At 63.3% G+C, this 54,876-nt stretch carries 59 protein-coding genes and 2 tRNA genes (2 of these 61 only partly in view); 25 read left to right on the plus strand and 36 right to left on the minus strand.

The window, feature by feature from the left end; genetic code table 11:
- The 11 genes from CUV01_RS01665 to CUV01_RS01715 all read left to right on the plus strand — a co-directional run.
- Positions 1 to 402, plus strand: partial view of a TRAP transporter substrate-binding protein gene (locus CUV01_RS01665; RefSeq protein ID WP_232962414.1) — the 3' end only. 564 nt of this gene lie to the left of the window's left edge; the window shows 402 of its 966 coding nt (coding positions 565–966); the start codon falls outside the window, past its left edge; it ends in the stop codon at positions 400 to 402.
- Entirely contained in the window at positions 399 to 953 is a 555-nt protein-coding gene (locus CUV01_RS01670) for a TRAP transporter small permease (RefSeq protein WP_101458953.1), read from the plus strand. The genes CUV01_RS01665 and CUV01_RS01670 overlap by 4 nt, the downstream gene beginning before the upstream one ends.
- The gene (locus CUV01_RS01675; protein WP_101458954.1) at positions 954 to 2,258 is read left to right on the plus strand and encodes a TRAP transporter large permease; all 1,305 of its coding nucleotides are present in this window, start codon (positions 954 to 956) and stop codon (positions 2,256 to 2,258) included.
- An 8-nt stretch (positions 2,259 to 2,266) separates the two neighbouring features.
- On the plus strand, positions 2,267 to 2,812 hold the full coding sequence (locus tag CUV01_RS01680) for a histidine phosphatase family protein (RefSeq protein ID WP_101461789.1): 546 nt from the start codon (positions 2,267 to 2,269) through the stop codon (positions 2,810 to 2,812).
- Positions 2,813 to 2,822: 10 nt separating this feature from the next.
- Positions 2,823 to 3,737, plus strand: coding sequence for an adenosylcobinamide-phosphate synthase CbiB (gene cbiB / locus CUV01_RS01685; RefSeq protein ID WP_101458955.1), 915 nt, complete (start codon positions 2,823 to 2,825; stop codon positions 3,735 to 3,737).
- 86 nt (positions 3,738 to 3,823) lie between these two features.
- Positions 3,824 to 4,600, plus strand: coding sequence for a type III PLP-dependent enzyme domain-containing protein (locus tag CUV01_RS01690; RefSeq protein ID WP_101458956.1), 777 nt, complete (start codon positions 3,824 to 3,826; stop codon positions 4,598 to 4,600).
- Between the two features lie 73 nt (positions 4,601 to 4,673).
- Entirely contained in the window at positions 4,674 to 5,099 is a 426-nt protein-coding gene (locus CUV01_RS01695; protein ID WP_157994753.1) for a type III PLP-dependent enzyme domain-containing protein, read from the plus strand.
- Positions 5,096 to 6,010 (plus strand): sulfotransferase family protein, encoded by a 915-nt coding sequence (locus tag CUV01_RS01700; protein WP_101458958.1) that lies wholly within the window; start codon positions 5,096 to 5,098, stop codon positions 6,008 to 6,010. Before CUV01_RS01695 ends, CUV01_RS01700 begins: the two co-directional genes overlap by 4 nt.
- Entirely contained in the window at positions 6,007 to 7,449 is a 1,443-nt protein-coding gene (locus tag CUV01_RS01705) for a class I adenylate-forming enzyme family protein (RefSeq protein WP_101458959.1), read from the plus strand. Before CUV01_RS01700 ends, CUV01_RS01705 begins: the two co-directional genes overlap by 4 nt.
- Positions 7,446 to 7,688, plus strand: coding sequence for an acyl carrier protein (locus tag CUV01_RS01710; RefSeq protein ID WP_101458960.1), 243 nt, complete (start codon positions 7,446 to 7,448; stop codon positions 7,686 to 7,688). Before CUV01_RS01705 ends, CUV01_RS01710 begins: the two co-directional genes overlap by 4 nt.
- 9 nt (positions 7,689 to 7,697) lie before the next feature.
- Entirely contained in the window at positions 7,698 to 8,693 is a 996-nt protein-coding gene (locus CUV01_RS01715; RefSeq protein ID WP_101458961.1) for a hypothetical protein, read from the plus strand.
- A gap of 1 nt (position 8,694) precedes the next feature.
- On the opposite strand, the gene CUV01_RS01720 is transcribed toward CUV01_RS01715, so the two are convergent.
- The 5 genes from CUV01_RS01720 to CUV01_RS01740 all read right to left on the minus strand — a co-directional run bounded on the left by CUV01_RS01720 (position 8,695) and on the right by CUV01_RS01740 (position 13,117).
- The gene (locus CUV01_RS01720) at positions 8,695 to 10,509 is read right to left on the minus strand and encodes a GSCFA domain-containing protein (protein WP_101458962.1); all 1,815 of its coding nucleotides are present in this window, start codon (positions 10,507 to 10,509) and stop codon (positions 8,695 to 8,697) included.
- A 39-nt stretch (positions 10,510 to 10,548) separates the two neighbouring features.
- Positions 10,549 to 10,624: transfer RNA gene (locus CUV01_RS01725), tRNA-Val, on the minus strand.
- Between the two features lie 13 nt (positions 10,625 to 10,637).
- Positions 10,638 to 11,237, minus strand: coding sequence for a histidine phosphatase family protein (locus CUV01_RS01730; RefSeq protein ID WP_101458963.1), 600 nt, complete (start codon positions 11,235 to 11,237; stop codon positions 10,638 to 10,640).
- A 77-nt stretch (positions 11,238 to 11,314) separates the two neighbouring features.
- A complete protein-coding gene (locus tag CUV01_RS01735) occupies positions 11,315 to 12,055 on the minus strand; it encodes a calcium-binding protein (protein ID WP_101461790.1) in 741 nt (246 codons plus the stop codon).
- A 93-nt stretch (positions 12,056 to 12,148) separates the two neighbouring features.
- Positions 12,149 to 13,117: a LysR family transcriptional regulator gene (locus CUV01_RS01740; protein WP_338418333.1), complete on the minus strand. Its 969-nt coding sequence runs from the start codon at positions 13,115 to 13,117 to the stop codon at positions 12,149 to 12,151.
- Positions 13,118 to 13,187: 70 nt separating this feature from the next.
- Between CUV01_RS01740 and CUV01_RS01745 the strand changes: the two genes are divergently transcribed.
- Positions 13,188 to 14,129, plus strand: a complete 942-nt coding sequence (locus CUV01_RS01745; RefSeq protein WP_101458964.1) for a ring-cleaving dioxygenase — start codon at positions 13,188 to 13,190, stop codon at positions 14,127 to 14,129.
- 65 nt (positions 14,130 to 14,194) lie between these two features.
- On the opposite strand, the gene CUV01_RS01750 is transcribed toward CUV01_RS01745, so the two are convergent.
- Positions 14,195 to 14,617: a VOC family protein gene (locus tag CUV01_RS01750; protein WP_101458965.1), complete on the minus strand. Its 423-nt coding sequence runs from the start codon at positions 14,615 to 14,617 to the stop codon at positions 14,195 to 14,197.
- 82 nt (positions 14,618 to 14,699) lie between these two features.
- Here CUV01_RS01750 and ychF point away from each other — a divergent pair, with 82 nt between their 5' ends.
- Complete coding sequence (gene ychF / locus CUV01_RS01755) at positions 14,700 to 15,797, plus strand: redox-regulated ATPase YchF (protein ID WP_101458966.1); 1,098 nt, start codon at positions 14,700 to 14,702, stop codon at positions 15,795 to 15,797.
- Positions 15,798 to 15,805: 8 nt separating this feature from the next.
- Here ychF and doeB read toward each other — a convergent pair whose 3' ends face one another.
- The 10 genes from doeB to ehuR form a co-directional block, all read right to left on the minus strand.
- On the minus strand, positions 15,806 to 16,795 hold the full coding sequence (doeB, locus tag CUV01_RS01760; protein WP_101458967.1) for a N(2)-acetyl-L-2,4-diaminobutanoate deacetylase DoeB: 990 nt from the start codon (positions 16,793 to 16,795) through the stop codon (positions 15,806 to 15,808).
- Positions 16,792 to 17,988, minus strand: coding sequence for an ectoine hydrolase DoeA (gene doeA, locus CUV01_RS01765; protein WP_101458968.1), 1,197 nt, complete (start codon positions 17,986 to 17,988; stop codon positions 16,792 to 16,794). Before doeA ends, doeB begins: the two co-directional genes overlap by 4 nt.
- Positions 17,989 to 17,991: 3 nt before the next feature.
- A complete protein-coding gene (eutC, locus tag CUV01_RS01770; protein WP_101458969.1) occupies positions 17,992 to 18,963 on the minus strand; it encodes an ectoine utilization protein EutC in 972 nt (323 codons plus the stop codon).
- Positions 18,960 to 19,913: a hydroxyectoine utilization dehydratase EutB gene (eutB, locus tag CUV01_RS01775; protein WP_101458970.1), complete on the minus strand. Its 954-nt coding sequence runs from the start codon at positions 19,911 to 19,913 to the stop codon at positions 18,960 to 18,962. Before eutB ends, eutC begins: the two co-directional genes overlap by 4 nt.
- Entirely contained in the window at positions 19,907 to 20,629 is a 723-nt protein-coding gene (locus CUV01_RS01780; RefSeq protein WP_101458971.1) for a maleate cis-trans isomerase family protein, read from the minus strand. Before CUV01_RS01780 ends, eutB begins: the two co-directional genes overlap by 7 nt.
- A gap of 1 nt (position 20,630) precedes the next feature.
- Positions 20,631 to 21,071, minus strand: a complete 441-nt coding sequence (locus CUV01_RS01785) for a universal stress protein (protein ID WP_101458972.1) — start codon at positions 21,069 to 21,071, stop codon at positions 20,631 to 20,633.
- 11 nt (positions 21,072 to 21,082) lie between these two features.
- Complete coding sequence (locus CUV01_RS01790) at positions 21,083 to 22,369, minus strand: TRAP transporter large permease (RefSeq protein ID WP_101458973.1); 1,287 nt, start codon at positions 22,367 to 22,369, stop codon at positions 21,083 to 21,085.
- Between the two features lie 3 nt (positions 22,370 to 22,372).
- Positions 22,373 to 22,981: a TRAP transporter small permease gene (locus tag CUV01_RS01795; protein ID WP_101461792.1), complete on the minus strand. Its 609-nt coding sequence runs from the start codon at positions 22,979 to 22,981 to the stop codon at positions 22,373 to 22,375.
- A gap of 120 nt (positions 22,982 to 23,101) precedes the next feature.
- Positions 23,102 to 24,265 (minus strand): TRAP transporter substrate-binding protein, encoded by a 1,164-nt coding sequence (locus CUV01_RS01800; RefSeq protein ID WP_198731862.1) that lies wholly within the window; start codon positions 24,263 to 24,265, stop codon positions 23,102 to 23,104.
- 238 nt (positions 24,266 to 24,503) lie between these two features.
- Positions 24,504 to 25,868 carry a MocR-like ectoine utilization transcription factor EhuR gene (gene ehuR, locus CUV01_RS01805; RefSeq protein WP_101458974.1) on the minus strand — a complete coding sequence of 455 codons (1,365 nt, stop codon included), beginning with the start codon at positions 25,866 to 25,868 and terminating at the stop codon, positions 24,504 to 24,506.
- Between the two features lie 72 nt (positions 25,869 to 25,940).
- Here ehuR and CUV01_RS01810 point away from each other — a divergent pair, with 72 nt between their 5' ends.
- Positions 25,941 to 26,426, plus strand: coding sequence for an Lrp/AsnC family transcriptional regulator (locus CUV01_RS01810; RefSeq protein ID WP_101458975.1), 486 nt, complete (start codon positions 25,941 to 25,943; stop codon positions 26,424 to 26,426).
- Here CUV01_RS01810 and CUV01_RS01815 read toward each other — a convergent pair.
- Complete coding sequence (locus CUV01_RS01815; protein WP_101458976.1) at positions 26,423 to 26,635, minus strand: hypothetical protein; 213 nt, start codon at positions 26,633 to 26,635, stop codon at positions 26,423 to 26,425. The genes CUV01_RS01810 and CUV01_RS01815 overlap by 4 nt on opposite strands.
- 13 nt (positions 26,636 to 26,648) lie before the next feature.
- The gene (locus tag CUV01_RS01820) at positions 26,649 to 26,921 is read right to left on the minus strand and encodes a hypothetical protein (protein WP_101458977.1); all 273 of its coding nucleotides are present in this window, start codon (positions 26,919 to 26,921) and stop codon (positions 26,649 to 26,651) included.
- A 148-nt stretch (positions 26,922 to 27,069) separates the two neighbouring features.
- Here CUV01_RS01820 and CUV01_RS01825 point away from each other — a divergent pair, with 148 nt between their 5' ends.
- Both CUV01_RS01825 and CUV01_RS01830 read left to right on the plus strand, forming a co-directional pair.
- Positions 27,070 to 28,530, plus strand: a complete 1,461-nt coding sequence (locus tag CUV01_RS01825) for an NAD-dependent succinate-semialdehyde dehydrogenase (protein ID WP_101458978.1) — start codon at positions 27,070 to 27,072, stop codon at positions 28,528 to 28,530.
- Positions 28,531 to 28,623: 93 nt separating this feature from the next.
- Positions 28,624 to 29,994: an aspartate aminotransferase family protein gene (locus CUV01_RS01830; RefSeq protein WP_101458979.1), complete on the plus strand. Its 1,371-nt coding sequence runs from the start codon at positions 28,624 to 28,626 to the stop codon at positions 29,992 to 29,994.
- Positions 29,995 to 30,047: 53 nt separating this feature from the next.
- Here CUV01_RS01830 and CUV01_RS01835 read toward each other — a convergent pair whose 3' ends face one another.
- The 5 genes from CUV01_RS01835 to CUV01_RS01855 form a co-directional block, all read right to left on the minus strand.
- Positions 30,048 to 30,632, minus strand: coding sequence for a nucleotidyltransferase family protein (locus tag CUV01_RS01835; protein ID WP_101458980.1), 585 nt, complete (start codon positions 30,630 to 30,632; stop codon positions 30,048 to 30,050).
- A gap of 12 nt (positions 30,633 to 30,644) precedes the next feature.
- Positions 30,645 to 30,721, minus strand: a tRNA-Arg gene (locus tag CUV01_RS01840).
- A gap of 52 nt (positions 30,722 to 30,773) precedes the next feature.
- Positions 30,774 to 31,130, minus strand: a complete 357-nt coding sequence (locus CUV01_RS01845) for an MliC family protein (protein WP_157994754.1) — start codon at positions 31,128 to 31,130, stop codon at positions 30,774 to 30,776.
- 8 nt (positions 31,131 to 31,138) lie between these two features.
- Positions 31,139 to 31,570 carry a GNAT family N-acetyltransferase gene (locus CUV01_RS01850; protein ID WP_338418334.1) on the minus strand — a complete coding sequence of 144 codons (432 nt, stop codon included), beginning with the start codon at positions 31,568 to 31,570 and terminating at the stop codon, positions 31,139 to 31,141.
- Between the two features lie 20 nt (positions 31,571 to 31,590).
- Complete coding sequence (locus CUV01_RS01855; RefSeq protein ID WP_101461793.1) at positions 31,591 to 31,902, minus strand: ETC complex I subunit; 312 nt, start codon at positions 31,900 to 31,902, stop codon at positions 31,591 to 31,593.
- 117 nt (positions 31,903 to 32,019) lie between these two features.
- Here CUV01_RS01855 and CUV01_RS01860 point away from each other — a divergent pair, with 117 nt between their 5' ends.
- On the plus strand, positions 32,020 to 32,334 hold the full coding sequence (locus tag CUV01_RS01860; RefSeq protein ID WP_101458983.1) for an I78 family peptidase inhibitor: 315 nt from the start codon (positions 32,020 to 32,022) through the stop codon (positions 32,332 to 32,334).
- Positions 32,335 to 32,412: 78 nt separating this feature from the next.
- Entirely contained in the window at positions 32,413 to 32,670 is a 258-nt protein-coding gene (locus CUV01_RS01865; protein ID WP_101458984.1) for an I78 family peptidase inhibitor, read from the plus strand.
- An 18-nt stretch (positions 32,671 to 32,688) separates the two neighbouring features.
- Here CUV01_RS01865 and uvrB read toward each other — a convergent pair whose 3' ends face one another.
- The 3 genes from uvrB to cobO form a co-directional block, all read right to left on the minus strand.
- On the minus strand, positions 32,689 to 34,875 hold the full coding sequence (gene uvrB, locus CUV01_RS01870; RefSeq protein WP_101458985.1) for an excinuclease ABC subunit UvrB: 2,187 nt from the start codon (positions 34,873 to 34,875) through the stop codon (positions 32,689 to 32,691).
- Positions 34,876 to 34,950: 75 nt separating this feature from the next.
- Positions 34,951 to 36,165 (minus strand): NAD(P)/FAD-dependent oxidoreductase, encoded by a 1,215-nt coding sequence (locus CUV01_RS01875; protein ID WP_101458986.1) that lies wholly within the window; start codon positions 36,163 to 36,165, stop codon positions 34,951 to 34,953.
- 199 nt (positions 36,166 to 36,364) lie between these two features.
- A complete protein-coding gene (gene cobO / locus CUV01_RS01880; RefSeq protein WP_198731904.1) occupies positions 36,365 to 36,979 on the minus strand; it encodes a cob(I)yrinic acid a,c-diamide adenosyltransferase in 615 nt (204 codons plus the stop codon).
- Between the two features lie 175 nt (positions 36,980 to 37,154).
- Between cobO and CUV01_RS01885 the strand changes: the two genes are divergently transcribed.
- The gene (locus CUV01_RS01885; RefSeq protein WP_232962418.1) at positions 37,155 to 38,186 is read left to right on the plus strand and encodes a mechanosensitive ion channel family protein; all 1,032 of its coding nucleotides are present in this window, start codon (positions 37,155 to 37,157) and stop codon (positions 38,184 to 38,186) included.
- 22 nt (positions 38,187 to 38,208) lie between these two features.
- On the opposite strand, the gene CUV01_RS01890 is transcribed toward CUV01_RS01885, so the two are convergent.
- From CUV01_RS01890 to CUV01_RS01905, 4 genes are all read right to left on the minus strand, one after another.
- Complete coding sequence (locus tag CUV01_RS01890; protein ID WP_157994755.1) at positions 38,209 to 39,432, minus strand: NAD(P)/FAD-dependent oxidoreductase; 1,224 nt, start codon at positions 39,430 to 39,432, stop codon at positions 38,209 to 38,211.
- Positions 39,425 to 41,077, minus strand: coding sequence for a long-chain-fatty-acid--CoA ligase (locus tag CUV01_RS01895; RefSeq protein ID WP_101458989.1), 1,653 nt, complete (start codon positions 41,075 to 41,077; stop codon positions 39,425 to 39,427). Before CUV01_RS01895 ends, CUV01_RS01890 begins: the two co-directional genes overlap by 8 nt.
- Positions 41,078 to 41,193: 116 nt before the next feature.
- Positions 41,194 to 42,621: an amidohydrolase gene (locus CUV01_RS01900; RefSeq protein ID WP_101458990.1), complete on the minus strand. Its 1,428-nt coding sequence runs from the start codon at positions 42,619 to 42,621 to the stop codon at positions 41,194 to 41,196.
- 9 nt (positions 42,622 to 42,630) lie between these two features.
- Positions 42,631 to 43,626, minus strand: coding sequence for a 2-hydroxyacid dehydrogenase (locus CUV01_RS01905; RefSeq protein ID WP_101458991.1), 996 nt, complete (start codon positions 43,624 to 43,626; stop codon positions 42,631 to 42,633).
- A 445-nt stretch (positions 43,627 to 44,071) separates the two neighbouring features.
- On the opposite strand from CUV01_RS01905, the gene CUV01_RS01910 reads away from it, so the two are divergent.
- Entirely contained in the window at positions 44,072 to 44,563 is a 492-nt protein-coding gene (locus CUV01_RS01910; protein ID WP_422385872.1) for an SH3 domain-containing protein, read from the plus strand.
- Between the two features lie 2 nt (positions 44,564 to 44,565).
- Here the strand turns inward: CUV01_RS01910 and CUV01_RS01915 are convergent, their stop codons facing one another.
- The 6 genes from CUV01_RS01915 to infC form a co-directional block, all read right to left on the minus strand.
- A complete protein-coding gene (locus CUV01_RS01915; RefSeq protein ID WP_101458992.1) occupies positions 44,566 to 45,543 on the minus strand; it encodes an acyl-CoA desaturase in 978 nt (325 codons plus the stop codon).
- A 26-nt stretch (positions 45,544 to 45,569) separates the two neighbouring features.
- Positions 45,570 to 47,594: a M3 family metallopeptidase gene (locus CUV01_RS01920; RefSeq protein ID WP_101461796.1), complete on the minus strand. Its 2,025-nt coding sequence runs from the start codon at positions 47,592 to 47,594 to the stop codon at positions 45,570 to 45,572.
- Positions 47,595 to 47,661: 67 nt separating this feature from the next.
- Positions 47,662 to 48,351 (minus strand): ArsR/SmtB family transcription factor, encoded by a 690-nt coding sequence (locus CUV01_RS01925; protein ID WP_101458993.1) that lies wholly within the window; start codon positions 48,349 to 48,351, stop codon positions 47,662 to 47,664.
- A 39-nt stretch (positions 48,352 to 48,390) separates the two neighbouring features.
- Positions 48,391 to 49,488, minus strand: coding sequence for a HesA/MoeB/ThiF family protein (locus CUV01_RS01930; protein ID WP_101458994.1), 1,098 nt, complete (start codon positions 49,486 to 49,488; stop codon positions 48,391 to 48,393).
- Positions 49,488 to 49,955, minus strand: a complete 468-nt coding sequence (gene dut, locus CUV01_RS01935) for a dUTP diphosphatase (protein ID WP_101461797.1) — start codon at positions 49,953 to 49,955, stop codon at positions 49,488 to 49,490. The genes CUV01_RS01930 and dut overlap by 1 nt, the downstream gene beginning before the upstream one ends.
- Before the next feature lie 72 nt (positions 49,956 to 50,027).
- Positions 50,028 to 50,576 carry a translation initiation factor IF-3 gene (gene infC, locus CUV01_RS01940; RefSeq protein WP_479684917.1) on the minus strand — a complete coding sequence of 183 codons (549 nt, stop codon included), beginning with the start codon at positions 50,574 to 50,576 and terminating at the stop codon, positions 50,028 to 50,030.
- A 176-nt stretch (positions 50,577 to 50,752) separates the two neighbouring features.
- Between infC and CUV01_RS01945 the strand changes: the two genes are divergently transcribed.
- The 5 genes from CUV01_RS01945 to CUV01_RS01965 form a co-directional block, all read left to right on the plus strand.
- Positions 50,753 to 51,442 carry a hypothetical protein gene (locus tag CUV01_RS01945; RefSeq protein WP_198731863.1) on the plus strand — a complete coding sequence of 230 codons (690 nt, stop codon included), beginning with the start codon at positions 50,753 to 50,755 and terminating at the stop codon, positions 51,440 to 51,442.
- 68 nt (positions 51,443 to 51,510) lie between these two features.
- Entirely contained in the window at positions 51,511 to 52,317 is an 807-nt protein-coding gene (locus tag CUV01_RS01950; protein WP_232962420.1) for a glycosyltransferase family 2 protein, read from the plus strand.
- Between the two features lie 94 nt (positions 52,318 to 52,411).
- A complete protein-coding gene (gene fabA, locus CUV01_RS01955) occupies positions 52,412 to 52,921 on the plus strand; it encodes a bifunctional 3-hydroxydecanoyl-ACP dehydratase/trans-2-decenoyl-ACP isomerase (protein ID WP_101458996.1) in 510 nt (169 codons plus the stop codon).
- Between the two features lie 25 nt (positions 52,922 to 52,946).
- Positions 52,947 to 54,176: a beta-ketoacyl-ACP synthase I gene (fabB, locus tag CUV01_RS01960; RefSeq protein WP_101458997.1), complete on the plus strand. Its 1,230-nt coding sequence runs from the start codon at positions 52,947 to 52,949 to the stop codon at positions 54,174 to 54,176.
- Between the two features lie 4 nt (positions 54,177 to 54,180).
- A protein-coding gene (locus CUV01_RS01965; RefSeq protein WP_101458998.1) for an enoyl-ACP reductase FabI crosses the window boundary here: on the plus strand, positions 54,181 to 54,876 show its 5' portion. 90 nt of this gene lie beyond the right edge of the window; 696 of the gene's 786 nt are visible here — the first part of the coding sequence; the start codon lies at positions 54,181 to 54,183; its stop codon lies beyond the right edge, outside the window.

Here is a 54,876-nt window from a genome sequence, read left to right on the forward strand (position 1 = left end):
ACGGCGTTCTCGACGGGGCGCGTCGCCTCGATGGTGACTTCGCCCTCGACCGGGGTCAGTTCGCAGGCATGGGATTTCACCAGCAACTATACCGATACGCAGGCCTGGCTGCCCAAGAACATGGTGATCGTGAACACCGAGGCGCTCAACGCCTTGCCCGAGGATCAGCAATCGGCGATCACGCAGGCCGCCGCCGCCGCGGAAACGCGCGGTTGGGATCTGTCCACGATAGAGACGCAGGCCGCAACCGAAGAACTGGCGGCCAACGGCATGACCGTCGCCGCCCCGACCGAGGCGCTGCAGGCCGAGTTGCTGGCCATTGGTGAAACGATGACCGCCGAGTGGATGGAACGCGCCGGACCAGAGGGTCAGGCCATCATCGACGCCTATCGCGCCGAATGAGGCAAGCGCTGGCCCGTGTCTATGCTGGGGGGCTGTGGCTGGCTTGTGCCTGTCTGGTTGCCATCGCCACGCTGGTTCTGATCCAGATCCTGGGCCGGCTGATCGACCGGGCGGCGATGGCACTTGGCGCTGCGCCGCCGCAGATCATGGTGCCATCACTGGCCGAGATCGGCGGCTTTCTGTTGGTCGCCGCGACGTGCCTTGCGCTGGCGGGCACGCTGCAGCAGGGCGGGCATGTCCGCGTCACAATGATCGCGGGCGCGTTGCCCGCGCCCCTGGCCCGCATGGTCACGCTGCTGGCCGTTGCGATGGCGACCGGGCTGGCCCTCTGGGCGACGTGGCATTCGGCGCTGCAGGTGGTGGACAGCTGGCAGTTCGACAGTGTCAGCTATGGCATCATCAGAATCCCGCTCTGGCTGCCGCAAGGGGTGATGACATTGGGGCTGGCGCTGATGGCGATAGCGTTGATGGAATCGCTGGTGGTCATGCTGGGCGGGGGCGTCCCGGCCTTCATGGCCGCCGAGGACAGCGCCGGGATCGAAGGGGACTAGATGGAGATCCTGCCGCTTGCCGCGCTGTTGATCGTCGCCTTGTTCGGACTGCTGGCCACAGGCCTTTGGGTCGGCTTTTCACTGATTGGGGTGGGCCTGATCGCAATGCTTTTGGCCGCGCCCGCCCCACCCGGTCCGGTGTTCGCCACAAAGGTCTGGGGCGCGCTGAATGTCTGGGATCTGACCGCCCTGCCGATGTTCATCTGGATGGGCGAAATCCTGTACCGTTCGCGCCTGTCCTCGGATCTGTTTCAGGGATTGGCGCCATTTACCCGGCTGCTGCCTGGTGGCCTGCTGCACGTCAACGTTCTGGGCTGCGCAATCTTTGCCGCCGTCAGCGGGTCATCAGCCGCCACCACGGCGACCGTGGGCCGCATGGCGCTGCCAGAGTTGAAACGGCGCGGCTATGATCCGAATATCAGCGTCGGCTCGCTGGCTGGATCTGGCACCATGGGGTTCCTGATCCCGCCCTCCATCATCCTGATCGTCTACGGCGCCGCGACCGAGCAATCCATCGCAAGGCTGTTTCTGGCCGGCGTGTTGCCCGGCCTGATGCTGGCGCTGTTGTTTTCGGGCTGGATCGCTGTCTGGGCGCTGACCCACCGCGACCGCATGCCCGACCCCGAGCCGGCGTCAACCGGACCGGAAAAGATGCGTGCGCTGAAACTGCTGCTGCCGGTCGTGGGACTGATCGTCGCGGTGATCGGCTCGATCTATGCGGGCATCGCCTCGCCGACCGAGGCCGCCGTGATCGGCGTTCTGGGGGCGATGGTGATTGCCTGGGCCACCGGCGGTCTGGATCGCCGCGCCGCTGTGGATGCGCTGCTGGGCGCGGCGCGGACCAGCGCGATGATCTGTTTCATCCTGATGGGCGCGGCCTTTCTGACGGTCGCGATGGGCTATACCGGCATTCCGCGCGCACTGGCCGGATGGGTCGGCGAGCAGGGGTTTTCGCCCAACTGGTTGCTGATCGCGCTGATGGCGCTGTTCATCCTGCTGGGATGTTTTCTGGACGGCATTTCGATGGTCGTACTGACCGTCTCGATCATCCTGCCCATGGTTCTGGCCGCCGGGATCGACCCGATCTGGTTCGGCATCTTTCTGGTGCTGGTGGTGGAGATGAGCCAGATCACCCCGCCTGTCGGCTTTAACCTCTTCGTCCTGCAATCGGTGACGGGGCGCAATATCTTTGACCTTGCCCGCTGCGCCCTGCCGTTCTTTTTGCTGCTGGTCGCGGCGGTGCTGATCCTGATGGTCTTTCCCGGCCTCGCTCTGTGGTTGCCCTCGACCATGATGGCGCGCTAAGCGACGATATGACCCGTCTTTTTCTGATCCGCCATGCCACGCCCCTGAACGAAGGACGCCTTGCGGGCCGCCGTGACGTGTCCGCTGATTGCAGCGACGTCGAGGCCGTTGCGGCCGTGCGCGCGCGCCTGCCCGAGGGTGCCGCGCAATGGTGCAGCCCGGCGCTCAGGTGTCGAATGACCGCCGACGCGCTTGGGCTGGTGGCCCCCGATTTGCACCAAGAGCTTTGGGAACAGGATTACGGCGCGTGGGAGGGCCTGCCCTTCGACCAGCTTCCCGATCTGGGCCAGCTTGGTCCTGCCGAACTGGCCAGCCACCGACCCGAGGGCGGCGAGAGCTTTGGCGATATGGCCGCGCGTGCGGTGCCGCGTCTGGCTGCCGCCAGTGGTGACACGGTCGTCGTCGCCCATGCGGGCACCGTTCGTGCGGGCCTGTCCATGGTGGTCGGCCCGGCTGCCCTGTCATTCACGGTGGCCCCTCTATCGCTGACCGTGCTGCGCAAGACCGGCACCGACTGGTCGGTCGAGGCCGTCAACCTGACCGCCGCCCCATGACGGGCCGCGCATGATCGCCGCGCTGATTGCGCTGATCGTCGATGCGGCAATCGGCTGGCCCGATGCGATCTACCGCCGGATCGGCCATCCCGTTACCTGGCTGGGACGGTTGATTTCAGCGCTGGAACGACGCCTGAACCGAGGGCCACACCGGATCGCCAAGGGCGCTGTGGCCACAACCCTTACCATCGCCGCATGCGCCCTGCCCGCCTGCCTGATCGCAGCCGATCTGCCCCGTCTTTTCATCGGCTTGCTGGCCTGGCCGCTGGTGGCTGCGCGCTCGTTGCATGACCATGTCGCCGCCATCTTGCGGCCCCTGCTGTCGGACGATCTGAGTGCAGCGCGCCGCGCCACCTCGATGATCGTCGGGCGCGATGTCACCCAAGCGGATGAGCCCGCCATCAGCCGCGCCGCACTGGAAAGCCTGGCCGAGAACGCCTCGGACGGGGTGATCGCGCCGCTGTTCTGGCTGGCGATTGGCGGCTTGCCCGGCATCGCCGCCTACAAGGCGATCAACACGCTGGATTCGATGATCGGTCACCGCAATGCGCGCTATGAGGAATTTGGCAAAATCGCGGCACTCCTGGATGATCTGGCCAACTGGATACCGGCGCGGCTGACCGCATTGCTGCTGGCGCTGGCGGCGATGTCGCGTGCGGCGTGGCGCGCGGCGATCCGCGACGCCCGGCGCCACCGCTCGCCCAATGCCGGCTGGCCCGAAGCCGCGATGGCCGGCGCGCTTGGCGTGCGGCTGTCGGGGCCGCGCCAATATGGCGAGCGGATCGCAGATGAGCCATGGCTGAACGGCACCGCCCCCGATCCTAAATCCGGCGACTTGCGGCGCGGGCTACGGCTTTATCGCCGCATGTTGGTCATGGCCGGACTAGGACTGCTGCTAGCAACCACCATCTGCCAGGTATTCTAAGCCACAGAAACCGGAACTTGTTGCATTTTCCCTCGCATGACAGGGCCTGATGCGTATAAATCGGCCCCGAGTAAAAAGGCTGCCTCGTGACCAAGACCGTTTCCCTGACCGATCGTCTGCTGTCCCTGCGGGAATTGCCGCCAACGCCGGCCTATCTCTACGATGCGCAGGGTCTGGCGGCACGCATCGCGCTGCTGCACGATCACATGGGCGCGCTGTTTCAGCCCAGCTTTGCGATCAAGTCGAACCCCAATCTGGCGTTGTTGCGCCTGATCGCGGAACAGGTCGCGCATATCGACGCATCGTCGTTTCACGAGGTCGAACGCGCCCTGTCCATCGGCGTCGCGCCCCACCGCATCAGTTGGTCCGGCCCCGGCAAGCGCCAGTCCGAACTGGCGGTACTGGCCGGGCGCGGCATCACAATCGTGGTCGAGGCCGAGGATGAAATCGACGCGCTGGCGGGGATTTGCACCGATCTTACAGCCCCCCAACGCGTGGTCCTGCGGATCAACCCAGATCACGTGCCGCGCGGCTTTGGCGCATCGATGTCGGGCAAGCCCAGCCAGTTCGGGATCGACGAGCCTCGCGCAACCCATGCCATTGACCGGATCGAGGGCTCAGCCGGGCTGCATCTGGCCGGGTTTCACGCCTATACCGGATCGAACTGTCTGGCAGCCGAACCGATCGCCGAGAATTTCGCCAACCTCGCCCGCATATTCACCCAGGCAGCAGCGCATCTGGGTCGCCCGGTTGAAACGCTGATCTTTGGCGCGGGCTTCGGCCTGCCCTATCATCCGGGCCAAGAGCCGCTGGATATCGCCGAGGTCGCGGCTGGCAGGACCGGCGCTGGCGTCGTTATCTGATGATCCGCTGACCGCCGATGCCGCCCGGCTGCTGGAAATCGGCCGCTGGATCACCGGCCCGAATGGCGCGCTGGTGACCGAGGTGCTGTCGGTCAAGGAAAGCCGGGGCACGCGGATCGCCGTTTGCGATGCCGGGTTCAACAATCATCTGGCCGCAGCCGGCATGATGGGTGCGGTTTTTCGAAAGAACTACCCCTTTGCCGTCTTGCGTTGCGCACGGGGCGGCGATGAGGTCGAGCATCAGATCGCCGGCCCGCTTTGCACCTCGATCGACACCATGGCGCGCAAGCTGATGTTGCCGCCGCTGTCGCGCGGCGATGTGCTGGCGGTGCTGCTGTCGGGTGCCTATGGGCTGACCGCCAGCCCGACCCGTTTCATCAGTCACCCCGAACCCGGCGAATACCTGATCGACGCGGGCGGCGGCCTGACCGATATCAGCGAAAGCCGGTTGAACGCATCCGGCAGCCTGATGGCTGACCTGACCGAGGCACGCGCATGAGCACGCCGATATCCGTCAAGATCATGGGTTTTCCGCGCTCGGGCACCTCGTTGCTGCAACGTTTGCTGGACGCCCATCCGCAGGTTTATGCCCCGCCAGAACCTTATGTCTTTTCGGGCGCCGCGCGCATGATCGCGGAAAGCCGCGGCGAGGGGCCTGATCTGGGGATGCTGACCGGGCTCAGCTTTGCCGGGTTTCCGCCCGGACAGGTGATCGACCGGGTCCGGCGCTTTGCCACCTCTTTCCTCGATGAGGGCGCAGCCGCGGCAGGCAAGCCTGTCTGGGCCGAGAAATCCGCCTTCGACATTTTTGACCTGCCCCAGATCGAGACGCTGCTGGCCGGTCATTACCGTTTCATCTGCGTGATCCGCAATCCGCTGGACGTGGTTGCCTCGATGAAGGACCTGAGCGATGTGATGGGCCACAACGTGCCTGCGATGCGGCCCTACCTGATGCGGCATGACAGCTTTTGGCTGGCCTATGCCGAGGCCTGGCGCGAGCAGACGCAGGCGTTGCTGGATTTCCACGACCGGCAGGGCGACGCCTCGCTGCTTTATCGCTATGAGGATCTGACCGCAGACCCTGATACGCAACTGGCCCTGATCGCCGATCATATGGGCATCACGGCCTTTCCCGCAGGGGGCGGCCAGCCCGGCGACAAGATCGGGTTGGGCGACTGGAAGACTTTCGCCACCACCGGCATCAGCCGCGCACCTGTTGCCCGGTGGCGCAAGACCCTGCCTCGCTCATCGGCGGCGGCGGTGCTTGAGATTGTTGCGCCACTGATGCAGCGGCTGGACTATGACCGCCCGACCATTCGCGCCCCGCGCAGCCGCGACGAGCGCATCACCCAGTATCAACGCGCCAAGCGGCTGGCGATGGAAACGCGCGACAAGGGTCAGCCCTCATGACCCACCCGCTTTTACGCTTTGCCGAACTTGCGTCGCAGGACCCGGATGCGCTGGCCGTCATTCAGGGCGACCACGCGCTTGGCCGCGCCGACCTGATCGGGCGGGCCGGCGCGCTGGCCCAGGGCCTGTCGCTGGCCTCTGGTGCGCGTGTGTTGGTTCAACTGCCCAACAGCCCCGACATGATGGCGCTGGTCCTGGCGATCTGGGCGCAAGGCGGGCTGCCGATGTTTCTGTCTGCCAAATCGCCCGCAACCCATCTCGACGCGATCATCGCACGCCACGCACCGGCGCATGTGATAGACATCGCGGCGCTTGAGGCATTGCCCGCCGGTCAGGCGTCGCTGGATCTGCCGGTCTTGCCGGGTGACGCCGATGCCTCTGTTGTGTTCACCTCCGGTTCGACCGGGATGCCCAAGGGTGTGGTGCAAAAGGCCGCGACCCTGACCAGCGGGGCCGACCGCGTGGCACGGGTCATGGGTTATGGGCCATCCGAACGGATCCTCGTGCCGGTCCCATTCGCCCATGATTATGGCTGGGGGCAGATGCTGTCCTGTTTCATCGGCGGCCATACGTTGATCCTGCCCTCGCGCGACAGTCTGGTCGATATCAGCCGCACGATCAGCCGCGACGTCCCTACCGTTCTGGCCGGCGTGCCTTCGCTGTTTGCCGGGCTGTTGCACGGCATTTCGGACTTTGAGAATAGCCAGACAGACAGTCTGCGCATCGTGAGCTCCACCGGTTCGCCCTTTGCGCCCGCGCTTTACGCGGCGCTGCGCACGCGGCTGCCCGATGTCCGTATCCTGCGCAATTTCGGACTGACCGAGACCTATCGCAGTTGCTGCCTGCCGCCCGAGATGGCCCAGGGCGAGGCTGACAGCGCAGGCCGTCCCATCGAGGGCGTGACCATCGCCATCGCCGGCCCCGACGGGCGGCCCCTGCCCGCGGATCAGGAGGGTGAGGTGGTGCATCTGGGCGCGGGTGTCTTTGATCGCTATCTGGACGACCCCGATGCGACCGCCCGCAGCCGCCGTACCTGCGGCGATCTGGGGATAGGTGTGTTTACCGGCGATATCGGGCGGCTGGATCAGGACGGTTTCCTGCATCTTGCCGGCCGCCGCGACCGGCTGGTCAAGTCGATGGACATCCGCCTCAACCTGAGCGATGTCGAAGCCGCGCTGACGGCGCTGGCCATGGTCACTGAAACCGCCGTGATCGCCCGCCCCAATCCGATGAGCGGCGTCGAACTGGTCGCTTTCTGCACCGCGCGGCCCGACATCACCGCCCCCGATATCCGCCGCGCTGCCAACCGCGCGCTGCCCGCGCATATGCGCCCCCGAGAGATCACCGTGCTGGACGCCCTGCCCCGCACGCCTGTAGGCAAAACCGACTACCCCGCGCTGGCCAACTGGTCCGCATCCACACAGAAAGAAACCCTATGACCGACCTTGCCACCCGCCTGCACGCCTTCATCGCCGAAGATGCAGGACTGGACGCCGCCGAGTTCACCGCCGATACGGAATTGTTCTCAGAGGGCTATATCGACAGCTTCACCATGACCTCGGTAATCGGCTGGCTGGAAGAGGAAACCGGCATCACCATCGCCCAATCGGCCGTGACGCTGGAAAACTTCGACACCATCAACCGGATGGTCGCATTCGTGGCGCGCGAAAAGGGCTAAAGAAAAAGAATGGATTTTGAACGGCTCACTCTCGAGAACGAGTCCGAAATTCTTGCTTTGTTGCAGGATGTCTGGCCGCGTCTTTATGGTGCGACCGGCTGTCCGCAATTTTCAGCCGACTATCTGCGCTGGCTCTATGGCGGGCCAGACTGCTCACGTCATCTGTTGCTTGGCTGCCGAGAAAAGGGGCGATTGGTCGGGCTGAAAGCCTATCTGTCGCGCGACCTTCTATTGGACGGCCAAGCGCGATCAGCCAGCCTTTCAACACATCTGACCATCCGGCCAGACCTTGATCCGGCGTCACGTCTGGCCATCGCCGCAGAGCTGTCTCGGCTGCACCCGCTGACAAACGATGGCGCGCACGATCAGCGCGACGCGCTACTTGCCTTTTTCGAAGGAAATAAGACGCTCGTCCGCAATATCACGCGGATGGCCATGCAGCAAAAGCTGAACCTTGTTTCGTTGCCGTTCACGCAGGCGATTGTTAACGTCCGCAAGGTCAATGCAGCTGCCGCAGAGTTCGACAATGTTTCAGTGCGCCAGATCCAACTGGCCGGCGTTCGAGAAATGGTCAGTCGTCTTTTATCGATCGCCCCAGAGAGCCAACTCGTTTGGTGCCCTACAAATGCCATGCGCATTCATCATCTTTCCCAGGCTCCGGGCTCCCTTGTCCTGATCGCTGAAAACGATCAGGGGCAGGTGGATGGCCTCTTAGGCGGGTATCGTATGGATTGGCTGAAAAATGGCTCGGTAACTCAAATGTTCATTATCGAAAGTCTGATCACCAGCGGGACCGCGACGTCCGCGAAATTATTGGCCGAAGCCGCACAGTACAGCGCGATGCAGGGTTTTCGCGGCGTGGTGATAGAGAATTCAACTATGATCGAAGCTGCCGACGCCCGACGATTGGGCATCATGCCGACTCAACGCGAGATGATTTTGGCGGTCCGTTCGCGCCTGCCACTTCCTGATCCGATCAAATCGTTCTCGCTGGATGTGAAATAATTCAACTTCTGCCTGCAGGCCTCTTTCCCTCCAACCGCTGTTTGCGAGTTTCAAGACCCTCGATCGCGGCTTCCCCGATAGAGGCCCGTCTGGCGACATCGATCAAGAGGTCAATCTGCGTGGAATTTGCGTGGGAGCGCGCAATATTGCACAAGATGGTAACCGTGCGCTTGTCAGGCACCGTTGACTCATCAGCTAACCTGTTCAGCAAACGCTCAATCCCTTCTCCGCTGCGCCCGGTCTTTACGTGCGCCTGCAAGGTCAGCGTATCCAGCTGTCTGCGTGAGTTCGGACCAAAGTCATAGTCCCCTTGCTCCAACTCGGTCGCCATCTCGATTACCTCGTCGAAGCCGCCCGTCTGAAACAAATCGATGAACCCTTTCATAACATCGCGAACAGCCGAATCCGATCTGTCGCGAAATTTCAGACGCTCGGTATCATGGCCGCGCGTTTCGGCGTATTTGAGCAGCAAATCGAAATCTGCCGGCCGGCCGACCTTAAACAACGGCCCCCGAGCCAAAGCAAACAAGTGATCGGGGCGCTGATGAGCGGCTGTCAGGCTTTGCCGACCGGTTCGTATTTGATCATTGCCACTGTCGTCGTCGTCCCATGATCCGTCCAGCAAAGACGCGTAGCGGGGATCGAGAAACACCAATTGCAAATGATCCAATGCGTCGCGGTCACGCCCCAAACGCAACAGCGCGGTGACAAAGATGCGATGCAGTTCCATATCTGATGGTCGCTCAAGCAGCAGCGGGCCATCGCGCAAGACCAGCGGCTCTAGCAGGTTTGCGGCCGCCTCAAACTCGTCGGCCATGAGCAACGCATTGCCGTACCCGTGCGCCTCTATTACCTGCTGCCCCTCGGAACGGTCGTTGCATTGCTTTAGAAGGTCGGCGGTGACTCGATCGCCCAAATTCGGTTTGGTGTGGTGCGGGCTGGATTCAAGAAACGTGTATTGAAAATCACTCAGGTAAGCCGCTTCCAATGCTGCAACGTATTCTACGTCGTCGTCGACTTCGTTTATAAAATTGGCGACAGCCGTGCGCTGCAGGCATTTTGACTGATATTGCGATATCAGTGCATCTTGCGCCGAGAAGGTTGATGGTTGCGAGACCGGCGACACCATTAACAGCATCAGCGCATGCTTGTTTGATTGACGCACTGCGTCATGGAACCTGCACAAGCTGTTTTCAACATCCTCGACGCCAAACTCGTGCAATTCGAAGCGTCCGGGATAGTCCGCCGTCATTCGTCTTGTCGGCTGCACATTCATATAGATCCCATTCGCGGAATCGTACCATTGGCGTGTGCTGCCAACCACGCCCAAAATCACATCTGCTTCGGAAATATTTGCATAAGATGAATTGTAGATCCGGCGAATGCGGCGCATCTCGGCATCGGGATAAGCAACGCTGAAATGTAATTGCATATCGACAAGCTCATCGCCGACGGCGACCAGAGCCTCGTCCACGTTTTCGGGCCTCTGAGTTGCCCAGAGTATTTCATTTGTCGCAACATCGAGGTTAAAAATATTGTAGCGCTGGAATTGTTTTACAGCGTCGCCAGGCATATCTGGGTTGTAGGGGCTTGATATGACGTTCTTCCCACCGATCATCAGCGCCTTTTCGATCGATCGAGCAAAACAGTTTCCGGCTACGAAGAATTTCGCGTTCTCAGCGATCATTTTATTCGATTTGATCTCAGGTCGCGCAAATGGAAACAGGCGATCTCGGCCTCGCTTTACGCTTGGATACATCCGGAGCTTATTGCCCGCTGCAATAGAATTGGCTTCTTCAACAGACAGAATTTTCATCGTCGATCGGATATCTGGCGTTAGTCAAGACACACTAAATGGTGGGCGGTGAGGGGCTCGAACCCCCGACATTTTCGGTGTAAACGAAACGCTCTACCAACTGAGCTAACCGCCCCACGACTGGCCTCTTAGCTGTTGCCGTCCAAGGTGGCAAGACGCAAGCTTTCATCCTCTTGCCAGATCTCGTGCTGGCCGTTTCGGATGACCTGAACCGCGCCCTGAAATTGCGCCATTTCGGCAAAACGCTCCATCGGCAATCCTAACGCCACGACCCGCATCATCCGCAGCGTGATCCCGTGGGTCACGATCAGCGCGGGGCCGGTCAGATCGTCAAGAAAGCTGCGGCAGCGCGCGCGCAAAGAGTCAAAGCCCTCGCCCTGCGGCGCCCCGTCATACCAGCCGAATTGGGACCCCGCGAAAAGCTGCGCATTTTGCGCCTTGATATCTTCGTAACGCTGCCCGCTGAAGCCGCCGATATCAATCTCGCACAGGCGCTCATCCTCTTGATAGGGTTGACCGTCAAAGACGATTTGGGCGGTCTGGCGCGCGCGGCCCTGCGGGCTGGCGTAGCGCGCAGCCTCGATCCCGCTGACCAGCCGTGACTGGGCGTGCGCCTGGGCCGTGCCCAGATCGGTCAGGTTAGAGTTCATGCGACCCTGCATCCGCCCTTCGGCGTTCCAGACCGTCTGGCCATGACGCATCAGGTAAAGGTCTGGATAGTCGGGCATCTGTCCTCGCAAAGCAAACGCGGGGCGGTCAATTGCCGCCCCGCGCGCTGATAGCCGCCCGACAATGCGAGCGTCAATCACCAGATGAAATCGTCCGCATCCAGCTGGCCGCGCCGGGTATCCTCGATCACCAGCCGGTGCGACCCATAGGTGAAGTGCACGTCATTGCCGACCTGGTTCAGACGGGCCGAGACATCCGACCAGGTGTTCAGGCCGTTCCAGCTGCGCAGGTCGATATCATCATCGCCCGGCTCGAAATCGGTAATGACGTCGCGCCCGGCGTCAAAGACAAAACGATCTGCCCCTTCATTGCCGGTCAACGTGTCGTATCCGTAGCCGCCATGCAGGGTGTCATTCCCCTCGCCGCCAACCAGACGATCAGCGCCACCGCCCGCAAACAGAAAGTCGTCGCCTTCGCCACCATTGGCAAAGTCATTGCCCGCGCCCAAATTGGCCCGGTCATTGCCCGAAGCGGCCCAGAGCGTGTCATTACCCGTCCCGCCCTCGACCGTGTCATTGCCCTCGCCCGGTTGCAGCATGTCGTGGCCCGCCCCGCCCGACATGAAATCGTCTCCGCTCACATCGCGCAGGACGTCGTTGCCGTCGCTGCCATACATCCGGTCCTCGCCCTTGCCACCCTGGATGATGTCCCGGCCATTGCCGCCCTGCAGGTAGTCATTCTCATCGTCGCCGTTGATCGTGTCATTTCCAGCGCCGCCGAAGATGACGTCCTCGCCGTCCCGACCTGATATGATATCAGCCCACCGCGTGCCGCGCAGAAGGTCTGCCGCGTCCGTACGGTTTATCTGGCGGACCACTTGGCCCGCTTGCAAGGTCAACGGGGACAGCGCGCGCCTATTCCATCAGTCGCCGAAAAAACTCGCGCCGCCGCACAGTTTGCTGAAACTGGGTCAGCGCGGTTGCTGCCAGGGGCGGCCATCGGCCAGTTCCACCGCCAGATGGTCGACCAGCGCCCGCAGCTTGGCCGGCATCGGGCTGACGGGCGGCCAGACCGCCATGATCGGCAGCGCGCGCGTTTCGGCATCGGGCAGGACCTGAATCAACCGCCCGGATTTCAGCACCTCGCTGACAATGAAGCCCGGAAGGATCGCCAGGCCCAGACCGGCGACGGCCATATCGCGCATCGCCTCGCCGTTGTTGATGGTGATGCGGCGGCGCACCGAGGCCGAGACCAACCGCCCGCCCTGCCTGAACTGCCACATCTGGGCATCGGGGATATGGCTGTAGCCGATGACCAGATGGTCGCTCAGGTCAGCCGGGCTGTCAGGCGCCTTGTGCAGGCTTAGGTAATCGGGACTGGCACAGGCGATCAACCGATCCTCGCACAGCTTCCGGCCGATCAGCGCCCCGTCACGGCCCGCACCGACACGGACGGCCAGATCAACCCCCTCGCGTGCCAGATCACGGGTGCGGTCGTCGTAATCGACCTGCAACTCCAGTTCGGGATGGGCGCTGGCAAAGCGTGCCAGAATGGCCGACAGATACATGGTCCCAAAGCTCATCGGGGCGGCGATGGACAGGCTGCCACGCAGGGGCGCTGCGCCGTCCATGCTCCAGGCCGCACTTTCGGTCGCGGCGATCAGATCGGCCAGCGCCGGTCCCAGGCGTTCAGCCAGTCGCAAGGCGGCCTCGGTCGGTGCGATGCGGCCTGCGTGACGGCGGAACAGTGCCGCGCCGATGGCTGTTTCGAAATCAGCGATCCGTTTGGAGACGACCGATTTCGACAGGTTCAGCCGCGCCGCAGCAGAGGTGACGGTGCCAAGCTCCATCACGGCGAGGAAGGTTTGCATCTGGTGAATGTCATATCGCATGGCCGCACCATAGCGCCGCGCGCGGCGTTCGCAATAACCGAACGCCACCTTCGGTATTTGCGGGATAGCGTTCTGACCTGACGCAAGCCACATTGACCTCAACGAAAGGAGACCAATCATGGACCTCACTGGAATTCACCATCTGACAGCAATCACCGCCGACGCAAAGGGCAACAACCGTTTCTACACCGATACGCTTGGGCTGCGCCGGGTGAAAAAGACCGTCAATCAGGACGACACCTCCGCCTACCACCTGTTCTTCGCCGATGGCGCAGGCAGCCCCGGCACTGACCTGACCTTCTTTGACTGGCCCGCCGCCCGGGAACGTCGCGGCACGCATTCGATCAGCCGCACCGGGCTGCGCGTCGATGAAGGCAGCCTGGATTACTGGGCCGGGCGTCTGCGTGATGGCAAGCTGACGCAAGGCGATGTCACGACGCTGGACGGGCGCGGCAGCCTTGATTTCGAGGACCCCGAGGGGCAGCGTTTCCGGCTGACCGCCGCAACCGCAGACGACCCGCATCCCTGGGATCGCAGCCCGGTTCCGGCCGAGCATCAGATCCGTGGGCTCGGCCCGATCACAATCTCGGTGCCCGACCTCGCCCCGACCGAGGCCGTGCTGACGCAGGTGATGAACATGCGCCGGGTGCGTGACTATGCCAGCCCCGATGGCGAGGGGCAGGTGCATGTCTTCGAGATGGGCGAAGGCGGCCCGGCAGCCGAGTTGCACGTTGCTCTGCAACCCGATCTGCCGACCGCACGACAGGGTGCCGGCGCGGTGCATCACGTCGCGTTCCGCACCCCGGATGTGCCGGCGATCCACGAATGGGCAAAGCGACTGCAACAGTTCCGGGTCGCCAGTTCTGGCGAGGTCGAGCGGTACTATTTCCGCTCGCTCTATTTCCGCGAGCCGGGCGGCAACCTGTTCGAGATCGCCACGGACGGACCGGGCTTTGCCGTGGACGAACCCTTCGAGACGATGGGCGAGTCGCTGTCGCTGCCGCCCTTCCTCGAAGCCCGGCGGGCGCAGATCGAGGCCAATCTGAAACCGCTGGACTAAACGTGGATTGAACAGGAATAGGGCGCCTTACCGGGCGCCCTTTTTCTTTGCGTTGAGCGGCTGGTCTATTGCGCCGGGGCGCCCATGATCATCCAGCTTGTGCCAAACCGGTCGGTCAGCATCCCGAAAGCGGATGAAAAGAACGTCGGACCCACGGCCATGCTGATCTGGGCATCAGGCGACAGCGCGTCAAAGATGCGCTTTACCTCGGCCTCGTCCTTCAGCGAAATCGCGACGGACGCGCCGGCCATCTTCTGGCCACCGAATTGCGGCGGCATATCAGCGCCCATCAACACGCCTCCATCGGGCAGATCGACCTGCCCGTGCATGATCCAGCCGGTTTGCTCGGGCGGCATTTCGGGCATTTCGGTGCCTGCGGGCATGTCGGAAAACCGCATCAGTTGCGTGGCGCCGCCGAAAATCTCGGCGTAAGTGGTGAATGCCTCATAGCATTGACCCTGGAATGACAGGTAGGGGGTGAATTGCATGGTGGTTCCTTTCCGCGCGTCAGGCTGGACTTGTGCCTGCCCCGGCTATAGGTAACCGCCGAATTCAGGAAAGGTTGCAATCATGGGCTTTCGCATGGGGATCGTCGGGATGCCGAATGTCGGCAAATCCACGCTGTTCAACGCGCTGACGCGCACCGCCGCCGCGCAGGCCGCGAATTTTCCCTTCTGCACGATCGAACCCAATGTGGGCGAGGTCGCCGTGCCAGATCCCCGGCTGGACAAGCTGGCCGCGATTGCAGGGTCCAAGCAGATCATCCCGACGCGGATCACATTCGTCGATATCGCCGGTCTGGTCAAAGGCGCCAGCAAGGGCGAGGGGCTGGGCAACCAGTTTCTGGCCAATATCCGCGAAACCGACGCCATCGCCCATGTGCTGCGCTGCTTTGAGGATGGCGACGTGACCCATGTCGACGGCCGCGTCGATCCGATCGCCGATGCCGAGGTGATCGAGACCGAATTGATGATCGCCGATATGGAATCGATCGAACGCAGGCTGGCCAATCTTCAACGCAAGTTGAAGGGCGCCGACAAGGAGGCCGTGGCACAGGACCGGCTGTTGAAACAGGCGCTGGCCGTGCTGGAGGGTGGACAGCCTGCCCGCACCGTCGAGGTCGCAGACGAGGATCGCAAGGCCTGGGACATGCTGCAACTGCTGACCGCCAAGCCGGTCCTGTTCGTCTGCAATGTCGAGGAAGACAACGCCGCCACCGGCAACAGCCAATCGGCCCGCGTGGCCGAGATGGCCGCAGCGCAGGGCATGGGTTCGGTGGTGATTTCGGCCAAGATCGAAGAAGAAATCAGCCAGCTTGATGCCGAAGAGGCCGAGATGTTCCTGTCGGAAATGGGGCTGGAAGAGGCCGGTTTGGACCGGCTGATCCGCGCGGGTTACGACCTGCTGGGCCTGCAGACCTATTTCACCGTCGGCCCGAAAGAGGCGCGCGCCTGGACCATCACCAAGGGCACGCTGGCCCCGCAGGCGGCAGGTGTCATCCACGGCGATTTCGAGAAAGGCTTCATCCGTTCGGAAACCATCGCCTTTGCCGATTATATCGCCGGCAATGGCGAGGCCGGCGCGCGCGAGGCCGGCAAGCTGCGCGTCGAGGGCAAGGCCTACGAGGTCAAGGACGGCGACGTCCTGCACTTCCTCTTCAGCGGCTGAGCCACCGCCTAGATCGTGGCGATGACCGCAAGGCAGTCGCCAGCTTGCACCAGCCCCGGAAAATGCCGGGCGGCAAGAATACCGTCGCGATGGGCCGTGACCTCGACCGGGGCCGCGCCGGTACGGTCGAGCGGCCAGATTTTCGCAATGGCCTGATCCTTGCGCACCTGATCGCCCAGATCCGCGAGCGGGTGCAGCAGCCCGTCACGCGTGGCGAAGTGAAAGCAAACGTCATCCGGCATGTCCAGCATGCGGCTGCCGCCCTCCAGCTCGATGCCGCCGGGCAGGATGCCGACATGCCGCAGAACGTTTTGCGCACCGCGAATGGCGATTTCGGCGGATCGGGCCGTGGCGGTGCCACCTCCGCCAAGCTCTGTCGTGACAAAGACCTTGCCCTGCGACTCCACCGCCGTGTCGAACATGCCCACGGCGTCGATCTCGCGCATCATCATGCTGTAGGGTGCGCCAAAGGCACGGACGGCGGCGACGCAGGCGGCCTGCTGGTCCGCATCGTCCAGATAATGCGCAGCCGCATAAGGCAGGAAATCCAATGTCTTGCCGCCTGAATGGTAATCCAGAACGACATCGGCAAGCGGCACCAGCACGTCGTTGATATAATTGGCGATCTTCTGGCTGACGGTACCGTCGGGCTTGCCCGGGAAGGCCCGGTTCATATTGACCTGATCGATCGGGCTGACCCGCGTCCCGGCGCGGACCGCCGGGTAGTTCATATAGGGCAGAATGATGATCCGGCCGCTGATCTCGGCAGGGTCGATCTCATAGGCCAGATGTTGCAGCGCAATCGGGCCTTCGTATTCGTCGCCATGGTTGCCCCCGGTCAACAGCGCCGTCGGCCCCTGCCCGTTCGCAATCACCGTCATCGGGATCATCACACTGCCCCAGGCGCTATCATTGCGGCTATAGGGCAGACGCAGAAAGCCATGGGTCTTGCCGGGACCGTCCAGCGGAATGGTCGGGGAAATCGGGTTTTGGGTCATGCCTTCACCAGCATCTTGCGCGGCATGTCGCAGAACAATTCGGGCGCGCCATCGGTGATGATGATGGATTCCGTGGTTTCATAGCCCCAATCCTCCATCCAGAGGCCGGTCATGAAGTGGAAGGTCATGCCCGGCTTCAGCTCTGTCTGATCCCCCCGGCGCAGCGACATGGTGCGTTCGCCCCAATCGGGCGGATAGCTGAGGCCGATGGGATAGCCGGTGCGGTTGTCCTTGACGATGCCGTAACGGTCCAGAACGGTGAAAAAGGCCGCCGCGATGTCTTCGCAGGCATTGCCGGCGCGGGCAGCGTCCAGCCCGGCCTCCATCCCTTCCAGCACGGCCTTTTCGGCCTCGATCATCTCCTTGGGCGGCTTGCCCAGAAAGATCGTGCGCGATAGCGGGCAGTGATAGCGCTGATAGCAGCCGGCAATTTCGAAGAAGGTGCCCTCGTTGTTCTTCATGGGCTGGTCGTCCCATGTCAGATGCGGCGCGGCGGCGTCTGGCCCTGAGGGCAGCAGCGGCACGATGGCGGGGTAATCGCCGCCATAGCCTACGCCCTCGTCATATCGCAGACCGGCATCATAGATATCGGCCACCAGATCGCATTTGCGCATGCCGACCTCGACCTTGTCGGCGATGCGGCGATGCATGCGTTCGACGAAATGCGCGGCGCGGCGCATATAGGCCAGTTCCTCGTCCGACTTGACCGCGCGCTGCCAGTTGACCAGCCCGGTCGCGTCCAGCAATTGCGCCTCGGGCAGACCGGCCAGCAGGCGCTCATGCGCCTTGGCGGAATACCAGTAATTGTCCATCTCGACGCCGATAAAGCCGCGATGCCAGCCCTTGTCGGCCAACGTGGCCCACAGGTAATCCATCGGGTGGCGCTCGACCGATTGCACATAGTAATCGGGGTAACCGATGATGTGATCGTCGGTCATCCAGACGGTGCGCAGCGCGCCATTGCCGTCCTGCCCGCGCCCGAACCAGATGGGCGAGCCGGTCGGCCCCACAATCACGCATTGATGCACATAGAAGGACCAGCCGTCATAGCCGGTCAGCCAGGCCATGTTGGACGGATCGCTGACGATCAGCAGATCGAGGCCCAGCTTGGCCATGCTTTCGCGCGTCTGGCGCAGGCGGCGTTCATATTCGGCGGTCGAGAACCGTTCGGGGGTGCGCTGCAGTTCGGGCATGACTTATCCTTGCGAAAAGATCGTCAGCACATGGCTGGCGATGGCGGTGTCCTGAATGCCGGTGCCGGTCAGGTCTGCGATGGTGATCTGATCGGTCCCGGTGCGCCCGGGCGCGGCGCCAGAGATGATCTGGCCCAGTTCGGGAAAATCCAGCGGCGGCGCGAACAATCCCGCCAACAGCGCGGCGCGCAGTTCGCCCATGGCCTGCGTCTGGCTGAGCCGGTCGGCGACATACAGATCGGCGCGGTCCAGACACAGCGGGTCCAACTCGTTCTTGCCGGGCTGGTCGCTGCCCATGGCGGTAACGTGCTGCCCGGGTTGCAGCCATTCCGCCCGCAGGATGGGCTGGCTGGCCGGCGTGGTGGTGACGATGATGTCGGCGCCGGCGGCGGCCTGCTGAGGATCAGCCTCGGCGCGCACGGACAAACCGCCCTCGCCGTCCAGTTCAGCGGCCAGCGCGCGCGCCTTGTCCGGATCGCGTGCCCAGATGGCAACCTCGGTGATCGGGCGAACCAGCCGCAATGCCTGCAACTGCATCCGCGCCTGCAGACCGGCGCCAAAGATGGCGACGCGCGCCGCATCCGCACGGGCCAGATGGCGGGCCGCAACACCACCCGCCGCAGCCGTCCGCAGATCGGTCAGGTAACCGTTATCCAGCAGCACCGCACGCACCCGCCCCGTCTCGGCCGACAGCACCACCATCAGCCCCGAGGTCGAGGGCAGCCCGCGCGACGGATTGTCGAAAAAGCCGGGCGAGATCTTGACCGCAAAGCCCGGCAGCCCCGGCACATAGGCGGTTTTCACATCCACCTCGCCATTCACATCGGGCAGATGCATCGACAGCACCGGCGGCATGACCACATCGCCCGCAGCCAGCAGGGCAAAGGCGTTTTCGATCACATCGATCAATGCGGCGTCCAGATAGACGCGGGCGCGCAACTGGTCTTCGTTCAGGATCAGGGTCTCGTCACTCATGTTTCCCCCCGGACGATGGCGGCGTGGCGGCTGGGGTCGATATTGGCACCTGACAGGATCAGCACCAGCGGTCCCTTGGCGGTCAGCTTTTCGGCGATCACCGCACCTGCACCGACCGCGGCCGCGCCCTCGACCATTTCGCCATCCGCAACCGACAATTGGCGAATGCCTGCCGCGATCTCGGCCTCGGTCAGCAGGATCACCTCGTCGACCAGATCACGCACCATCGGAAAGGTCAGGTGGTTTTTCAGGCCGATGCCGCCACCCAGACTGTCGGCCAGCGTCTCTTGCTCTTCGACCTCGACAGGCTGGCCTGCATCAAGGCTGGCGGCCATGGCCGCGCCGCGCTCCATGCTGATGCCGATGATGCCGATATCGGGGCGCAGCGCGCGGACGGCAGCGGCCACCCCGGCCAGCAAACCACCACCGGACAGCGGGATCGCCAGAACTGCGGCATCGGGGATCTGCGTCAGGATCTCTAGCCCCAGTGTCCCCTGCCCGGCGATCACATCGGCATGGTCGAAGGGCGGGATCAGCGCAAAGCCCTCTTCGCGTTGCAACCGCCGCGCCTCCTGGAAGGCCTCGTCCTGACTGGCGCCGATCACGCGCGCCTCGGCACCCAGATCGGCAATCGCATCCAGTTTGTTTTGCGGCACAAGGCGCGAGACACAGATCACAGCCGGGATGCCCTGTTCGCGCGCAGCATGGGCCAGCGCGCGGCCATGGTTGCCGGTCGAGGCGGTTGTCACACCCGCCACCTTGCCCAGACGCGCCACCGCATTGCTGGCGCCGCGCAGTTTGAACGAGCCGGTGATCTGTTGATGTTCGCATTTCAGCCAGACCGGCACACCAGCCTGTCGCGACAGGCTGGCAGACGGCTTGAACGGCGTTTCGCGGACCAGCCCCTGGATGCGATCCTTTGCGGCCCGAATATCGTCTAATGTCACCATGTGCGGCACCTCGTTAAAGAATAGGGGCCAGCCATCGGCAGCCGGGCCTGATCCAGCATGGCCCAGAACAGCGTCAGATTCGACGTCAGCACCGGCTTGCCCAGCATCGCCTCCAGCCGAGGGACGACGCGCAGGGCGGGCAAGGCGGTACAGGACATGAACAGCGCCTGAGCATCACTGTGATCGGCGGCCAGCACCGCGTCAATCATTGCCTGATCGGTCAGCCGCGCCATGTCCCGATCATCCTCGAAACCCATCGAGTTCTGGCTGACCAGTGCGACGCCATTTTGCGCAAAGTAATCCGCCACCGGCACGGCGGTCTGGGGCAGATAGGGTGTCATCAGCGCGATCCGGTCCAGACCAAGCGCCCGCAAGGCCCGCACCGCACCGCCCGCCGGTGTGCTGATCGGGGCGCGATTGTCGCCCAGCAGTGACGGCAGATCATCGCCCAGCACCGCACCAGCCGAGGTGCAGGCGAAACCGATCCCCGCCAGTGGCACATCGGGCACCAGCAAGCTGGCGGCATCGCGAAGACGCGGCCCGGTGGCGCGCAGATTGTCGGGCGTGGTCGGGTTGTCAAAGGCGATCCGTGTGGTGTGCAGCCGCGTGCCCGCGGGCATCAGCATGGCGGCGTCGCCCTCGGTCGTCATGTCGGTTGCCAGTGCAATCAACCCGAACCGCACGACCGGATCGGACTGCAGCAGATCTGACTGCATGTCAGACGACCATCACAGGACAGTCCGCAAGGCCAGTGACCTTATGGCTGACGGACCCCAGCAGATAGCCTTCGGTGCTGCCCAATCCGCGCGAGCCGACCACGATCAGGTCGTGGCCCTTTTCCTTGGCAAAGGCGATGATTGTACGGGCGGGCTGACCGGCCTTGATGAAGGCGCTGACATTCTCGACGCCGGCGTCCTTGGCATGGCTCTTGGCATAGTCGGCGGCATCACGCGCCGCCCCGCGCATCGCGTCGTCCAGATGCCCTGGCTGAGACGCACCGCGCACCATGGACAGCGATGCCTCGAGCATGGCGTGATGGCGATAGACGGTCAGGATGGTCAGCGCCGCGCCCGTCAGCTTGGCCAGCGCGGACGCCTTTTCCAGCGCCCTTTCGGCCCCGACCGACCCATCATAGGGCACCAATATGCGTTCAAACATGTTGCGCCCCCTTATTTATTGAACGCGAGATCACGCAAAAACAGCGCGATTTGCGGAAAGAAGATCAGCGCCACCGACACCGACAGCAGCATCATGATAAAGGGCGGCGTGCCCCGGACCACCTCGGCATAGGGCCGTTTGAAGACCGCGATGGCGGTGAAGATATCGCAACCAAACGGTGGCGTGGCCGAACCGATGGCGACCTGCAGGGTGATGATCGTCCCGACCAGCACCGGGTCCAGCCCGACATCTGCCACAACTGGCGCAAAGATCGGCACAAGGATCAGGATCACGACGATCGGGTCCACGAACATGCAGCCAATGAAAAACGCGACCGAAATGGTGAACAGCACGCCATATTGCCCCATCTGGTCAATGCCGATGCCGCCCAGAATGGCCTGCGGGATCTGCGCAAAGCTGATGACATAGGAAAACGCAGCGCCCGCGCCCACCAGAATAAAGACGACGGCGGTGATCAGCCCCGTCGATTTGGCGGTGGACCACAGGGTTTTCACGTCCATTTCGCGAAACACGATCATCTCGAGGATCAGCGCATAGAGCACACAGGCCGCGGCCGCCTCGGTCGGGGAAAAGATGCCGCCATAGATGCCGCCGACGATGATGACCGGAAAGCCCAATGGCCACAGCGCCGAGCGCACGGCCTTGCCGCGTTCAGGCCAGCTGGTCTTGGGTTCGGTCGGCACATTGTGGCGGACGGCGTAGAAGTAGGAATAGACCGAGAACAGGAACAGGATCAGCAGACCCGGCCCGATGCCCGCGATGAACAGTTCCGAAATCGAAGTGCCCGACACAACGCCATAGATGATCATGCCGATGGAGGGCGGGATCAGAAAGGCGATGTCGGATGCGTTGACGATCAGCGCCAGCACAAAGCTGTCCTTGTAGCCGGCCTTCAACATGCGCGGGCGCAGCGGGCCACCAACGGCAACAACCGTTGCCTGAGTGGAGCCCGACACCGCGCCAAACAGCGTACAGGCGGTTGCGGTCGACACGGCCAGACCGCCCTTGAGATGCCCCACAAAGGCCATCACCAGGTCGATCAGCCGGTTGGCCGATTGCCCGCGCGTCATGATGTCGGCGGCAAAGATGAACATCGGCACGGCGATCAGACTGGCGGGCCTGATCCCGGCCAGAATTTGCTGGACCATCGTGTCCAACTGACCAAAGCCACCGAACAGCATGACAAAGCCGATCAGCGAACCGGCCAGCAGTGGGATCATCATCGGAAAGCCCAGCAGCAGCAGGACGATCATGATGCCGAAAATGGTTGCAGCCATGGATCAGACCTCCTCTTCGCGGGTATCGTCGTAGCCTTCCAGCGTGCTCGTCGACAGCCAGATATCCTTGTCGATCATGTTCTTCACGGTGGTCAGCATGTATTGCAGGCCGGTCAGGAAAAACCCGAGCGGCACCCAGACGATGATCCACCATTGCGGGATCTGCAGCGCCGGCAACAGCCGGCCCCTGCCCATCTGCGCCATCAGGTAATCGACCGAATACCAGCACAGCAGCAGCATCATCGCACCGGTGATGCCCGAGATGATGATCATCATCGTCTTGCGCATCCGAAACGGCATTGCGTCGAAAAAGGCAGACATGCGGATGTGGCGGCCATGGCGCGCGGCATAGGAAATGCCGGCGAAGGTGATCAGGATGATCAGCGCCTGGTTCAGTTCTTCGGAAAAGAAGATGCTCTCGCCCAGCAGATAGCGTCCAACCACATTGGCCACCGTGTTCGCTGCCATCAGCAACACGCCAGCAGCCAGAAGGAACGCTTCGATCTTGGCGATGACCACGTCGATGACACCAAGGATGCCCGGCAGCCCCGAGACATATTTGGAATCGTCGATATCGTCGTCGAGGCTGGGCGTTTCGGCCGCAGCGATCATGTCCGGATCAGGATCCGGAGCCCGCTTGTCATCCAACGTCATGGCCGCTGTCCCTCATGCGCCGTTGCGTCCGTGAAAAGAAGGGGCCCGACCAAAGCGGCCGGGCCCTTTCGGATGGGTTTAGTTGCTTGCGGGCGCTGCCTCTGCGTCGGCAGCTTCGTCGCCTTCCATGGGCTCTTCGTCCATGGTGGCCTCTTCGCCTTCTGCAGCTTCGCCTTCGGCGGCCATATCGTCACCTTCGGCGGCTTCGCCTTCGGCAGCCATATCATCACCAGCACCGCCGCTTGCGGCATCAACGTCGGCTTTCATCTGGTCCAGAATGGCCTGCGCCTGCTCGCCACCGATGTTCAGGAACTCGGCTTCGACCGATTCTGCGGTCGCCTTGAAGGGCGCGCGCTGTTCCTCGGTCAGGGTGGTGATGGTCATGTCAGGCTTGGCTTCCTGGATCTTGGCCAGCGACTCTTCGGTCAGGCCATCCTGATATTCCAGGATATAATCGAAGGCCACGTCGATCGCGTTCTGGACAACCTGCTTGTCCTCGTCGGGCAGGCCCTCGAAGAATTCCTGATTGGCCATCACTGCGGTGGTGAAGTTGTTGTGGCCTGCCCGCGTGATGTGGTCGGTCACTTCATACATCTTGGTCGATTCGATGAAGAAGGCCGGGTTTTCCTGACCCTGAATGATGCCCGTCTGCAGCGCACCGTAGACCTCGCCCCATGGCAGCGGCGTCGGCGTCGCGCCAAATGCCTGATAGCTTTCGACCAGCAGCGGATTGGTCATCACCCGGAATTTGACCTCGTTCAGCGAAGCCGGGTCGGTGACCGGGCCGGTCGTGGTCATCATGACCTCGCCCTCGGGGAACATCGTCAGCAGTTCCAGACCCTGCTCGGCGTAAAGCGGCGGGAACAGCTCGTTGATCGCCTTGGATTCGCGGAAGAACGCGAAAAGCTGATCCTGATCGGCGGGCAGCAGGTAGGGCACAAAGAACACCTGCGCCTCGGGGATCAGCGCGCCGGTAAAGCCTGGCGACTGGTCAACGAATTGCAGGATGCCGGACTGAGCCTGCTCCATGATGTCGGCGCTTTCCCCAAGCGTGCCAAAGGGGAAAAGCTGCACTTCGTGATCGGAATTGGCCTCGACCTCTTCCTTGAATTTCTGGGCGAATTTGCCCTGAACCTCTTCCATCGCCTCTTCGAACGCATAGCGCCACGTATCGGCCTGCGCCAAACCCGAGCCCAGCATCAGGGCGGTAAGGCTGGCGGCAGTGAGTGTCTTGTAGGTCATGTCATCTCCTGTTGTCGCCGATCTGGGCATCAACAACGCCCGACCGATCAATTTGATGCGCCGCACGTTTTCGCGCGGCACTGGCTGTTCCAAGCTTTCGGAGCAACTTCTTTCCGTGTCAATTTATGTATTAAATCATGACAATCTGGGCGGCGGCTGTCAAACAACTCGACACAGTCTATCGCCAGCAATGCTTGATAAAGTGCCCAGGATGCGGGTTTTTCGCGCTCTGCGCTGACTAATGCCGCGGCGGCGATACCAACCGCGCCACCACGTTCAATCCGCGCTCCAGCTCTTGCAGATCGGGGCCGCCAAGACAAATCCGCAGCGCGGCGACGGAATCAATGACCGAAAATCCCGATCCCGGCGCCAGCGCCACGTCCTCGCGCAGGGCGCGATGAATGATGTCCTGTTCGTCGATACCGGGCGGCAGGGGCAGCCAGCGGTGCAAACCATGCGGAAAACCGGTCGCTTCTGCCCCAAGGATGCGCTGCGCCAGCCGGTTGCGTATCGCCAGTTCGACGCGCTGAGCCGCCAACAGATCATCGGCCATGCCACTGTCGATCCAGTCAGACGCGATCTCGGCCATCAGCGGCGTGGCCATCCACGCCATCGCCTGATGCCGGTTCAGCGCCCGCTCGGCCAGCGATTCTGGCATGGTCAGAAAGCCCAGCCGCAGCCCCGGCGACAGCGATTTCGACAGCCCCGTGAAATAAAAGCTGCAATCAGGCGCAAAGCTGCTGACGGGCGGCGGGCGACGCGGCGAAAGCGGCCCCAACGCATCGTTTTCGATGATCGTCAGCCCTGTTTCGCGGGCCGCCAGTGCCAGTTCCTCGCGCCGCTCGCGGTCCATGATGCGGGCAAAGGGGCCGGCGCCCGAGGGCAGCAGAAACACCGCGGTAACCCGGCCGCTGCGCGCCGCGGCCCGCAGCGCATCGGGCAACATGCCGCGCGCGTCGCCGGCAATGCCGCGCAGGCGCAGATGCAAATAACGGCAGGCAGGGGCCAGCGTGTGACAGGTCGAGCTTTCGGTCGCGATTTCGTCGCCCGGCTCGCCCGCACTCATCAGCGCGACCTGCATCGCGGTGGTGTTGCCATTGGTGATCAGGATCCGCTGCGCCGGCACCACCATGCCGCAACGCGCCAGCCAGCTTGCCGCCATGCCGCCATAAAGCGCCATGGTCTGGCGCGGCCGAAAGGAATACATCGCGGGATCCGGCATCCGGTCGGCCACGCGGTGCAGGCTGTCACGCCAGGCCTGTGCAATCAGCGGCAGCCGCACCGGGGTCATCATCGACATGTCGATGGGTGGACGATCGGCGGGTGCGCGAAACCATGGCACCTCGACTGTTTCACGCGGCCCCGACTTTACGAAACTGCCACGCCCGACCTGCCCCGAGATCAGATCGGCGCGGATCAGTTCCTCATAGGCGCGGCTGACAGTCTGCACCGACAGGCCCAGCTGATAGGCCAGATCGCGATGCGGTGGCAGTCGGTCGCCCGACCGCAAGCTGCCGGCGTCAATCGCCGCCGCCATCGCCTGTGCAAGGCTGCGATAGGCCGGGCGGGTGATATCTTCTCGTCTCAGGGGCCAATGCGACATTGGCACAGATTCACCTGTAGACGGCCCCTTGTCCAGATTGACAAAACCGCGGGCTGCGGAAACAAGCGACGCATGACCCAGCCTCGCCTCGATGAACGCGACATTGCCATACTGGCGGTTCTGGCCCGCGAGGGCCGGATCGCCAAGACCGATCTGGCCGCCCGCGTGAACCTGTCCCCTACCCCCTGCTGGGAGCGGATGAAGCGGCTGGAAAAAGCTGGCCTGATCCGTGGGTATCGCGCCGAAATCGACCTGGCAGCACTTGGCCCTCATGTCCAGGTCTTTGTCACGGTCGAACTGGACAGCCACAAGGCGGAGAATTTTCAGACATTCGAACGGGTTGTCGCGCGGATGGATCAGGTCGTCGGGTGCTGGGCCATTGGCGGCGGCTATGATTATCTGATGCAGGTGATCGCGGGCGATGTGGCCGCGTTTCAGGATCTGATGGACGGGCTGCTGGAAAGCCGCGCCGGCGTGCGTCGGTATTTCAGCTATATCGTGACCAAGCCGGTCAAGGAAATGCCGCCGGTTACCGCCTTGCTGGATGTGACGCGCTAGCGAGCTTTTGGCTGGTCCTGGGCCTCGCCATCGCTGAAACCAACCGCCACCAGCTTGCGCCATCGCTTTTGTAGGTGCCCGGAAAACCAATGGGCAAACGCGGCGATGAAGGGCGTCAGAATCCCTGCGTCGATCTCTACATGGTCGCTGGATAGCGTGCCGTCACCCGTCGGCTCGACTGAAATCAGGTGCGTCCAACGGCGGATCATTGGGCTGTGCCCATCATCCAGCAGAAATTGCCGCGCGCCCTGCGCGTCTGGCCGCGACAGGCCGCGAGAGGCCGATAACCTGACGTCCAAAAGGCAGAACACCAAACAGGTACAACCCGACGACGTAAACGCGCGAGTGCCAGCGTTCAGCAACTGCTGAAGGATCGTGCGGCTTGACCATGACCAGCGGTCGGGCGACATAGCGCAACAGTTGGGGCCTGTTCACCTCGGCCCAGATCCGGCTTGGCGATGCCTCCAGTCGCGTTTCCAGAAAGATCTCTTTCACAACACCATCCGCGACACTGCACAGACCTGCGGAAAGATATGCCGGCCAACCGACGATAAACAGAGGATTCCTCTGCCCGCGCCGCCACCTTTAGCGAAATCGCCTGCGCGAGACCGCGCATCTTCCATCCCGAACACGGAGGTGCGCAATGCTTGATGATCTTTCCGACCGCTTGGTCGACCGCCTGACCGATCGGGCGCTATTGACCGATCAGGGCGATTTCCCTGGCAATGGCCGTCTGGCCGTGCGCGACCCCGCCACCGGTGATCTGGTCGCGCAGGTGGCGATCAGCGATGCCACGAGCGCGCGCGATGCGGTGGATGCCGCACAGGCCGCTTTTGCCGGGTGGTCCGTCACCCTGCCCCAACACCGCGCCGATATCCTGCACCGCTGGCACGCGCTGATCATCGAGGCCAAGGAAGACCTTGCGCGCATCATGGTGGCTGAACAGGGCAAACCGATCAGCGAGGCGCGCGGCGAAATCGACTATGCCGCCAGCTTCGTGCAATTCTACGCCGAAGAGGCGCTGCGCCCGAATATCGAAGGCGTCACCAGCCATCTGGCCGATGCGGAAATGGAACTGTGGCGCGAACCCGTGGGCGTCGCCGCGCTGATCACACCGTGGAACTTTCCCTGCGCCATGATCACCCGCAAGGCCGCCGCCGCATTGGGCGCGGGCTGCACCATGGTCATTCACCCTTCGGCTGAAACGCCCCTATCGGCACTGGCGCTGGCGGTGCTGGCACAGCGCGCCGGCTTCCCCGACGGCGTGGTCAATACGGTGATCGGCGATGCCGCCACCATCGTTGGCGAATGGACCGGTGATGCACGGGTGCGGGCGCTGTCTTTCACCGGCTCGACCGAAGTCGGGCGGTTGCTTTATCGTCAATCCGCCGAGACGGTGAAACGTCTGGTGCTGGAACTGGGCGGGCATGCGCCGTTTATCGTCTTCAAGGGCGCCGATCTGGATCGCGCCGTGGCCGAGGCGATCAAGGCGAAATTCGCGACCTCGGGGCAGGATTGTCTGGGCGCGAACCGCTTTTACATCCACCGGCCGATCTATGAAGATTTTTGCGCGCGCTTTACGGCGGCGGTCGAAAAGCTGACGCTTGGTGCGGGCATGAGCGACCCCGATATCGGCCCGCTGATCCACGATCGCCAGATCGAAAAACAGCAGTCCCATGTGGATGACGCGGTCGCCAAAGGTGCGCGTCTGCTGACCGGAGGCAAGGTCGCCACAGACCAGGGCCCGCTGTTCTTCCAGCCGACCGTGCTGGCAGATGTGACCGATGACGCCGCGATCATGCGCGAGGAAACATTTGGCCCCGTCGCAGCGCTTAGCGTGTTTGACGACGAGGACGAGGTGATCGCGCGCGCCAATGCCAGCGAATACGGGCTGGTGGCCTATGTCCACAGCCTTGATCCGCGCCGCATCTATCGCCTGACACGGGCGCTGCAATACGGCATGGTCGCGGTGAACCGCACCAAGGTCACCGGCGCGCCGATCCCGTTTGGCGGGATGAAGCAGTCCGGAATTGGCCGCGAAGGCGCAAGGCAGGGCTTGGAGGCCTTTACCGAAATCAAATATGTCTGTCGCGACTGGGGATGAGTTGCGATTGACCTGCCGCCATATGGAAAACCCGGCCCGGAACACAGAGGCACTGCCCACCCGGAGCGCGACAAAAGAAGAAGGAACAACAAGATGCTGACCAATGACGAACTGGCGAAATGGGACCGCGAGAATTTTTTCCACCCCTCGACCAATCTGGGCCAATTCGCGCGCGGCGAGGCGCCGCAGCGCATCGTCACCGGTGGCGAGGGTGTGTTCATCACCGACCGTGACGGCAACCGCCTGCTGGACGGGTTTGCCGGGCTCTATTGCGTGAACGTCGGCTATGGCCGTCAGGAAATCGCCGAAGCCATCGCCGAACAGGCGCGCGAGCTGGCCTATTACCACGCCTATGCCGGCCACGGGTCCGAGGCGAACATCACGCTGTCGAAAATGGTCATGGACCGCGCGCCAGAAGGCATGGCGCGGGTTTATTTCGGGCTTGGCGGCTCGGACGCGAATGAAACCAACATCAAGCTGATCTGGTATTACAACAATATCCTTGGCCGCCCCGAAAAGAAAAAGATCATCAGCCGCTGGCGTGGTTATCACGGCTCTGGGCTGATGACCGGCAGCCTGACCGGGTTGGAACTGTTCCACAAGAAATTCGATCTGCCGCTGACGCAGGTGATCCATACCGAGGCGCCCTATTATTATCGCCGCCCCGATCTGGCGATGAGCGAGACCGATTTCACCGCCCATTGCGTCGCCAAGCTGGAGGAACTGATCGCAGCCGAAGGGGCCGACACCATCGCCGCCTTCATTGGCGAGCCGGTTCTGGGCACTGGCGGCATCGTGCCGCCGCCCGCCGGTTACTGGCCCGCGATCCAGAAGGTGCTGGACCGCCACGACATCCTGCTGATCGCCGATGAGGTCGTCACCGGCTTTGGCCGTCTTGGGTCGATGTTCGGCAGCGATCACTACGGCATGAAGCCCGACCTGATCACCAGCGCCAAGGGCCTGACCAGCGCCTATGCACCGCTGTCGGCCAGTATCGTCGGGCAGCGCATGTGGGATGTCTTGACCAAGGGCACCGACGAATATGGCGTGCTTGGCCATGGCTGGACCTATTCCGCACATCCGATCGGGGCGGCGGCCGGCATTGCCAACCTCAAACTGATCGACGATCTGGGGTTGGTAAAGAACGCGGGCGAGACGGGTGCCTATTTCGTGCAGACCATGCGCGAGGCCGTGGGCGAGCACGCCAATGTCGGCGAGGTGCGCGGCGAGGGGATGCTGTGCGCGGTCGAACTGGTCGCAGACCGTGACAAACGCCAGTTCTTCGATGCCGCCGATGGCAAGGGCGCCAAGGTCGTCGCCGCGATGCTGAAGCGCGGGGTCATCGCGCGCGCCATGCCGCAAGGCGACATCCTGGGCTTTGCGCCGCCTTTGTGCCTGACGAAAGCCGAAGCCGATCAAATCGTCTCGGTGACGAAGGACTCGATTGCCGAGGTTCTGGGCTAAATCAGCCGGGGCGGGCCCCACACGATCGGATCAATGCAATAGGGGGCGGGCGATCAGCCTGCCCCTTTCTCCATTCTGGACAACTGGTCCAGCGTATCAACATCCCCCAACAGACCGGGCGCGTCGATCAGTGCCCCGGCTGGCAGGTCACGGATCAGACGACCCGCCCCCTGATCACCGCCGAGCGCCGCAATTCTTGGCACCCAGCTTTGCGGAAAACAGGCGGGCGGCATTGGCGGGCCGGTCAGATCGCGGCTGGCCGATGGCATCTCATCGGTGCAGGCTGCCATGACATCGGCAAGCAGCCCCGGCGTAACGTTCGGCATGTCGCCCAGAACGATCAGAATGCGCGCCGGGGCACCGGCTGCGGCAAGCCCCGCCCGCAAGCTGTCGGATTGCTGACCCTGCGCGATGCGGATCACCTCGAATCCGTCCAGATAGGGCGCGGTTTGCGGATCGGTGATGACCGCGATCAGGCGGATCCGTGGCAGATCCCGCAAGGCCTGCGCGGCATGGCCCACCAGCGGCTTGCCCCGAAACGGCACCAGCAGCTTGTTGTCATCGCCAAAACGACGCGACGCCCCCGCCGCCAGCAAAAGCGCGGTGACATCGGCAGGTGGCGGCGCAGAGATGGACATATCGTGATCCTTTGGCGATCCCGGAAGGACTTGAACCCTCAACCTGCCGATTAGAAGTCGGCTGCTCTATCCAGTTGAGCTACGGGACCGTATTGCCGCCTTTTGCGTGATCGGGCGGTCAGGCGCAAGCAGCGCGATCAGCTAGTCGGCGACGCGGCAACCCTGGGCAACGGGTGTGTCTGCCGTCTCGGGCCCCTTGGTGATCATTGCTTCGTCGCCCTTGACCCAGATCTGATAGCCCGGCGCGGTCTGATCGCTGCGATAGCGCGCGCCCGAGGCGGAGCGAACCAGCGTCAGCACCATCAGCTTGCCGTCGATCACCGTCGAGGCATAGCCCGCATCCGATTGCGGCGGGTTGAGAAAGACAACCGGCACGCTCACGCCCCCATCACATCGATAGGTCACGGGCAAAAGTTCAGGCGTCGCCTCGCGCGGCGACATTGCGGCAGCCGGGGCGGCCAGGCAGGTAAGCAACAAGGACAGTCGGTAAATCGACATGGTTCGCCTCACAAATCGCGGGTCATGAAAATACTGTGCGGATCGGGACGGTAGCTGCCAAATGGCGGGCATTCGGCAAAGCCTGCGCGTGAATAGAGGCCGCGCGCCGCGCCGAACGCCTCTTGCGCCCCGGTTTCCAGCGACAAGCGCGACAGTCCCGTGGTTCCTGCGTGGCCAAGCAGATGATCCAGCAGCATTCGCGACAGGCCACGGCCCCGATTTTCGCGCAGGACATGCATGGATTTGATCTCGCCATGACCTTTGGCGATGGTCTTGATGGCCCCCATTGCCACGGGCCGGCCCTCTTCGCGCAGGACGTAAAAGGCGATCTCGGGCCTGTCCAGGTCAGCGCGTGGCATCATATGGATCGATTCGGCGGGTGTCTGGGACTGCATTTCGGCCGCGTGGCGCTGAAACAGCAGCGTCAGATCGTCGGTCAAGGGGCTTTCACGCGTTATCGTCAATGCGTCCATGGCGCGCGGCGATCGGTCGCGAAATTCTCGCCATAGCCACGGGCGCGGATCTTGGGGGCGCGGCCATGCGGGTCGACCACCGTCACCTCGATCCCGCGGAAACGGGCGTATTCCTCGGCCTGCTTGCGGGTGTCGAACCGCAGACGGACCTGACTTTGCGTATCGTCGCTGCTGGTCCATCCCATCAGCGGATCAATCTCGCGCGCGTCAGCCGGCGGGAACTCCAACACCCAGTTCTTGCTGCGGGCATTGCCCGATTGCATGGCGTTACGGGCAGGCTGATAGATGCGGGCGCGCATGGCGGCTCCTTCAAGCGGTGTCGGCATGTTATCGCCAAAGCAGGCGGCCGGATCAAGCCCCCGGAAACGATCTGCCGTGTCAGGGCGTTGACCTTGCGTCACCCAGAGGAGGATACCATGATAGCCACACGCAACCTGTGCCTGATCGCAATTCCGCTGGCGCTTGCCGCCTGCGCGCCGCCACCACCCTCGCCGCCCAATGTCGAGGTTCTGATCGTCGATGAAACGCCGGCGCCGACTGCCGATGACAGCTGTGGTGCAGCGGCCTATCAGCAGTATATCGGGCAGACCTCGCCACAGATCAGCCTGCCCTCTGGCAGTGTGTTCCGGGATTATCGCACCGGCGATCCGGTCACGATGGACCTGAACCCATCCCGGCTGAACTTTGAGTATGACCGCACGGGCAAACTGGTCAAGGTCAGCTGCGGCTGACCCGACAGGCCTGTGATTTCGGGTTGATCGGCGGCGGTGTTAAACTGCCGCTGATCACAATTGCACGGGACCAACGCGATGAAACGCATCACCCTTACCACCCTGGGCCTGCTGGGGCTGGCCGCCTGCCAGCCGGTTCCGCCCCCGCCGCCGGCCACCTGCGATGACAGCTACCAGTCACTCGTCGGCAGCAATATCGGCGCCGTGACCCTGCCCTCGGGCCTGACCCACCGCATCATTCCACCGAACACCGCCTATAACGAAGACTTCAGCCCCGACCGTCTGAACGTCTTTGTCGATGACAAGGGCTGGATCGCACGGGTGACCTGCGGCTAAGCGCCGCGCTGACATGGCTTAGTGCCGCCGCTTGGAGCGCTTGTTGCCACCGCGCTGCCCGGCCCGGCCAGCAGAGGACCGGCCCGAGGACTTGACCGCCGCATCCGCCGCCGCCTCGATGGCTGATTGCCGCGCCAGCGGATCATCCGAGACAGCCAGATCGACGGCTTCCAACCGCTTGACCTCGTCGCGCATTCGGGCGGCTTCCTCGAATTCGAGGTTCTCGGCCGCCTTGCGCATCTGCGCGCGCAACGCATCCAGATGCGCCTGCAAATTCGACCCGACCAGCGGCTTGTCGATCTTGGCCGTGATCCGCGACTGATCGGTATCGCCCTGCCACAGCCCTGCCAGAACATCCTCGACATTTTTGCGCACGGTCTGCGGTGTGATGCCGTGTTCGACGTTATAGGCGTGCTGCTTTTCGCGGCGGCGGTTGGTCTCGGCAATCGCGCGTTCCATGCTGCCCGTCATCTTGTCGGCATAGAGGATCACCCGGCCATCGGCATTCCGCGCGGCGCGTCCGATGGTCTGGATCAGCGAGGTTTCCGAGCGCAGGAAGCCTTCCTTGTCGGCATCCAGAATCGCCACCAGCCCGCATTCGGGAATATCCAGGCCCTCGCGCAGCAGGTTGATCCCTATCAGCACGTCAAAAGCCCCAAGCCGCAGGTCGCGCAGGATCTCGATCCGTTCGATCGTGTCGATATCGCTGTGCATATAGCGGACCTTGATGCCCTGTTCGTGCATGTATTCGGTCAGATCCTCGGCCATGCGCTTGGTCAGCGTGGTGACCAGCGTCCGCATCCCGGCGGCAGTGACGCGCTGCACCTCGTCCAGCAGATCGTCGACCTGCATTTCGACGGGGCGGATTTCCACCTGCGGATCCAGCAACCCGGTGGGGCGGATCACCTGTTCGGTAAACACACCGCCGGTCTGATCCAATTCCCATTCCTTGGGCGTCGCGCTGACAAAGACCGATTGCGGGCGCATTGCGTCCCATTCCTCGAACTTCAGCGGGCGGTTATCCATGCAGCTTGGCAGGCGGAACCCGTGCTCCGCCAGCGTCATCTTGCGCCGAAAGTCACCGCGATACATGCCGCCGATCTGGGGCACGCTGACATGCGATTCATCTGCGAAAACAATGGCGTTGTCCGGGATAAACTCAAACAATGTGGGGGGCGGCTCGCCCGGTGCGCGGCCAGTGAGATAACGCGAATAGTTCTCGATCCCGTTGCAGACGCCGGTGGCCTCCAGCATCTCCAGATCGAAATTGGTGCGCTGTTCCAACCGCTGTGCTTCCAGCAGTTTGCCTTCGTCCTGAAACTGCTTCAACCGCAGGATCAGTTCCTGTTTGATGCCCTTGACCGCCTGCTGCATCGTCGGGCGCGGGGTCACATAGTGGCTGTTGGCATAAATGCGGATCTGTTTAAAATTATCGGTCTTTTGCCCGGTCAGCGGGTCGAATTCGGTGATCGCCTCAAGCTCATTGCCGAAAAAATCGAACCGCCACGCACGATCTTCGAGGTGGGCGGGCCAGACCTCGACCAGATCGCCGCGCACCCGGAACCCGCCGCGCTGAAAGCTGGCGTCCAGCCGTCGGTATTGCTGCGCCACCAACTGTCCCAGAAATTCGCGCTGATCATAGCTGTCGCCGACGACCATATCCTGCGTCATCGCCGAATAGGTCTCGACCGAGCCGATGCCGTAGATGCAGCTGACAGAGGCCACGATGATCACGTCATCGCGTTCCAGCAGCGCCCGGGTGGCGCTGTGGCGCATCCGGTCAATGGCCTCGTTGATCTGCGATTCCTTCTCGATATAGGTATCGCTGCGGGCCACGTAAGCCTCGGGCTGGTAGTAATCGTAGTAGCTGACGAAATACTCGACCGCGTTGTCAGGAAAGAAACCCTTGAATTCGCCGTATAATTGCGCCGCCAGCGTCTTGTTGGGCGCAAGGATGATCGCCGGGCGCTGCGTCGCCTCGATCACCTTGGCCATGGTATAGGTCTTGCCCGTGCCCGTGGCGCCCAGCAGCACCTGATCGCGCTCGCCCTCATTCACGCCAGCCGTCAGTTCGGCAATCGCGGTCGGCTGATCGCCCGCGGGGCTGAATTCGCTGGCCAGCACAAAGCGCCGCCCGCCCTCGAGTTTGGGGCGACTGACTTCGGGAAAGCGCGCGACGGGCGCGTTGGAGTTGTTGTGGGCCATGCGGCTCAAGTTGGGCGCGCGGCGGTGAAAGTCAAGCGGCGCTGCTGACCGATTGCGTCAGCAGCGCGACTTGGTTCATTTCTTCAAACGCCCGGGCTGCAACGCATCCCATCCAGCACCGCCATCCATCTCGTCGGCCAGAATTTCGGCGGTGACGGGACCAAGGGTAAAGCCCTGATGGCCGTGGCCGAAATGCGCCCACAGGTTTTCATGGTCGGGCACACGCCCCACCACCGGCAGCATGTCAGGCATGCAGGGGCGACGGCCGGTCCAGGGTTCGGCCTCGACCGGGGCGCCGATATCGAACAGCTCTTTCGCCGCCTCTTCACCATGCTTCAACTGCGGCGGCGACATGCGCGGATGCGGTGTCAGTTCGGCAGCGGTGGCGATGCGCAGGCCGCGACGCATGGGGGACATCACCACCGAATTGCCAAAATCGGCGATCGGGTGATTGGGCGGGCGTTCCATATGGTAATGCTTGTGATAGCCGCGCTTGTAGACCATCGGCACGTTCAGCGCATAGCGCGCCAGCAGCATCGGTGACCAGGGGCCAAGCGCGATGACGGCATGTTCGCCCTCGCCCTCATCAGCCTGCCAGCCCTTGCCCGCACGGTGCAAATCGCCCGCGTCGCCCACCAGCACGATGCCGCCGCGTTTCTGGAACAGCGCCGCATAGGCCGCCACCAGCGCACCTGGATCAGCGCAATTCCAGCTGTCAGACCAATGCGTTGCGCCCTCAACCTCGATCTTGACCGAAGGTTCCAGCGCAGCCAGTTGCTTGCCGTCCAGCAAGGTCGCCTCGACCCCGAATTCGGTCAGGAATCGTTCGGCCACCTTGCGCGCCTTGTCCATGCGCTTGGGTGTCCGGTGCAGTTCGATATAGCCGTCCTTGCGGATAATATTGCCGATCCCCGCCGCCTCGATCAGCGGACCGTGGCGTTCGGTCGATTGGCGGATCAGCTTGCCCCAGGTTAGCGAGGCGCGCTTATGCGCCGCCGGCAGCGAGTTCTTTGCATAGGTCAGAACCGCATGCGCCTGCGACAGCAGGCCGGGGATGTTCCACTTGACGTCATAGCCACGACCCAGGGCAATCTGCATCAGCGCGCCCGGCGCCAGCGGCATCGCATAGGGTTCTACCGCCTCGGTCTGGATCAGACCGGCATTGCCATAGCTGGTCTCGCGCCCCGGCGCGGTGCGGTCGATGATGGTGACCTGATGCCCACGCGCCTGCAGGGCAAGCCCGGTGCTGACACCAACCATCCCTGCCCCAAGTACCAGAATCTCTGCCATAGCTACCTCCGCCCGAATATTGCGCGACAGATGCAGAATTCGTCGCGAGACAGCAAGAAAAATTAAGATTTCTGCGGTGTTCTTTCCAAAATTCGCAAGATCTCACCGATCACCACAAAAATCACGCAAATTTCTTCGAACTAAGGGCGCGGTTACCCGCCCCAAAACCCAATGGTGGCGGATTTCTGGCAGGCTGGCCCTAGAATTCCACCCCTTTTTGCGCGACGATTCCCTGCGATTTGAACGGGTGCTTGACCTCGGTCATCTCGCTGACCAGATCGGCGGCCTCGATCAGCACCGGCTTGGCGTGGCGACCCGTCAGCACGACATGGGTCATCGGCGGTTTCTCGGTCAGCAGGAAATCGGCGACCTCATCGGGGTCCAGATAATCGTAGCGAATGGCGATGTTGATCTCGTCCAGCAGAACCAGCGCGATGTTGGGGTCGCGGATCAGATCCTTGGCCTTTTCCCAGGCGGCGGTGGCCGCGGCGATATCACGCTGGCGATCCTGCGTGTCCCAGGTAAAGCCCTCGCCCATGGTGTAGAACTGACACTGATCGGCAAAATGGCGGGTCAGTATGCGCTTTTCGCCCGTGTCCCAGTTACCCTTGATGAACTGCACGACGGCGCAGGGCATATCATGGCCGATGGCGCGCATGATCATCCCGAAACCCGAGGACGACTTGCCCTTGCCATTGCCGGTATGGACGATGATCAGGCCCTTTTCGCCGCCCTGCTTGCTGGCCATCATCTTCTTGCGTGCGGTCTGGATGCGCTGCATCTTTTCCGTATGGCGCTGGTCTGCGTCACTGATATCGGTCATTTCGTCCCCTCTGCCTTGCCTGAAAACAGTGGCACAGCGGTTCGCAATACGAAACCCCGTGTCACAGGCCCGTGTCACAGGATCGGCATTTGCGGGAACCATTTGGCAGCACTTATGATTAATAGGCGGGAAACCGAGGCCGAAGGCCCGGAACGACGGGGAAACAATGGATCAAATCTCTCAACTGGACGCCAATATCGGCGGCCTTTTCGGCAAGCTGCAGGGCTGGATCAACGGGTTCATCACGCTGATCCCCAACCTGATCGCCGCGTCGATCGTGCTGCTGATCGGCTGGGGCATTTCCTGGTTGGTGATGTGGTCGATCCGCAAGACCCTGCGCAAGCGCGGCAGACCGGCGCTTGCCAATGTCGGCGGCTCGCTGATCGGTTGGGGGATTCTTATCCTGACGTTTCTGCTGGCCATGACCATCGTGCTGCCTTCGTTGAAACCCGGCGACATGCTGGCCGGTCTTGGCATCGGGTCGGTCGCCATCGGCTTCGCCTTCAAGGACATTCTGCAGAACATCCTGTCGGGTGTGCTGATCCTGCTGCATCGTCCCTTCAAGGTCGGCGACCAGATCGAGGCCGCAGGTTATGAAGGCACGGTCGAAGATATCCAGACCCGCGCCACCACGATCCGCACCTATGACAATTGCCGCGTGGTGATACCGAACAGCGACGTCTATACCGCAGCACTGGTGGTCAATACCGCCTATGACAAGCGTCGCTCGCAATATGATGTCGGGATTGGCTATGCCGATGACTGGGATGAGGCCCGCGATGCGATCCTGACATCCATTTCCGGTCTGGAGGGCGTCGAGGCCGACCCCGCCCCCGAAGTTCTGCCCTGGGGCATTGATGCCAGCCAGTTGACCGTGCGCATCCGCTGGTGGACGCAGCCGCAGCGGTCCTCGGTGGTTCACACCCATGCCCGCGTCATCCGCGCCGTGTCAAACGCGCTGGACGAGGCCGCCATCGACATGCCCTACCCGACCAATGTCATGCTGTTTCACGATCAGACCGAGGAAACCGACGGCAAGCGCGGCAACCAGCGCGAAGGCTGGCCCGCAGGCAAAAACCCGCCCCGGTCGCGCCGCGAAGTCGATGACGAGGCCCGCGCTGCACGCGAGAAAAATCGTGAAAAGATGGCCGAGGCCGAGAAAGAGCAAGCAGACCAAAAGCCGGCGCGCGACGAATAGCAGAGGCTAGGCCAGGTCCATCTCAGCCCATCAGCCGCGCGGGCGACAGTTCGGGCCACGTCTCGCCGCCATCCATCTGATCCGCCAGGATATCTGCGGTAACGGCGGCCAGCGTCAGCCCGTGATGACCGTGGCCGAACTGCGCCCAAAGCCCCGGCTGCCCCGGAACAGCGCCGACAACCGGCAGCATATCGGGCATGCAGGGGCGACGCCCGGTCCAGATCGGACCGGCAGCGGCGCTCATGGGCCCCAGCAGTTCGCTCGCGGCTCTCATGCCGACGCGCAGTTGCACCGGATCCGCCGCGGGTCGGGCCGACAGGTCTGCGCCGCTGCACAGCCGCAAACCGTCGCGCGTGGGCGACAGCACGATGCCGTTTTCCAGATCGGCCAACGGACGATGCGGCATCCGTTCCGGGCGCAAATGACGGTGATAACCACGCTTGAGCAGCAGCGGCACCCGCAACCCATAGCGCGCCACCATCGGCGCCGACCACGGCCCCATCGCCACCACCGCATGTTCGGCCTGCACTGGCGTCGGTCCTTCCAGACGCCAGGCGGCGCCTACGCGGTGCAGTGCCATCGCGTCACCCTGCAAGATCCGCCCCCCGCGCGACGTGAGCGCTCCGGCATAGCGCGCGGTCAGTTGGGCCGGGTCGGTCACGGTCCAACTGTCGGTCCAATGCACAGCGCCCGGCAGATCGGCGGTGACCGAGGGCTCAAGCGCGCGCAGTTCGGCGCCGTCCAGCACCCGCGCGCCCACGCCGTAGCGGTCACGGAAACGCGCGGCCATCACCTGCCCGCCGTCAAACCCCTGCGCGCTGCGGAACAGTTCCAGATACCCATCGCGGCGGATCAGATCATCCGCGCCCGCCGCACGGATCAGCGGCGCATGTGCCTTGCAAGCATCCGGGATCAGCCGTCGATAGACGGCGATGGCACGGGCATGGGCCGCCGGGCGCGAATGGCGGGCATAGCCGATCAGCGGCCCCGCCTGCGCCATCAGACCGCGCAGCGACCAGCGCACATCATTGCCGCGCCCGGTGGCGATTGCCCACAGCGCGCGCGGTGCCAGCGGCATCGGATAGGGCTCGACCGCTTCGGACTGGATGATGCAGGCATTGCCAAAGCTGGTTTCCTGCCCCGGCGCCTTGCGGTCGATCAGGGTGACAGCATGGCCGCGCACCTGCAGCGCCAATGCCGTACAGACCCCGACGATGCCCGCGCCAAGGACAAGGGTTTCAGCCATTCCCCTCGCCGCGCAGTTCGGGGTGGACATAATCCGACAGGCTTTCGCGCAGGGTCAGCTTGCTGATCTTGCCGGTGGCCGTCAGCGGCATGGCCTCGACAAAGACCAGATCATCGGGCAATTGCCAGCTGGCCATGCTTTCACCGATCAGGTCGCGCAGTTCCTCCAGCGTGGGCAGATCGTCGGAATCCCTGGCCACCACCACCAGCAGCGGCCGTTCATCCCATTTGGGATGGGACACGGCGATCACCGCAGCGCTGGCCACCTTGGTATGAGCCGCCGCGATGTTTTCCAGATCGATCGAACTGATCCATTCGCCGCCCGATTTGATCAGATCCTTGGCGCGGTCATGCAGTTGCAGATAACCATCGGGCCGGATCGAGGCGACATCGCCGGTCCCGAACCAGCCCTCGGCATCCATCGCCTTTTCGGTCGCGGCCTCATTGTCGAAATAGCCGCTGACAACGTTATTGCCGCGCACATACAACTCGCCCTTGGACTTGCCGTCATGCGGCTGGCGCTTGCCGCTATCATCCACGATCTTGAAATCGACCCCGTAGGCCCGCCGCCCCTGCATGGCCTTGCGGGCCATGCGCTCCTCGAACGGGGCATCCGCGATCTGCCAGGGCAGAAATCCGTGGCTGCCGATCGGGCTCATTTCGGTCATCCCCCAGGCGTGGTTCACCCGGATGCCCATCTTTTCGAACCGTTCGATCATGGCACGCGGTGCGGCGCTGCCACCGACGACGATCTGGCGCAGCGAAGGCGGCTTGCCGCCGCGCTTGTCGATGGCGTCCTGCAAGCCCTGCCAGATGGTCGGCACGCCCCAGGCGCTTGTCACGCCTTCGCTTTCGATCAGGTCATAGAGGCTGTCGCCATCCAGCGCGCTGCCGGGAAAGACCAGATCGGCCCCGATCATCGGCGCCAGGTAGGGCAGCCCCCAGGCATTGACGTGAAACAGCGGCACAACCGGCAGGATCCGCGCATCCTCGCCCATATCGACGACAAACCCGCTGACGCCCGCCTGCAGCGAATGCAGCACATTGGAACGGTGGGTATAAAGCGCGCCCTTTGGCTCGCCCGTGGTGCCCGAGGTGTAGCACAGCGACGCCGCCGTATCCTCGGGGAATTCGGGCCATTGCCGGTCGTCGTCCTGACCTTCCAGCAATTCCTCATAGCACAGCGCATCAAGGCTGTTTTCGGGCATATGCGCGCGATCAGTCATGATCACGTAGCGCAAATCAGAGGGCAGATGATCTTTCAGCTTTTCCAGCGCCGGCACAAAGGTCAGATCAGCAAAGATCAGACGGTCCTGCGCGTGGCCGGCGATATAGATCAACTGTTCCGCCGACAGGCGCGGGTTGATCGTGTGGCAGACCGCACCGATCCCCGAAATCCCGTAATAGAGTTCCAGATGACGAAAGCCGTTCCAGGCAAGGGTCGCCACCCGATCGCCCATCCGGATGCCCAGCTTTTCCAGCGCAAAGGACAGTTGAACCGCGCGCTTGCGAAGGGTGGGATAGTCGGTGCGGTGCAGATCGCCCTCGACCGTGCGCGAGACGACACTGGCCAGAGGATGAACCTCGGCTGCATAGTCCAGAATCTCGCTGACCAGCAGCGGGCGATGCATCATCAGACCCATCATGTCGAATTCCTCCCTCAGTGTAACCGGCACGCGTGGCTGGCCGGCTTGATCCCAATCTGGAATCACCCGTTGATCAAATCAAGCAAACCTTGCGGGCGCGGACCGGTGCGCGCCGGTCAGGCAGATGCCGGGCGCGGCACCAGGGGTGGCGCGACATCTGCCGGGATCGGGTTCTGATAGGGCGTTTTCCGCAGCCGCTCGGCATGTTCTGCCTGCGCACGTTCCAGCAATGCGGGGTCCGCGATCATCATCTGCGCGCAGCGTGCCATCGCCTTCGCGGCGTGGGTCATGCCCTTATGCGCGGCCGGCGCCTTGCCCTGCGCGGTGATCTGCCAGCTATGTCCGGGCGAGCCGATGGCGTGGGTCGCGACCAGCACCTCTGACAAGGGCACCGTCCAGGACACGTCGGCCACGTCTGTCGATCCGACCAGCACCTCGCCGCGTGGCCGCAGCGGCACGACGTAATCGCAAAGCGGCTCGTCCTCGCGCGGCTCCATCGCGACAGTGCTGTACGGGGTGGCGATATCGGCGGGCGACAGGGTTGCCTGAATGGCGCGGGCATAGTCGCGATCGGCATCGTCAAACGGGACGCCGCCCAACTCATCCAGCGCCTGCTGCATGGCCTGGTCGATCGTCAGGTTTTCCAATGTGTTGGAAACGGCAGAGAAGATCTGAAACTCGACCTGCGTGCCGGTCATCAGCGCCGAACCGCGCGCCACATCCTTGACCCGTTCCACCAGCGACAGCATTTCGGCCAGATGCAATGCGCGGATCGAATAGCGCACCTTTGCGCGGGCCTGCACCACGTTGGGGGCCGATCCGCCGGCATCCAGATAGGCGTAGTGAATGCGCGCGTCCTGCACCATGTGCTCGCGCAGATAGTTCACGCCGACAGACATCAGTTCTACCGCGTCCAGCGCCGAACGCCCCAGATGCGGGCTCATGGCGGCATGGCTCGACAGCCCGGTAAAGGTAAAATCGATCCGGGTATTGGCCAGACTCAGCGGATCATCGACCCGCGTCAGATCATAGGGGTGCCACGTCACCGCCGCATCGACATCGGCAAAAGCACCGTCGCGCACCATAAAGGTCTTGGCCGCGCCGCCTTCTTCCGCCGGGCAGCCATAATAACGCACGCGCCCCGGAGTGCCGGTCGCGGCCAGCCAGTCCTTGAGCGCACAGGCCGCCAGCAGCGCGGCCGAGCCCAGCAGATTATGCCCGCAGCCGTGCCCGCTGCCGCCCGGCGCGACCTCTCGCGGCTCTGCGATGCCGGCAACCTGCGACAATCCCGGCAAGGCGTCATACTCACCCAGCACGGCGATGATCGGACCGCCCTCGCCCGCCTCGCCCATCACGGCGGTCGGAATGCCGGTGACGTTTTCCGTCACGCGAAATCCCTTGGCGCGCAGCATCTCGGTATGCGCGGCGCAGGATTCGTATTCGCCGTATAGCAGCTCAGGCGTTGCCCAGACCTGATCAGCCAGCCCGGTCAGATCATCGCGATGGGCATCGACATGATCCCAGATCGGTTGCGTATTTTGCATAAGGCCCCCTTACAGCATTCCCGGCACAACCAGATCAGGCGGCCGGTGGCCATCTGCAAAGGTCTTGATATTGATGATGACCTTCTCGCCCATTTCGGCCCGGCCTTCGACCGTCGCGCTGCCCATATGCGGCAGCAGCACCACATTGGTCAGTTCGCGCAGGCGCGGGTTGATCTCGTGGCCATGTTCGAACACGTCCAGACCGGCACCGGCGATCTCATCGGCGCGCAGCATCCGCGTCAGGGCATTCTCGTCGATCACCTCACCGCGCGAGGTGTTGATCACCACCGCCGAGGGCTTGAGCAGTTTCAGCCGCCGCGCATTCAGCAGATGAAAGGTCGCGGGCGTATGGGGTGCGTTGACGCTGATGATATCCATGCGCGCCAGCATCTGATCCAGACTTTCCCAATAGGTCGCCTGCAGGTCTTCCTCGACCTCGGGGCGCAGCCGCTTGCGGTTGTGATAATGGACCTGCATCCCGAACACATTCGCGCGACGTGCCACGGCCTGACCGATCCGTCCCATGCCCAGAATGCCCAGACGACGGCCACCGACACGCCCGCCCAGATGCGAGGTCGGCGCCCAACCGCCCCAACGGCCAGCCTGCATTTCGGCCAGACCTTCGGGGATCCTGCGGGTCACGGCCAAGATCAGCGCCAGGGTCATGTCGGCGGTATCCTCGGTCACGACACCGGGCGTGTTGCTGACCAATACGCCGCGCTGACGGGCGGAGAGCACGTCGATATGGTCAACACCTGCACCGTAATTCGAGATCAGCTTGAGCCGTTCACCGGCCTGGGCCAGCATGTTCGCGTCGATCTGGTCGGTAACGGTGGGCACCAGCACATCGGACACGCGCATTGCCGTCGCCAGCTCGTCGCGCGTCATTTTCTGGTCCGTTTCATTCAACGAGACGTCGAACAGCTCTTTCATCCGGGTTTCAACCGCTTCGGGCAGCCGTCGTGTGACTGTGACCCGCAGACGATCGCGCGAAGATGGTGACATCTTGACCTCACTTTACCGACGTCGTGATGCTGCGCACTATTATTGCGCAGCCGCTTTTGGCAAACTGCCCGCGTTGAGGGGCCGGCACAAGACCCCTGTGGCCGAGTTATCGTGGCGCAAACGCCATCGGTGATCCGGGGATGAGGCATAACAGGCGATGGACCGCGCGTCAGGGGCTGAACGCGGAACCGTCGGCATAGGCAGGAATGGGCGGAAGATGAAGACTTCGGCAGGTCTGACGGACAAGACGGCGCGGGCGGGGCGATGGGCAACCCTGGTCGCGGCGGCAGGATTTGCGGCGTGGGGCGCGTTTGCACCCGCCAAGGCAGCAGCACAGGCAAATGACGCGGATATCGTGATCCCGCCGGGTGTGACGGTGGTTTCGACGGGCGGGCCCGACAACGGCACCCGCGGCTTGCCCGTTCCCGCAGGCGGCGGCGTGGTGGTGCTAAGTCAGGCCCCCAGTGCCGATGCTTCGATCAGCCGCAATCCCGAAGGCCGCGATCCGAATCGCGGACCGGTCACGAATTTGCCGCTGCCCCGCTATGTCAGCCTGAAAGGCAACGAGGGCAACGCAAGGCGCGGCCCCAGCCTGTCCCACCGCATTGACTGGGTGTTCCGCCATGCCGGGATGCCCCTGCGCGTGGTGGCAGAGTTTGGCCATTGGCGCCGGGTCGAGGACAAGGACGGTGCCGGTGGCTGGGTGCATTATGCCCTGCTGTCAGGCGTGCGCACCGCCATTGTGCAAGAGGATATGGCCGAACTGCGCGCCAAGCCCACACCCGATTCGGACGTGGTTGCCCGCGCCGAGGCCGGCGCCATCGTCCGCCTGGGCGAGTGCATCGTCGACTGGTGCCGTGTTTCGGGCGGAGGGGAACGTGGCTGGGTCCCCAAGCCGGTGATCTGGGGCGTCGATGCGGGCGAGATCAGGGAATAGGATCAACCCGACCTCTGCATTGCGACCGCTGATGGGGCGGGCGACGGCGGCGTCATCGCCAGCGCCTCATCCTCAGGCAGCTTGATATCGCGGGCCAGACCCAGCCTTTCCAGCAGGCGCACAAAGACAAAGCCCGGATCGAACTGACCCGGCCCCAGCCCAAGGCGCGCGGAATCGGGAAAGGCGTGGTGGTTGGCGTGCCAGTTCTCGCCAAAGGTAATCAGCCCCAGCCCCTTCAGGTTATAACCCTGGACCGACATCTGCGGCGCAGGCCAGATCTGTTCGCCCCGGCGATGCGCGTAATGCCCCACCGCCCAATGCCCGACCAGCGACACAAACACACGCAAGCAGACGCCCCACAGAACAAAAGCCCATCCCCCCAGCAGATAGAGGGGAACGGCAACGATCAGTTGCTGCGCCATCCAGCTGCGCTCGACGATCCTGTAAAAGCCGCTGTTTTCCAGCTCTGGCCCGTAATTCAACCGTGGCGGATGGGTCAGCCGAAACTCGCAGCACAATTGCCACCAGGCATCGCGCCAGAAGCCCGCATCATGCGAAGGATGGGGCGGGCAAACCGCCTGCCGCTGATGCCAGTCGCGCATGTCATGGGCGCGCACCATGCCGAAAGGGCCGGCCATCCCGACCAGAACGCCCAGCCAGACCAGCAGATATTCCACCGGGCGGGGGGCGCGAAAACTGCGGTGGATCAGCAACCGATGCATCCCGACCGAGTGGCCCGCGCAAATCGTGCCCCCCGTCAGCAGCACAAAGACCGCCAGCGCGGACCATTGAGGAAAGAACAGAATGGCCGCCAGCCCGCCCAACCCATGCGCGGCAAGCCACGCCGCCTTGGCTGGCGCCAATACGATCCGCCCGTCGGTTGCCGATGTGTCCGGCAGCGGCACCACCCGGCCTGTCGCCCGCAGCACCGGGCGGTGATCCTGGCTGAAGCTGTCTGTCGGTCGACCGGCGGATGTCATCGCTTTCTCCCGCGTGCACCGGGGCGCTAGGCCAGGCCGCGCCCTTTCAACAATGGCCCGACGCCGGGCATCCGTTCGCGAAAGGCCAGCCACAACTCATCGGCCTGCGCCGAACCGCCGCGCGACAGGATCTCATCTTCCAGCCGCTGCGCCGTGGCGCGATCAAAGACGTCGCCGGTTTCACGGAATGCCTCGAACGCATCGGCATCCATCACCTCGGACCACAGATAGCTGTAATAGCCGCTGGCGTAGTGGCTGCCGGAAAAGACATGGCCGAAATGCGGCGTGTCATGGCGCAGCGGAATCGCTGTCGGGGCGTCCAGCCGGGCCAGCAGATCAGCCTTGCGCGCCGCCGGGTCGGCCGGTGCCTCGCCGCGATGCAGCGCCAGATCGACCAGTGCCGATTCCAGATATTCGACGGTCGAGAACCCCGCATCCGCCTTGTCCGAGGCCAGCAGCCTGTCCAGCAGCGCCTGTGGCAAAGGCTCGCCGGTTTCGAAATGCCGCGCATGCTCTTTCAGTACCTGTGGCTGCTCGAGCCAATGCTCGTAAAGCTGGCTGGGCAATTCCACGAAATCCAGCGCGACCGAGGTTCCCGCGATCGAAGGCCATTCGACATCGGACAGGATGTGATGCAACGCATGGCCGAATTCATGAAACAGCGTGCCTGCATCATCCCATGACAAAAAGGCCGGCGCGCCCGGCGTGTCGGGTGGGGTGAAATTGCACACATTGACCACGATCGGGCGCTGCCCCGCACCGATCTTGTGCTGGGGTTGAAGGTTCGAGCACCAGGCCCCCGACCGCTTGCCCGGACGCGCGAAATAATCGCCCAGAAAGATCGCCATCAGCTTGCCGTCGCGGGTGATCTGCCAGGCCCGCGCCTCGGGCGCCCATAGCGGCGCCTCGAAAGGCTCGACGTCCAGTCCAAACAGGCGCTTGGCGCTGTCAAACACCGCGCCAATCATGGCATCCAGCGTCAGGTAGGGTTTCAGGTCGTCGGGGTCGAACTCATGCTGCTCGCGCTTGCGCCGGGCGGCGTAATAGCGCCAGTCCCATGCCTCCAGCGCACCATTGCCGCCGTCCTCGCGCAGCATCCGGGTCAGCGCGGTCTCGTCCTGACGTGCGCGTGCCAGCGCCGGCTGCCAGACCTGCATCAACAGATCCTCGACACGGCTGGCATCGCGCGCCATTTCCGGTTCCAGCCGGAAAGAGGCAAAATCATCATAATCCAGCAGCCGCGCCTTTTCGTGACGCAATGCCAGGATCTCGGTGACGATGGGCCGGTTGTCTGTCTCGGCACCGCCCGCGCCCTCACCCGATCCGCGCGCGGCCCAGGCCTTTTGCGCCACCTCGCGCAGGGCGCGGTCGTCTGCCAGTTCAAGAAACGGCACGATCAGCGAACGGCTCAACGTGATCACATGCCCGGTCGTGTCGCGTTCGCGCGACGCAGCCTGCATCGCGCCGCGCAGCCAATCGGGCAGACCTGCCAGTCGGTCGTCGGGAATGGCCATCACAAAGTCGCGCTCATCGGCCAGTACATTCTGCGAAAACTGGGTGGTCAACGAGGCCAGCCGCTCGTTGATCTGGGCCAGTCGCGCACGATCATCAGGGGCAAGCCCGGCACCGGCTCTGCGACGGGCGCGCAGTTGCAATTCGGTGATGCGTTGGTCCTGTGCGGGCAGATCTGCGTTGTCGCTGGCCACGGTCTGCACCCGCTGGAACAGGCGCGGGTCCATCATCACCTTGTTGCCATAGGCGGCCAGTCGCGGGGCCAGATCGCGTTCCAGCGCCTGCCGTTGCGGGTTCGACGCCACCGAGGCCAGCGTGTAGAAAACCGAAATCGCGCGTTCCAGCGGCTCTTCGGCGGTTTCCAGCGCCGCGACCGTATTGGCGAAATCCGCAGGCGCGGGATTGGCGGCGATCGCCTCGATGGCAGCCTCGGCACGGATCAGTTCAGCGTCGATCACCGGGGCGAAATCCGCATCCTCGATCAGGTCGAAACGCGGCAGCCCATGCGGGCCGGTCCAGTTGGTCAGTTCGGGGTTCATCGCGGGCCTCTTGTTGATCGCCGCCACGCTATGTCAGCGCGGGACGATATGCCAGAGCAGGCGCGCGTTACGCGGCTGACAGGCCGAATCGCGCGCGAAAGGCCCGTTCGCCCTCTGGCGAAAATCGGATCACACGGCTGTCCTTTTGACGCCGTGCCCAGCCCAGTTCTTCGATCCGGCTCAATAGCGCGCGACCGATGCTGCCGGCCAGATGGGCGCGACGTTCGCTCCAATCCAGACATTCACGGCACAGCGGCGCGCGGGTTTGCGACAGGCTGACCAGGTCGATACCGAACTCGCGCAGAAGGGTTTCGCCATCAGGGGTCAACACAGGCTGATCGCCGTTGCGTCGCAGCAGGTCACCGGCAAGCAGCGCATCAAACAGCTGCGTACCCAGATCACCGGCCAGATGGTTATAGCAGACCCGCGCCTTGCGCAGCGCCGCGTCGCGTGGCCCGGTGCGCGCGCGCAGATGGCCGGCCCCGGCGGCCAGACCCATCAGCACCTCCAGCACATTGGCAACCTCAGGCCCGGCCAACGCGGCATAGCGGTGCCGCCCCTGCTTTTTGATCACCAGCAAGCCGCCCTGCTCCAGCTTGGCCAGATGCGTGCTGGCGGTAGCCGGGGTCACACCCGCCTCGCCCGCCAGTTCCGTGGCCGTCAGGGCCTTGCCGCTCATCAGGGCGGTCAGCATGTTGGCACGGGCGGGATCACCGATCAGGGCGGCGATGCGGGCGATGTCAGGTCCGTCTTTCATGGTTCGATGCTAACCAAACAATTCGCCGCAGCGCAAGGATCAATAGCCGCGACCGCCACAGACCGGACAATCGCGCTGCACGCTGGTCGTAATCGTCCGGGTTTCGCCGTAAAGCCCGTCAAAAATCAGCATCCGGCCGCGCAAACCCTGCCCCGCGCCCGTCAGATGCTTGATCGCCTCCAGCGCCATCAGGCTGCCGATCACACCGGGCAATGCACCGACGACGCCGGCCTCGGCACAGGCTGGTGCAAGCCCGTCAGCGGGCGCCTGCGGAAAAACACAGGCCATGCAGGGGCCGCTATAGGCCGGATCATACAGCGTGACCTGACCCTCCCATTGCGCGATGGACCCGGCGATCAGCGGCACCTTGGCCTCAACGCAGGCCGCATTGATCGCGGCGCGGGCTTTGAAACTGTCGGTGCCGTCCAGCACCAGATCATGGCTGGCAATCAGATCCGCATCGGCCTGCGTGATCCAGCGATTGAGGGGCGTGACCGTAACATAGTGGTTCAGGTCGCGCATGGCGACGGCGGCCGCCTCGGCCTTTTGACGCCCGGTTTGATTGGTGCGAAAGATCACCTGTCGCTGCAGGTTTGACAAGCTGACCCGGTCGTCATCGGCGATGGTGATCCGGCCCACCCCGGCCGCCGCCAGATACAGCGCAGCGGGCGCGCCCAGCCCACCGGCACCAATCAGCAGCACATTGGCACGACGCAGTCGCATCTGCCCGGCCCCGCCAATCTCGCGCAGGACGATATGGCGGGCATAGCGGTCAAGTTCGTCGCCAGACATCGGCGCATCCGCCGGATCCGGCGTGACAGGATCCGGTTCCGGCTGCACCATGGCCCGGACCGGCGCGGGCTGATCGGCAGTGGCTGCTCGATCGCCGGTTGCGCGCGTTCTGAGGCGCCGCACCCAGATGCGATAGCCCCAGCTCAGCGCCAGCAGCGCGCCCGCGACCAGCCAGCCAGCAAAGCTGCCGCCCACGATCCTTGCAGCCGGACTGTCCGGCGCGACCAGATGAATGGCGAGAAACCCCAGCCAGATGGCAAGTGCGGCCAGAAACAGCGGGCGCGCCGGCACCTTGACCACGAAAGCCGCAAAGGCAAAACCGATCATCAGCCACCAGATCAGCATCAGCCTGTACCCGTCGACCCAAAGCCGCCCGTCCCGCGCGCAGTCTGATCCAGCGTATCGACCAGCCGCAACCGGGCCTGCGGCGCGGCGGCAACGATCATCTGCGCAATACGTTCGCCATGCGCGATGCGAAACGGGGCCTCACCCAGGTTGATCAGAATCACCCCAAGCGGACCGCGATAGTCACTGTCGATCGTGCCGGGGCTGTTGAGCACCGTCACCCCATGTTTCAGCGCCAGACCGGAGCGCGGCCTGACCTGCACCTCCCAGCCTGCCGGGATCGCCAGCGTCAGCCCCGTGGGGATCAGCGCCCGCGCACCGGGTGCCAGATCAACCGAGCCGCCCGCCAGATCGGCGCGCAGATCGGCGCCGGCAGCACCGCTGCTGGCATATTCGGGCAAGGGCAGCGCCGGATCGGCATCCGCGGTCCGGGCAATCGCAATAACGGGCGGTTCGGTCTTTGACATGGGCAAGGTCATCCCATGAAAAAGGCCGCGCGGCAATAACCGGCGCGGCCCTCGATTTGCAGCGGTGATGGATCAGCGCGGTGCGATCATCATCACCATCTGACGGCCTTCCAGCTTGGGCATGGCCTCGACCTTGCCGGTTTCACCGACATCGTCGCGAACCCGGTTCAGCAAATCCAGACCCAGATCCTGGTGGGCCATCTCGCGGCCGCGAAAGCGCAGGGTCACCTTGACCTTGTCGCCGCCCTCCAGGAATTTCATCACATTGCGCATCTTGACGTCATAGTCATGCGTATCCGTACCGGGACGAAACTTGACCTCTTTGATGTCGATGATCTTCTGCTTCTTGCGGGCCTCGGCCTCGCGTTTCTGCTGTTCGTATTTGAACTTGCCGAGGTCCATCACCTTGCACACAGGCGGTGTGGCATTGGGCGAAATCTCGACCAGGTCAAGCCCGGCCTCTTCCGCCAGTTGAAGCCCGACGGCGGGCGTCACAACGCCTACATTCTCTCCGTCAGCGCCAATAAGGCGAATTTCTGCGACACGGATGCGTTCATTGACGCGGGGACCAGTGTCACGGGTGGGCGGCGCGTTATGCGGTCTGCGGGCTATGGCGTAAATCCTTTGATTGTGGTGCTTGAGTTAACAGAAAATAGGCGGGACGGCGGTGTGATTCAACCGGATTTGATTGCCTATGGCGCGCAATTCGATACTTTCGGGCAACAAAGCGCGCCTTTTATGGCAGCAGGCGGTGTGTCATAGAATAATCCAAGCCCCAGCAGACCAGAGAGCCCAGCATGCGCCTTGCCCTTATCGTTATCGTGATTCTCGCCGCAGTTTATGCAGGCAGCGTCTGGCTGGGCCGCGATGTGCCGCCGGATCCGGCAGCAGAAGAAACCCCGGCAGCCGTCGACCGCTCTGCCGAAATCGCCGAGGAAACGGCTGAAGAAACCGAAGCGATTGCCGCTGATGCAGAGGCCGCGCCAAGCGATACCGCCGTTGAAGAGGCCGAAGCCGCCGCCGATGCGGCCGCAGACGCAGCCGCCACCGCCACCGATGCCGCCGTCGAGGCGACGCGCGCCGCAGACGAGGCCGGGGTCGCACCGGCAAACGAGGCCGCCACCGAGGCCGAAGTCGCCGCCGAGGCCGCCCTTGAGGCCGCGGGCCGCGCCGCCGACGCGGCGGCTGAGGCGACAGATGCAACCGGCGAGGCCCAGGCAGATGCCGCCGCTGAGACAGCCGCAGATGCCGCGCGCGATGCGGCCGGCGCAACCGAACAGGCCGCCGATGCGACCGCCGTTGTCAGCGAGATAGAGACGCTGCTGACGCCCGAAGGGTTCGAGGCTGACAGGGTCAACCAGTTGATCGACGACTCAGCCATGAGCGATGCACAGAAAGCAACGCTCAAAAGGCTGGTCGAAAGCGCCAGTTCCAACCCTGAATTGCTGCGCTCGGCACTGGCGCAGGTCAAGGCTGTCATGCAGTGACCCAGGCGGCGTCGCTAAAGAGCTTTCTGTTCTCGCGGCCTGCAGCATTGCTGCGAGGGCCCGTCGCGATGGTGCTCTGCGAAGACGAAATCGAGGTTCCGGCCACCCTGCGCAGCCATCTGTCACGCGGCTTTCGGCACATCCTGGCGCTGTCGCCGGAACCGCTGGATCTGCCCGATAACATCACCGCCACGGGCCGTGTGACCAACCTGATCCACGACACCCGACGCCCCGACGCGCATGTGCCCGCCGTCAATGCCCTGATCAACGCCGTGCCCGAGGGCACCTGGCTGCATTACGGCTTTAACGCCGAATTCCTGTTCTATCCTTTCTGCGAAACGCGCAGCGTAGGCGAAATGCTGACCTTTCACGCCGAGGAACGGCGCGATGCGATGCTGGCCTATGTGATCGATCTCTATGCGCCGGATCTGTCGACCCATCCCGATGCGGTCAGTCTGGACAACGCGATGTTCGATCGCACCGGCTATTATGCGCTTGGCCGCAAGACCGCCGATGGCTCGGGCTATGAGGAACGTCAGCTCGATTTTCACGGGGGCCTGCGCTGGCGCATGGAAGAGCACGTCCCCGCGGATCGCCGCCGGATCGACCGGATCGCGCTGTTTCGGGCGCGCAAGGGGCTGCGCCTGACCGCCGATCACCGTTTTAACGACCCGGAATACAACACCTATGCCTGCCCGTGGCACCATAACCTGACCTGCGTGATGGCCTCGTTTCGGGCGGCCAAGGCGCTGGCGCGCAATCCCATGTCACGCGACCAGATCAGTGGCTTCACCTGGCGCAACTCGACCCGGTTCGACTGGAACGGGCAGCAATTGCTGGATCTGGGCCTGATGGAGCCGGGTCAGTGGTTCTGAGGCCGGATGGCAGCGCACTTGCACGGGCTTGACCACGGGTGCTAGACGGAACGACAAGTTCTGCGTTTCCCACGATCCCAGGAAAGACAACCATATGGCCATGAACCAGACCAGCTTTGACCATGATGACCTGCTGGCCTGCGCCCGCGGCGAGCTGTTCGGCCCGGGCAATGCGCAACTGCCCGAACCGCCGATGCTGATGATGGATCGCATCACCGAAGTGTCCGAAGATGGCGGCGCGCATGGCAAGGGCCACGTGGTCGCGGAATTCGACATCAAACCCGAGCTGTGGTTTTTCGAGTGTCATTTCCCCGGCAACCCGATCATGCCCGGCTGTCTGGGACTGGACGGGTTGTGGCAGTTGACCGGCTTCAATCTGGGCTGGCGCGGCTGGCAGGGGCGCGGCTATGCCCTGGGCGTCGGAGAGGTCAAGCTGACCGGCATGGTCCGCCCCGACCGCAAGATGCTGCGCTATACCGTTGATTTCACCAAGGCCGTGCAAACGCGCCGCCTGACCATGGGTGTCGCCGATGGCCGGGTCGAGGCCGATGGCGAAACCATTTATCTGGTCAAGGACATGAAGGTCGCGCTTTCCGAAAGCTGATCTGAACCGAATGAAAGGGGTGCCTATGCGCCGCGTCGTCATTACCGGGCTGGGAATCGTCTCGCCCATCGGCAACACTGCCGAAGAAGTCACCGCAAGTTTGAAGGCCGGCAAATCCGGCATCGTCGCCGCGCCGGAATATGCCGAGCACGGCTTTCGCAGCCAGGTCCACGGCATGCCGCAGATCGACCTGACCGAGCATATCGACAAACGCAACCTGCGCTTTATGGGCCCCGGCGCCGCCTATAACTTCATCGCCATGGAACAGGCGATCAAGGATAGCGGGCTTGAGGAAAGCGATGTCTCGAACCCGCGCTCGGGGCTGATCATGGGATCGGGCGGGCCGTCCACGTCGAATTTCTTCGAGGCGCATCAGATCGTCATCGAAAAGGGCGCACCCAAGCGCATGGGGCCGTTCATGGTGACGCGCTGCATGTCCTCGACGAACTCGGCCTGTCTGGCGACGCCTTTCAAGATCAAGGGCGTGAACTATTCGATCACCTCGGCCTGTTCGACCAGCGCGCATTGCATCGGCAATGGCGTCGAACAGATCCAGATGGGCAAGCAGGATATCGTCTTTGCCGGCGGCGGCGAGGAACTGGACTGGACCCTGTCCTGCCTGTTCGACGCCATGGGTGCGATGTCGTCCAAGTATAACGACACGCCCGAAACCGCATCCCGCCCCTATGACGCCAGCCGCGACGGTTTCGTCATCGCAGGCGGCGGCGGTGTCGTCGTGCTGGAGGAACTGGAGCACGCGCTGGCGCGCGGCGCCAGGATCTATGCCGAAGTCACCGGCTACGGCGCCACCAGCGACGGCTATGACATGGTGGCCCCCTCGGGCGAAGGCGGCGAACGGTCGATGCGGGTGGCCATGGCCACCGTGCCGGACGATCGCAAGATCAGTTATATCAATGCCCACGGCACCTCGACCCCGGTGGGTGATATCGGCGAGGTCAAGGCCGTGCGCCGCATCTTTGGCGAGGGCAGCACACCTGTGATCGGCTCGACCAAGTCGATGACCGGCCATTCGCTTGGCGCGACCGGCGTTCACGAGGCCATCTATTCACTGTTGATGATGCAGGGCGATTTCATTGCCCCTTCGATCAATGTCGGCACGCTGGACCCGGAACTGAAGCCCGAGGAAATCGTGACCACCCGTGTTGATGATGCCGGGCTGGATACGATCATGTCGAACAGTTTTGGCTTCGGTGGCACCAACGCCACGCTGATCATGTCGAAATACCGGGATTGAATACATGGGCGAATTGCTGAACGGAAAACGCGGCCTTGTGATGGGGGTCGCGAATGACCGTTCCATCGCCTGGGGCATCGCAAGAGCTCTGGCCGATCAGGGCGCGGAACTGGCCTTTGCCTATCAGGGCGAGGCGTTCGGCAAGCGGGTCGAGCCGCTGGCCGCCAGCGTCGGGTCCGATTTTCTGGTCGATGTCGATGTGACCGATGATGCATCGCTGGACGCGGCTTTCGCGGCCATCAATGACCGTTGGGGCAAGCTGGACTTTCTGGTCCATGCCATCGCCTTTTCCAACAAGGACGAATTGACCGGCCGTTTCATCAATACCAGCCGGTCCAATTTCAAACACTCGCTGGAAATCAGCTGCTATTCCCTGATCGAGGTCGCGCGGCGCGCCCACCCGATGATGGCACCGGGATCGTCGATCATCACCCTGACCTATGGCGGGTCGAACCGGGTCACGCCGTTCTACAACGTCATGGGCGTGGCCAAGGCGGCGCTGGAATCGACCGTGCGCTATATGGCCAATGACCTTGGTAAAGACGGCATCCGCGTCAACGCCATCTCGCCCGGCCCGATGAAAACGCTGGCCGGTGCGGCCATCGGCGGCGCGCGCAAGACCTTTCGTCACACGCAGGAAAACGCCCCCCTTGGCAATGCCACGCTAGAGTCCATCGGCGGCACAGCCGTCTGGCTGACC

Source organism: Paracoccus tegillarcae, from assembly GCF_002847305.1.
Lineage (GTDB): Bacteria > Pseudomonadota > Alphaproteobacteria > Rhodobacterales > Rhodobacteraceae > Paracoccus > Paracoccus tegillarcae.

Excerpts from the sequence above, each read along its gene's own strand:
- CUV01_RS01670 (WP_101458953.1), top strand. The coding sequence starts at position 399 with ATGAGGCAAGCGCTGGCCCGTGTCTATGCTGGGGGGCTGTGGCTGGCT.
- CUV01_RS01675 (WP_101458954.1), top strand. The coding sequence starts at position 954 with ATGGAGATCCTGCCGCTTGCCGCGCTGTTGATCGTCGCCTTGTTCGGA.
- CUV01_RS01680 (WP_101461789.1), top strand. The coding sequence starts at position 2,267 with ATGACCCGTCTTTTTCTGATCCGCCATGCCACGCCCCTGAACGAAGGA.
- cbiB (WP_101458955.1), top strand. The coding sequence starts at position 2,823 with ATGATCGCCGCGCTGATTGCGCTGATCGTCGATGCGGCAATCGGCTGG.
- CUV01_RS01700 (WP_101458958.1), top strand. The coding sequence starts at position 5,096 with ATGAGCACGCCGATATCCGTCAAGATCATGGGTTTTCCGCGCTCGGGC.
- CUV01_RS01705 (WP_101458959.1), top strand. The coding sequence starts at position 6,007 with ATGACCCACCCGCTTTTACGCTTTGCCGAACTTGCGTCGCAGGACCCG.
- CUV01_RS01710 (WP_101458960.1), top strand. The coding sequence starts at position 7,446 with ATGACCGACCTTGCCACCCGCCTGCACGCCTTCATCGCCGAAGATGCA.
- CUV01_RS01715 (WP_101458961.1), top strand. The coding sequence starts at position 7,698 with ATGGATTTTGAACGGCTCACTCTCGAGAACGAGTCCGAAATTCTTGCT.
- CUV01_RS01720 (WP_101458962.1), bottom strand. The coding sequence starts at position 10,509 with ATGAAAATTCTGTCTGTTGAAGAAGCCAATTCTATTGCAGCGGGCAAT.
- CUV01_RS01730 (WP_101458963.1), bottom strand. The coding sequence starts at position 11,237 with ATGCCCGACTATCCAGACCTTTACCTGATGCGTCATGGCCAGACGGTC.
- CUV01_RS01745 (WP_101458964.1), top strand. The coding sequence starts at position 13,188 with ATGGACCTCACTGGAATTCACCATCTGACAGCAATCACCGCCGACGCA.
- CUV01_RS01750 (WP_101458965.1), bottom strand. The coding sequence starts at position 14,617 with ATGCAATTCACCCCCTACCTGTCATTCCAGGGTCAATGCTATGAGGCA.
- ychF (WP_101458966.1), top strand. The coding sequence starts at position 14,700 with ATGGGCTTTCGCATGGGGATCGTCGGGATGCCGAATGTCGGCAAATCC.
- doeB (WP_101458967.1), bottom strand. The coding sequence starts at position 16,795 with ATGACCCAAAACCCGATTTCCCCGACCATTCCGCTGGACGGTCCCGGC.
- doeA (WP_101458968.1), bottom strand. The coding sequence starts at position 17,988 with ATGCCCGAACTGCAGCGCACCCCCGAACGGTTCTCGACCGCCGAATAT.
- eutC (WP_101458969.1), bottom strand. The coding sequence starts at position 18,963 with ATGAGTGACGAGACCCTGATCCTGAACGAAGACCAGTTGCGCGCCCGC.
- eutB (WP_101458970.1), bottom strand. The coding sequence starts at position 19,913 with ATGGTGACATTAGACGATATTCGGGCCGCAAAGGATCGCATCCAGGGG.
- CUV01_RS01780 (WP_101458971.1), bottom strand. The coding sequence starts at position 20,629 with ATGCAGTCAGATCTGCTGCAGTCCGATCCGGTCGTGCGGTTCGGGTTG.
- CUV01_RS01785 (WP_101458972.1), bottom strand. The coding sequence starts at position 21,071 with ATGTTTGAACGCATATTGGTGCCCTATGATGGGTCGGTCGGGGCCGAA.
- CUV01_RS01790 (WP_101458973.1), bottom strand. The coding sequence starts at position 22,369 with ATGGCTGCAACCATTTTCGGCATCATGATCGTCCTGCTGCTGCTGGGC.
- CUV01_RS01795 (WP_101461792.1), bottom strand. The coding sequence starts at position 22,981 with ATGATCGCTGCGGCCGAAACGCCCAGCCTCGACGACGATATCGACGAT.
- CUV01_RS01800 (WP_198731862.1), bottom strand. The coding sequence starts at position 24,265 with ATGACCTACAAGACACTCACTGCCGCCAGCCTTACCGCCCTGATGCTG.
- ehuR (WP_101458974.1), bottom strand. The coding sequence starts at position 25,868 with ATGTCGCATTGGCCCCTGAGACGAGAAGATATCACCCGCCCGGCCTAT.
- CUV01_RS01810 (WP_101458975.1), top strand. The coding sequence starts at position 25,941 with ATGACCCAGCCTCGCCTCGATGAACGCGACATTGCCATACTGGCGGTT.
- CUV01_RS01815 (WP_101458976.1), bottom strand. The coding sequence starts at position 26,635 with ATGATCCGCCGTTGGACGCACCTGATTTCAGTCGAGCCGACGGGTGAC.
- CUV01_RS01825 (WP_101458978.1), top strand. The coding sequence starts at position 27,070 with ATGCTTGATGATCTTTCCGACCGCTTGGTCGACCGCCTGACCGATCGG.
- CUV01_RS01830 (WP_101458979.1), top strand. The coding sequence starts at position 28,624 with ATGCTGACCAATGACGAACTGGCGAAATGGGACCGCGAGAATTTTTTC.
- CUV01_RS01835 (WP_101458980.1), bottom strand. The coding sequence starts at position 30,632 with ATGTCCATCTCTGCGCCGCCACCTGCCGATGTCACCGCGCTTTTGCTG.
- CUV01_RS01845 (WP_157994754.1), bottom strand. The coding sequence starts at position 31,130 with ATGTCGATTTACCGACTGTCCTTGTTGCTTACCTGCCTGGCCGCCCCG.
- CUV01_RS01855 (WP_101461793.1), bottom strand. The coding sequence starts at position 31,902 with ATGCGCGCCCGCATCTATCAGCCTGCCCGTAACGCCATGCAATCGGGC.
- CUV01_RS01860 (WP_101458983.1), top strand. The coding sequence starts at position 32,020 with ATGATAGCCACACGCAACCTGTGCCTGATCGCAATTCCGCTGGCGCTT.
- CUV01_RS01865 (WP_101458984.1), top strand. The coding sequence starts at position 32,413 with ATGAAACGCATCACCCTTACCACCCTGGGCCTGCTGGGGCTGGCCGCC.
- uvrB (WP_101458985.1), bottom strand. The coding sequence starts at position 34,875 with ATGGCCCACAACAACTCCAACGCGCCCGTCGCGCGCTTTCCCGAAGTC.
- CUV01_RS01875 (WP_101458986.1), bottom strand. The coding sequence starts at position 36,165 with ATGGCAGAGATTCTGGTACTTGGGGCAGGGATGGTTGGTGTCAGCACC.
- CUV01_RS01885 (WP_232962418.1), top strand. The coding sequence starts at position 37,155 with ATGGATCAAATCTCTCAACTGGACGCCAATATCGGCGGCCTTTTCGGC.
- CUV01_RS01890 (WP_157994755.1), bottom strand. The coding sequence starts at position 39,432 with ATGGCTGAAACCCTTGTCCTTGGCGCGGGCATCGTCGGGGTCTGTACG.
- CUV01_RS01895 (WP_101458989.1), bottom strand. The coding sequence starts at position 41,077 with ATGATGGGTCTGATGATGCATCGCCCGCTGCTGGTCAGCGAGATTCTG.
- CUV01_RS01900 (WP_101458990.1), bottom strand. The coding sequence starts at position 42,621 with ATGCAAAATACGCAACCGATCTGGGATCATGTCGATGCCCATCGCGAT.
- CUV01_RS01905 (WP_101458991.1), bottom strand. The coding sequence starts at position 43,626 with ATGTCACCATCTTCGCGCGATCGTCTGCGGGTCACAGTCACACGACGG.
- CUV01_RS01915 (WP_101458992.1), bottom strand. The coding sequence starts at position 45,543 with ATGACATCCGCCGGTCGACCGACAGACAGCTTCAGCCAGGATCACCGC.
- CUV01_RS01920 (WP_101461796.1), bottom strand. The coding sequence starts at position 47,594 with ATGAACCCCGAACTGACCAACTGGACCGGCCCGCATGGGCTGCCGCGT.
- CUV01_RS01925 (WP_101458993.1), bottom strand. The coding sequence starts at position 48,351 with ATGAAAGACGGACCTGACATCGCCCGCATCGCCGCCCTGATCGGTGAT.
- CUV01_RS01930 (WP_101458994.1), bottom strand. The coding sequence starts at position 49,488 with ATGCTGATCTGGTGGCTGATGATCGGTTTTGCCTTTGCGGCTTTCGTG.
- dut (WP_101461797.1), bottom strand. The coding sequence starts at position 49,955 with ATGTCAAAGACCGAACCGCCCGTTATTGCGATTGCCCGGACCGCGGAT.
- CUV01_RS01945 (WP_198731863.1), top strand. The coding sequence starts at position 50,753 with ATGCGCCTTGCCCTTATCGTTATCGTGATTCTCGCCGCAGTTTATGCA.
- CUV01_RS01950 (WP_232962420.1), top strand. The coding sequence starts at position 51,511 with ATGGTGCTCTGCGAAGACGAAATCGAGGTTCCGGCCACCCTGCGCAGC.
- fabA (WP_101458996.1), top strand. The coding sequence starts at position 52,412 with ATGGCCATGAACCAGACCAGCTTTGACCATGATGACCTGCTGGCCTGC.
- fabB (WP_101458997.1), top strand. The coding sequence starts at position 52,947 with ATGCGCCGCGTCGTCATTACCGGGCTGGGAATCGTCTCGCCCATCGGC.